Origin of the sequence: Thauera carbonicopians (assembly GCF_025699485.1) — a bacterium.
GTDB lineage: Bacteria > Pseudomonadota > Gammaproteobacteria > Burkholderiales > Rhodocyclaceae > Thauera.
The window spans coordinates 1-57,671 of sequence record NZ_JANUXN010000007.1 but is presented as its reverse complement, the minus strand read 5'-3'; the positions used below and the strand labels follow the sequence as shown (position 1 = coordinate 57,671).

Sequence of the window (57,671 nt, the reverse complement as noted above, 5' to 3'; positions counted from 1 at the left end):
TCTCCCATGAAGCCGGCAAGCGGGGAATGATAAAGAATTGTGCCGGCAACGGCAGTCCGGGCGGCCGCATGGTTGTCAGCACACAGCCCTGCGCATACCATCGGCACAGCCTCTGCCCGGCCTTTCCATCCTCCACCAGTCCGCGGATCGATCATGAGCGACGAAACCTTCGAAGATGCCACCAGCCTGCACCGCCGGCTCGACGAGCTGCGCATCGAGCACCAGGACCTGGACGATGCGATCACCCGCCTGGCGCAACTGCCGCTGGGCGACGAACTGATGCTGCGCCGGCTGAAGAAGCGCAAGCTGATCCTCAAGGATCGCATGAGCGCCATCGAACGCCTGCTGGAACCGGACGAGCGCGCCTGAACCGCCGCCACGCCCCGACTCCCCCTCCTGCCACACGGATCACCAATGAAAGAACTCGAACTCCAGGGCCAGCCCGTCGCGCTCCACGAAAACATGCCCGCCGGAGATTCGGGCGCACCGCCCTGGTTGCTCGTCCATGGCGCAGGCCACGACCACACCGTATGGAACGAGGTCGCCGCCGGGCTCGCCGCACACGGCGAGCGCGCGCTCATCCCCGATCTGCCCGGCCACGGCGGCTCCGGCGGCAGCCCGCTGCCCGACATCGACGCCCTGGCCCGCTGGGTGCTCGCCCTCGCCGCTGCGCTCGGGCACGAGCGCATCCGGTTGTGCGGCCACAGCATGGGTTCGCTGGTCGCGCTCGCCGCCGCCGGCGAGGCTCCGGCACGCATCGACCGGCTCGCGCTGGTCGGCTGCAGCGTGCCGATGCCGGTTTCCCCCTTCCTGCTCGACGCCGCGCAAAACGAGCCCGAGAACGCCTTCGCGCTGATCAACAAGTTCTCCTTCGCACCGGCCGAAGTCCTCGGCGAAAGCCGCCGTGCCGAACTCGAAGCGGCCAACCTGCAGCGCATGCACCAGCAAGGCGCACGCGTGCTCGCCAGCGACCTGAACGCCTGCAACACCTGGCAGGACGGGCTGGCCGCCGCCGCCCGGGTGAGCTGCCCCACTTTGCTGGTCAGCGGCGAACTCGACCGCATGACGCCCGCCGATTCGGTAAAACCCTTATTCGATTCGCTTGAAAAGACGGGCTGCAGCACGCGTATGATTGTGCTTGCCGGTGCCGGCCATTCCATGATGAACGAAGCACCCGGCGGCCTGGTCGATGCTTTACGGGGGTCGTAGCCCACGACACGACAAGAATATATCGCGCCCCCGTCTCATCGCTGATGCCCCGACAGGAGAGAGACATGGCACGACAGAACGACCCCCTGCCCGCAGGTACGCAGGACAACCCCGCCCTTCCCTTCCCGACCATACGCGAGGTTTCGCTCGGCGCACCGCTGCGCTGGATCGCCCGGGGCATCGACGACCTGAAGGCATGCGCGATTCCGAGCCTGTTCTACGGCTTCTGCTTCGCCGCCATGGGGCTGCTGCTCACCATCACCCTTCGCCATGCCTACGAGTACGTCGCGGCGCTGACTTCGGGCTTCCTGATCCTCGGCCCCTTCCTCGCCATGGGCCTGTACGAGATCAGCCGCCGCCGGGAACGCGGCGAAGCCTGCAGACTGCTGCCGACGCTCACCGTCTGGCGGCGAAACGCCGGCAACATCGGCTTGTTCGCAGTGGTGCTGGGCGTCCTCTTCCTGCTCTGGGCACGGGCCTCGATGGTGGTGTTCGCGCTGTTCTACACCAACGAAATGCCCGACCTGTCGAGCTTCGTCACCCAGCTACTCCGCCTGGAGAACCTGGAATTCCTTGCCGCGTACTTCGGTGTCGGCCTGCTCTTCGCCTTCCTTTCCTTTGCCGCCAGCGTCGTCGCCGTCCCGTTGATGCTGGACCGCAACCAGGACGCCATCAGTTCGATGCTGGCCAGTTTCTCGGCGCTGCTGCGCAATCCCGGCACGATGCTGGTATGGGCCTTCCTGATCGTGCTGCTGACGCTGTTCGGTTTCCTGATCTTCCACGTCGGCCTGATCGTCATGATGCCGATCGTCGGCCATGCCACCTGGCATGCCTACCGCGACCTGATCGAGCCCCAGCAGACATCCGGCTGAACCTTCGCCCAGCCGGCACCGCCGCCCGGAACTCAGTCCGCCAGCTCCAGCACCACCGGCTGGTGGTCCGAGGCCGCGGTTCCCGCCAGCACCTCGACCGCGCGCACACGCGGCGCCAGATCGGCGCTGACGAAGAAGAAGTCGCAGCAGAAGGCGTGATCGGGCCAGTCCGCGCCGTGCAAGCCCACGCTCGGCGGGTGCGGCAGCCCAGGCCGGCAGACCGGCCAGGCGTCGCGCCATGCGGGCACGCCCGCGGCGATCGCCGCCTGCATCGAGGCATGCTCGTCCGAGCCCGGCTCGCAGTTGAAGTCACCGCACAGGATCGCCGAGGCCGGGCGCGGCCAGGCGGCAAAGCAGGCGCTGCCGCCATTCTTGGCCGGCGCCGGTGCGGCCGCATGCCCGGCAGCCTCGGCCTGCAGCGCACGCAACGCGGCGACCTGTGCCCAGCGCTGCCGCTGCGAGTAGTACTCCAGATGCGTCGTCATGACGCGCAGCGGTCCGCGTGCGGTACCCACCACTGCTTCCACGCAGGCCCGCTGCATCGACGGTACGCTGTCATCCGCCGGCGCCGGCAGCATGTGGCGGAACACCTGCCCCACCGGCAGCCGCGACAGCAGCAGATTGCCGAACAGCGCCCGCCCGCCTCTCGCGCCGGGCACGTCCAGCGCCGCGCCGAACACCGGCGTGTAGCCCTCGAACGCAGCGGCGAAGAACGCCACTTCGTCCTCCCCCGCGCCGCCCGGCAGGCCATCGAAATTGCACGCGACCTCCTGCAGGCAGATCACGTCGAGAGGGCCTGCGTCACGGATCGCCGCCGCGGTCCGCTCGAGATCGACCACGCCATCGGCGCCGCGGCCCCACTGTATGTTCCAGCTCAATGCTCTCATCTCGCTAGCTTATCAACATCGCCCACGCTTCCGGGAGGCACAGGGTGATTCTGCCCGCACACTTCCCTCGCGCAAGCCGTTCTTTGGCGCCTCATCTGCCGGCAATCGCGGATAATGGCCGCTCGCATCACGGAGCACCCCATGCATTCAGCCCAGGAACTGGCCAGCCAGATCGAAGCACTCACCTCGCTGCCGACCGTCTACGAGCGTGTCCGCGAGCAACTGGAATCGCCCACCGGGTCGGTATTCGAAGTCTCGCGCCTGGTGTCGGCCGACCCGGCACTCACCGCGCGCCTGCTGCGGCTGGTCAACAGCGCGATGTACGGCTGTCGCGGCGAGATCGACAGCGTCACGCATGCCGTGCAGACCCTCGGCCTGCAACAGGTGCACGACCTGGTGCTGGCGATGTCGATGCATGCGGTCTTCGCCGGCATCCGCCCGGCCCGGCTGGACATGAAGCGTTTCTGGCGCGACAGCGTGCTGTGCGCACTGGCCTCGCGCACGATCACGCAGCACACCGGGCGCCCCGGCCTGGAGAGGATGTTCGTCACCGGCCTGCTGGCCGACATCGGCCATCTGGTGATGTTCCAGACCGCCCCGCTGCTCGCCGACGCCGCCCGGCAAAGCGCAGTGCAGACGGGCGAGGCGCTGCACCTGGCGGAGCGCCGCATCGTCGGCTGTGACTTCGCCGAAGTGGGCGCGGCACTGATGGACCAATGGCGGGTTCCGGGCGCCTTCGCCGGCGCCATCGGCACCCAGACCCTGCCGAAGCTGGGCGGCGAACACGCCGGCGACGCAGCCACGCTCAACCTGGCGCGCGCCATCGTCGAAGCCGACACGCTGGACGAATCGAGCGAGCAGACCGCGAAGCGCGTCGATCCTGCGGTCTGGAAACTGCTCGACATCGAAGCGGGCGTGATCGCCCCGATCCGCGAGGAAGCCGAACTCAACCTCGCCGCCTGGCTGGCGCTGTTCTTCCCACCCCGGCCATACTGAAAACACCCTGCCCGCGCCCCGGCCAGGCGGCGCGGGCAGACCCCGCCAGCATCACAAGGCCATCAGCACCGACTTGAGTTCGGTGTATTGGTCGAACACCGCGCGTCCCATCTCGCGGCCGATGCCCGACTGCTTGAAGCCGCCGAACGGCATCGAGTTGTCCAGCACCGTATGGCAGTTCACCCACACCGTGCCGGCCTTGATCCGCGGAATCAGCCGGTGCACCCGGCTCAGGTCGTTCGACCAGATGCTCGCCGCCAGCCCGTAGGGCGTGTCGTTGGCGCGGCGGGCGACTTCGTCCAGGTCGTCGTACGGCATCGCCACCACCACCGGGCCGAAGATCTCCTCGCGCACCACCCGCATGTCGTCGCGCGCATCGACCAGCACCGTCGGCTTGACGAAGTAGCCGCCGCCCGCACCCGCTTCACCGCCGACCGCGGCACGCGCCCCTTCTTCGAAGCCGCTGCGGATGTAGCCCATCACCCGTTCCTGCTGCACCGCCGAGACCAGCGGGCCGAGCTGGGTGTCGGGCTCGAGCCCGGCGCCGACCTTCATGCCGGCGGCGATGTTCGACAGCCCTTCGACCACCTGGTCGAACTTCTTCTTGTGCACGAACAGGCGCGAGCCGGCGGTGCACACCTGGCCGGAGTTGAAGAAGATGCCGTGCGCCGCGCCGGCCGCCACCGCGTCGACGTCGGCGTCGTCGAGCACGATCATCGGGCTCTTGCCGCCCAGCTCGAGCGAGATGCGCGTCATGTTGTCGAGCGCGGCCTTGCCCACCAGCTTGCCGATCTCGGTCGAGCCGGTGAAGGCGAGCTTGTCGATGTGCGGGTGCGAGGACAGCGCCGCGCCGGCGGTGTGGCCCAGGCCGGTGACGACGTTGAACACGCCGGCCGGATAGCCCGCTTCCTGCACCAGCTCGGCCAGGCGCAGCGCGCTCAGCGGCGTCTCCTCGGCCGGCTTCAGCACCATCGTGCAGCCGCTGGCCAGTGCCGGGCCCATCTTCCACGCCGCCATCAGCAGCGGGAAGTTCCACGGGATGATGGCGCCGACCACGCCGACCGGTTCGCGCCGGGTGAAGCCCCAGAACTCGCGCTCGCGGATGATCGGCACCGAGGGCTGCATGGTCTCGCCGCCGATCTTGGTCGCCCAGCCGGCCATGTAGCGCAGCGAATCGACCACCAGCGCGACGTCGGCGAAGCGCGCCACCGTCACCGGCTTGCCGTTGTCCAGCGCTTCGAGCTCGGCCAGTTCCTGGGCGTTGGCTTCGACCAGGTCGGCCAGCTTCATCAGCAGGCGCTCGCGGTCGACCGGGCGCATGACCGCCCAGTCGCCGCCGTCGAAGGCCTGGCGCGCGGCGGCCACGGCGCGGTCGATGTCGGCCTTGCCGCCGGCCGGCACCTTGGCGAAGGCCTGGCCCGTGGCCGGGTCGAACACGTCCAGCGTGCCGCCGTCGCTCGCCTCCACCCAAGCGCCGCCGATCAGCATCCGTTGCGGCTTGGTCACGAAGCAGCGGGTGGCGTCGGTGACCGGCGTTTTCATCGTATTTACGTAATCCTGCATCTTTGCTCTCCTGTCCAGCAGACTCGTTGCTGCTCAGTTCTTCGGCCGGACCGCGTCGGCGGTGCCGAGGATGAAGGCCTTGATCTTCTCCACCTGCTCGGGCGTCAGCTTGCCGGTGAAGTCCGGCATGCCGCGCGGCATGAACGGTCCCTTGAACACGAACTGATCGAGATGGGAGATGGTTTCCGCGGTCGAGTAGCCGAGGTTGGGAATGCCGCCGCCCTTGTCCACTCCCGGCACGCCGTGGCAGAAGACGCAGTTCGTCACGTACAGCCCGGTACCTTCGGCAACGTCGTCGGGGTTGTATTTGACGCCCGACACCAGATTGTTGAGCTGATACTCGACGAAGGGCGGCATCTCCGCCTTGCCGCCCAAGGCGAAGGTGTACACCGTGCCCGGCGTGCGCCGCTCCGAAGCCCGCGCGAAGTTGCCATACACCCCGCCCCAGCCGACCGCGATGGACACGTACTGCTTGCCATCCACCTCGTAGGTCACCGGCGCGGCGATCACCCCGGTGCCCATCGGCGCCGACCACAGCTCCTTGCCGTCACGCGCATCGTAGGCCAGCAGGCGCGCGTCCGCCGTGCCCTGGAACACCACGTTGCCGGCCGTCACCAGGGTGCCGCCGTTCCACGGCGACACGTGCTCCTTGCGCCATACCTCCTTCTGCTGCACCGGGTCCCATGCGATCAGGCGGCCGAAAGGCTCGCTGGTGGGCGGCCGGGTATTGACCAGCAAGCCCAGGTTCCAGCCGATGCCGGCCATCGCCTGGCCGGGCTGGGCCTGGTTGTAGGACCAGTTCTTGTCCTCCTGCAGCACCAGCGGGATGTTCTGCGCCGGGAAGTAGGCCAGCCCCGTCTGCGGGCTGTAGGACATCGAATGCCAGTTGTGCGCACCGAAGGGGCCCGGAACCGTATCGAAGGGCTTGTCCGGATCACGCGCCGCCGGATTCTCGATCGGGCGGCCGTTCTCATCGTAGCCTGTCGCCCAGTTCACCGGCACGAAGTTCTGCGCCGAGATGAACTTGCCGTCGGTACGGTCGACGACGAAGAAGAAGCCGTTCTTGGGCGCATGCAGGATGACCTTGCGCGGCTTGCCCTCCAGCTCGATGTCGGCCAGGATCAGATCCTGCGTCGAGGTGTAATCCCAGTTGTCCCCCGGCGTCTGCTGGTAGTGCCAGACGTACTCGCCGGTGTCCGGGCGCAGCGCGACGATGGAAGCGGTGTAGAGGTTGTCACCGCCGGCCGGGCTGCGCTTGCGGTGCGACCACGGCGAGGGGTTGCCGGTACCGATGTACATCAGGTCCAGCTCGGCGTCGTACACCATCGAGTTCCACACCGTGCCGCCGCCGCCCGCTTCCCAGTACTTGCCGGCCGGATCCCAGGTCTTGGCCGCCGCCTCCATCGAGGCATCCTCGAACGGCAGCGCCGGATCGCCCGGCACCGCGAACCAGCGCCAGGCCTGCTCGCCGGTGTTGACGTCGTAGGCGGTGATGTAGCCGCGCACGCCAAGCTCCGCGCCGCCGTTGCCAATGATGACCTTGCCCTTGATGACGCGCGGCGCCCCGGTGATGGTGTAGGGCTTGCTGTCGTCGATCAGGGTGTTCCTCTCCCACAGCTTCTTGCCGGTCTTGGCATAGAGGGCGATCAGCCGGCCGTCGAGCGAACCGACGAAGACCTTGCCCTCATGCACCGCCACGCCGCGGTTCACCACGTCGCAACATGCGTCCTTGCCCTTCGCGCGCGGTACTTCGGGGTCGTAGGTCCACAGCCGCTCGCCGCTGCGCACGTCCACCGCATGCACGACGCTCCACGGCGCCGTCACGTACATCACGCCATCGACCACGATCGGCGTGGCTTCGACGCCGCGCGACGACTTCAGGTCGTAGGACCAGACCAGGCCGAGTTCCTTGGCATTGTCCGGGGTGATCTGGGTCAGGGGGCTGAAGCGCGTGCCGGCATCGTCATAACCATGCGTGCGCCATTCGCCGCCGGCAGCGAAGGACGTGGTACTCAGAACCAGGCAGCTCAGGCCGAGCAGCGCCCCTTGAATGCCCTTGCGCAGCGGGACGCTGTCCTCCCGTTGGCGCGCAAATGTCGTCGTCAACATGTTGTCTCTCCTTCCTTTTTTATTTCCCTGGTGCAGCACTTTGCAGCAGCGCCTTGGACGAGCACCGCCCTTGTCTGCTCGTAATGGCTCAGAAAACCTTCAGCACACGCAGGTTCAGGCGGTCGTCCTCGCGCAGGCCGCTGCGCACCGACACGTCGCGGCCGTAGCTGGCCAGCAGTTGCACGTCCGGCGCGAGGAACCAGCCGGTGCCGACGCTGACCTTGGTCGTGCGCAGGCGATCGCCCTGGTCCACGCCGGCGACCTCGGTCTCGCCGCCGATCGTGTGCGACACGCCGAGGCGCAGGTCCCAGGCGTCCGACATGTGGTAGCGCAGATAGCCCTGGAACTGCATCGACGCCTTCTGCTTCATCGTCTCCCGGGTCGGGCCGAACTTGTCGTTCTTGCCGTACACCATGACGTCGCCCGCCAGGTCGAGCGTCACCTTGTCGGTCAGCTTGGTGATGAAGCCGGCCTGCAGCGCGAACTTCCACCGGTTCTCGCCGATGTTCAGCGCATCGTCGTTGTCGTACTTGCCGGTCGGAACGTACAGGAAGGGCGTGATGCCGAAATAGGTGCCGGTCTCCGGCCGGTTCACCAGCCACACCGTCGCCGCCAGGATCAGGTCACCGACGCCGCTGGCGCTGCCGGCCGCCGACAGGTCGTCCTTGCCCTTGAGCCGGCCGAACGGCAGCAGGAACTGCGGATCGACGATGAAGCCGCCGATCTCGGTGAAATGCACGCCGCGCAGGATGCCGATGTGTGAATCCAGCCGCGGATCACCGGCCTGCTTGTGTCCCCGCACGTAGGCCGCATCACGGGTCGCGTACTGGTAGTACCCCATCAGCAGGTTGGTGCCGGCCGGCAGCGCTGTGTAGTCGCCCGCATCCACATCGACCGCATGTGCCTGCGGCGCTGCCAGCACGGCACACAACGCCACCGCACTGCCAAGCCCACACCAGCCGTTTCGGCGCATCTGCGCCGCCCCCTCGAGTGGCTTCATACTCTTGTCTCCGATAGTAGTAATATTCGGCGGCCGCCTTCCAGCATCGCGGAGCCAGCCTACCCACCGCTCCGGGCAGACGGACCGAATGATGCAGAAGCCGTGCCAAGAAAATAAAAACCAACAAGAACAATAGGTTGAATCAACTTCCGCCAACCTGGACAACAATGGAGCGCACGCACTGTATCGTTTCAATCCAGCTTGCTTCCGGCCACTGGATCGAAACGCAGCAGCCCCGGCACAGGAGGAGACATGGAGCTTGTCCGTACGGACTTCGACAGCAAGGTGCTGCATGCACGCCGGTTGCTGCGCGAAGGTCGCGATATTCCCACCGGTCTGGTCGCGGACGAGGTGCAGCGCTCCTGGTCACGCTCGCTCGAGTACGGCCTCAGGGAGCACGACCGGATACTGTTCGACCCGGTTTCGGCGGCGCAGCAGCGCCGCCTGGACGACGCTCATCGCGTGCTGCTCGACCATGCCACCCCCGAATTGCAGCGCCTGTTCGCCGCGCTGGACGACGCCCATTGGGTCATCGCCTGCCTGGAGGCCCGCGGCACCATCGTCAAGACCCTGGGCGGACAGCATCCGGCGCTGCGCGACATCGCCAACGTGCTGCGCCCCGGGCTCAACCTCAGTGAAAACCTGATCGGCACCAATGCCCCCGGCTGCGCGCTCGAAGAGCGGCGGTCCGTGATCGTGCGCGGCGGAGAACACTTTCTCGAAGAAGTACACATGTGCGCCTGCGTCGCGGTGCCGATCTTCGACCCCTCCGGCGATGTGGCCGGCGTACTGAACGCCTCACGCCACCATCACGCCCCTTCCATCGGCATTCTCGAACCGCTCGCCCTCACCGCGCGCGCGATCGAGAACCGCATGGTCAATGCCTTGCCGGGTGCGCTTCGCCTGCGCCTCCACTACAGCGCGGAACTCGTCGACACACCGATGTGCGGCCTGCTCGCTCTCTCCCATGACGGCCGCCTGCTCGGCGCCAACCCACTGGCGCGCCAGTTGCTGGAGCTGGACATGCTGCCGGGAGCCGAGCAATGCGCACAAACGGTGTTCCAGTGCGGCCTGGGCCCGCTGCTCGACATGCTGCGCAAGCATGGCCGTACGCCGGCCCCGCTGCACTGCCATAACGGAGTGCTGCTCCACGTGAGCCTGGCCGAGGCCCCCCGCCCACGCACCATCGCCGTGCCATCGCCACGGCCGGCCACGGCAGGCAGGGTGGCCAGCGCGCCGCATACGGCCCGCGCCTCCATGCCATCGATGCTGGCCGACCCGAAACTGAGCCTGCGCATCCACCAGGCCGAACGCGCCTTCGCCCGCGGCATTCCGGTGCTGATCAACGGTGAAACCGGTACCGGCAAGGAAGTCCTGGCGCGCCACCTGCACGACGGCGGTCCGCGTGCCTCAGGTCCCTTCGTCGCCATCAACTGCTCGGCGATCCCATCCGGCCTGATCGAGTCCGAACTCTTCGGCTACGACGACGGCGCCTTCACCGGCGCACGGCGCGGCGGCATGGCCGGACGCTTCGAGCAAGCCAATGGCGGCACCCTGTTCCTCGACGAAATCGGCGACATGCCGCTCGAACTTCAGGCCCGCCTGCTGCGCGTGCTGCAGGAGCGCACGCTGACGCGGCTGGGCAGCCCCCGCAGCATCGCGCTGGACTGTTCGGTGATCTGCGCCACCCACCGCGACCTTGCCCAACGCGTCGCCAGCGGCGAGTTCCGCGAAGACCTGTATTACCGCATCAACGGCCTGCGCATCACCCTGCCCGCACTGCGGGAGCGCAGCGACCTGGACGCACTCATCGACCACTTCCTGGCACGCGAAGCCACACCCGCGACACTGGCGCTGACCCCCGCCGCACGCGACTGCCTGCACCGCCACGACTGGCCGGGCAACATCCGCGAGTTGCAGCAGGTGCTACGCCTGGGCGCCGCCCTGGCCGAAAGCAGCATCGACCTCGTCCACCTGCCGGCAGAGCTGACCGAAACCCCGGCCACACCCCGGCCCGCCCACGAGCCGGACCCGCTCCTCGACGGCAAGGCAACATTGCAACAGACCGAAGCCGAAGCCGTGCGCGCCGCCTTCCTGCGCCACGACGGCAACATCTCGGCCACCGCGCGGACCCTCGGCATCGCGCGTGCCACGCTGTACCGCAAGCTGCGCGGTCATGGCCTGCTCTCCGATGCGGAGGAGGCTTGCTGACCAGGCCCAGGGGACCGCGCAGACGCCTGGCGGACCCTGCCTGCATCGCGGTCCGGCGATGCAGGCAGGGTCAATCACCTGTTCAGAAAACCTTCAGCACGCGCAGGTTCAGGCGGTCGTCCTCGCGCAGGCCGCTGCGCACCGACACGTCGCGGCCGTAGCTGGCCAGCAGTTGCACGTCCGGCGCGAGGAACCAGCCGGTGCCGACGCTGACCTTGGTCGTGCGCAGGCGATCGCCCTGGTCCACGCCGGCGACCTCGGTCTCGCCGCCGATCGTGTGCGACACGCCCAGGCGCAGGTCCCAGGCGTCCGACATGTGGTAGCGCAGATAGCCCTGGAACTGCATCGACGCCTTCTGCTTCATCGTCTCCCGGGTCGGGCCGAACTTGTCGTTCTTGCCGTACACCATGACGTCGCCCGCCAGGTCGAGCGTGACCTTGTCGGTCAGCTTGGTGATGAAGCCGGCCTGCAGCGCGAACTTCCACCGGTTCTCGCCGATGTTCAGCGCATCGTCGTTGTCGTACTTGCCGGTCGGAACGTACAGGAAGGGCGTGATGCCGAAATAGGTGCCGGTCTCCGGCCGGTTCACCAGCCACACCGTCGCCGCCAGGATCAGATCGCCGACGCCACTGGCGCTGCCGGCCGCCGACAGGTCGTCCTTGCCCTTGAGCTGGCCGAACGGCAGCAGGAACTGCGGGTCGACGATGAAACCGCCGATCTCGGTGAAATGCACGCCGCGCAGGATGCCGATGTGCGAATCCAGCCGCGGATCACCGGCCTGCTTGTGTCCCCGCACGTAGGCCGCATCACGGGTCGCGTACTGGTAGTACCCCATCAGCAGATTGGTGCCGGCCGGCAGCGCCGTGTAGTCGCCCGCATCCACATCGACCGCCTGTGCCTGCGGTGCCGCCAGCACGGCACACAACGCCGCCGCACTGCCAAGACCACGCCAGCCCTTGCGACGCACCTGCTCCGCTCCCTTGAATTGCTCCATTTCCTTGTCTCCGGTAGTCGTATTGTTCGGCGGCCGCTTCCCGGCACCGGGCAGCCAGCCTCCGCCCCTTCCCCATCACAAATCGTGCCAAGAAAATAAGAATCGAAAAAACATATGGTTACAGGAATCCTGGCATTCCGGAGGGCCGGAGACCACACGGACTGTGTCGTTTCGGAGCAAACCGGCTTCGGCAGTTGAGCCGATACGTACCATCTGCGCAGCAGCGGATCACACGCCGGATGCCCGCTCGATCCGCCCGAAACCCACTGTTTTCGCGGCTTTCAGGGCAAAAACCAGCCCAAAAATCACTACTATATGTAGTGTTTCATTTTTCCATCCAACACAAACAAAACATATAATTTATTGATTTTATTGAATAATATTTTTTTGATCTTATCCCGTTTCCGCGCTATTCTTCAGTCCGAACCCGGATCCACGTCAGACCCACCCACGGATGAAGAAAAACACCATGAGCGAGACCACCAGCGCAGCCATCCACAGCGCCGCCAAGCCCAGTGCCGCCAACCTGCCGATGCAGGAAATCTCCGGCGAAGTGCTCGTCGAGAAATACGCCAAGGGCGACGAGCAATCCATCGCCGAAGTGCGCCAGCGCGTCGCCCGCGCACTGGCCGCGGTCGAAACCGAGGACAAGCGCGCCCATTGGGAAGCCAAGTTCCTCGAAGCGCAGGAGAAAGGCTTCGTCCCCGCCGGCCGCATCAACAGCGCCGCCGGCACCACGCTGGCCGCCACGCTGATCAACTGCTTCGTCCAGCCGGTGGGCGACTCGGTCACCGAAGCGGTCGACGGCCGCCCCGGCATCTACACCGCGCTGGCCCAGGCCGCCGAAACCATGCGCCGCGGCGGCGGCGTCGGCTACGACTTCTCGTCGATCCGGCCGAAGGGCGCGCTGGTCAAGGGCACGGCCTCCAACGCCTCCGGCCCGGTGTCCTACATGCGGGTGTTCGACCGCTCGTGCGAGACCGTCGAATCGGCCGGCGCGCGCCGCGGCGCGCAGATGGGCGTGCTGCGCTGCGACCATCCGGACATCGAGGAATTCATCCACGCCAAGGACCACGGCGACCTCACCAACTTCAACATCTCGGTCGGCGTCACCGATCCCTTCATGCAGGCGGTCGAAGCCGACGGCGACGTCGAACTGGCGCACAAGGCCGAACCCACCGCCGAGCTCAAGGAAGCCGGCGCCTACCAGCGCGACGACGGCCTGTGGGTCTATCGCAAGGTGCGCGCCCGCGCGCTGTGGGACCAGATCATGCGGTCCACCTACGACCACGCCGAGCCGGGCATCCTGTTCCTGGATCGCATGAACCAGGACAACAACCTGTACTACTGCGAGACCATCGAGGCCACCAACCCCTGCGCCGAACAGCCGCTGCCGCCCTACGGCTGCTGCTGCCTGGGCTCGATCAACCTGACGCCCTTCGTCAAGAACCCGTTCAGCGACAAGGCCGAGTTCGACTACGCCGGCTTCGGCAAGGTGGTCGACGTCTCCATCCGCATGCTCGACAACGTGCTCGACAGCACCCACTGGCCGCTCGAGCAGCAGCGCGCCGAAGCCGCTTCCAAGCGCCGCGTCGGCCTCGGCTTCACCGGCCTGGGCGACGCGCTGATCATGCTCGGCAAGCGCTACGACACCCCCGAGGCACGCGAGGAAGCACGCAAGATCTCCGAATTCATGCGCAACCGCGCTTACTTGGCCTCGGCCGAGCTGGCCCGTGAGCGCGGCGCCTTCCCGCTGTTCAACGCCGACCTCTACCTGTCGGGCGGCAACTTCGCCTCGCGCCTGCCGGCCGAGGTCAAGGACAAGATCCGCAAGCACGGCATCCGCAACTCGCACCTGCTGTCGATCGCGCCCACCGGCACGATCAGCCTGGCCTTCGCCGACAACGCCTCCAACGGCATCGAACCGCCCTTCTCCTACACCTACACCCGCCGCAAGCGCATGGCCGACGGCACCTTCAAGGAGTACGCGGTCGAGGACTACGCCTGGCGCCTGTACCGCCACCTCGGCGGCAACGTCGAGGCCCTGCCGCCGTCCTTCGTCACCGCGCTGGAAATCTCCGCGCAGGCGCACAAGGACATGGTCGCGGTGGTCGCCCCCTACATCGACACGTCCATCTCCAAGACGGTGAACGTGCCCGAGGACTACCCCTATACCGAGTTCGAGGACCTCTACCTCACCGCCTGGAAAGCCGGCCTGAAGGGGCTCGCCACCTACCGCCCCAACAGCGTGCTGGGTTCGGTGCTGTCGGTCACGCCGACCAGCGAGCAGAAGCAGCCGCACGACGTCGAACTGTCCGACGCCAACCGCCGCTTGTCGATCAAGAGCCTGCCGGCGCCGGTGCTGTCCAGCCTGCGCTGGCCCGGCCGCCCCGACATGCCGGACGGCAACATGGCCTGGACCTACATGCTGAACACCCCGACCGGCGACTTCGCGCTGTTCGTCGGCCAGGTCGGCAACAACGGCGGCAGCTTCCCGTTCGAAGTGTGGGTCAACGGCGCCGACCAGCCGCGCGGCCTGGGCGCGGTGGCCAAGACCCTGTCGATGGACATGCGCGCCAACGACCGCGGCTGGCTCAAGCTCAAGCTCGAAACCCTGGCCCGCACCGTCGGCGAAAAATCCTTCGAGATGCCCTTCCCGCCGCACGGCGAGAAGAAGCTCTTCCCCGGCACGGTGTCGGCCTTCGCCCAGGTCGTGCGCTACCGCTGCGAAGCGCTGCACGTCTTCGACAAGGAAGACGAAGCCAACCCGGTGCTCGACACCCTGTTCAGCCTCGAAGAGCCCAAGACCGGCACCGACGGCACGCTGTCGTGGACGGTGGATCTCTACAATCCGGCCACCGGCGAAGACTTCGTGCTCGGCCTGAAGGAAATCACCCTGCCGGACGGCGTCACCCGCCCCTACTCGGTGTGGCTGTCGGGCAACTACCCGCGTGCGCTGGACGGCCTGACCCGCATCCTGTCGCTCGACATGCGCGTCATGGACCCGGCCTGGATCGGCATGAAGCTGCGCAAGCTGCTCGACTACCCCGAGCCGCTGGGCGACTTCATGGCCTTCATCCCCGGCACCAAGCGCCAGACCAACTACCCCAGCACGGTGGCCTACCTCGCCCAGCTCATCATCCACCGCTACGCCATGCTCGGCGTGCTCGACGAGCGCGGCTACCCGACGCGCGAGATGGGCATCCTCGAGTCGCCGCGTGACGACAGCGAACCGAAGCTGATGCAGGGCGCGCTGTGCACCGAGTGCGGCAACCACACGGTGATCCGCAAGGATGGTTGCGATTTCTGCACGGCCTGCGGCGCAGTCGGCACCTGCGGTTGAGGTGTGGTGGCTTCACCCGGCACAGGCCGTGTGGATCCACGCATGAGCTTCGGCTAGCTGATGGAAACTCGAAGGCCCAACGCCAGAGATGGAGTTGGGCCTTTCCACGTCTGCCGCCCGCGTCATTTCAGGCGTGAGTGGGGATAAACCGGCGATGCCGATCCGCTGTGGCGCTCAATGCACATGTCCATCGTAGGCCTGGCCATGCCGATGAACCAGCTCCGGCGACACGCCGTCGGGCGCGCCTTCCAGAAAAATGTGCATCGACTTGGCGAGCAGCTTCCAGGCGCTGCGCAGGATCAGCGCCGACACCAGGACGGACAGGATCGGGTCGATCGGCGTCCACCCCGTGTAATACACGACAACGGCCGCGATGATGGCGCCGACCGAGCCCAGCAGGTCGCCCATCACATGGAGGATGGCACCCTTGACGTTGACATGACCGGTCTCGCCGCGCGTCATGATCCAAAGCACGAGGCAGTTGATCAGCAAGCCGGCAATGGCGACCAGCAGCATGGGGCCGGCGAGGATGGGCTGGGGCTCCGAGAAGCGTTCCCATGCCTCATGGATGATCCAGGCGACGATGCCGAAGAGCATGATCGCATTGACGAAGCCAGCGATCACCTCGAAGCGCAGATAGCCGAAGGTGCGCTTGCTGTCCGCAGCTCGACGCCCCAGCCGAAAGGCCGCATAGGCCAGGTTTATGAAAACATAGCCCGTTCAAGGTGCTCAAAAGACCTCCTTCCGCGGGGTTCAGCATCGGGTGGCCCATTGAGCCAGTCGAGATTCTCACTGAACATTGCGCGCAGGAAATTCTGCACAAGTGAGACACGCTTTGAAAACTGTAAATCCTGGTGGACGCTGACCCATAGTTCGCGCTTAACGTAGGCTATATCAGGAAGAACCGGAACAAGGTTCGTTTCGTTGATAACAGAAAATTTAGGCAATAAGGCAAATCCGAGACCGGATGCGCATGCCGACATCTGCGCCAACATGCTGTTGGACTGAAACGCCATGCGTGGACGGACGATGATCTCGTCGAGCCAGCGTACGACATCAAGTTTGATGAGATCCTGGATGTAGCCGACAAAACTGTAGTTCTCCAGATCCTCGATGGAATTAGGAATACCAGCGCTTTCGATATACTCGATAGATCCGTATAAATAAAGCCGAAAATCCCCGATATAATGGCTGGCCATGCCCTTGCCATCCGGTTTGAAGAAACTGACGAATACGTCAGCCTCCCTCCGGCTGACATTGACCAAGGAGGACGATGTCACCAGCTCGATGTGCAAATCCGGATAGCGGACGAGCAGCGGTTGCAGGTGTCTGGCGACGAACATTGTCCCGATGCCTTCCATCATCGCAATCCGCACCGTGCCTGTGGGATCGGGACCTTCGCTACCCAAGGTCTCCTGAAAGGAAATGATTGCACGTTCCATCTCATTCCCTGGAGCGGCCAGAATATGGGCCAGATCGGTCGGCTTGAGGCCCGTGCGCTGCCTTTCGAATAAAGCTCCGCCAAGGCACAACTCGAGCTGGGAAAGGCGCCTGCTCAAGGTGGATTGGTTCAACGACAGTTGCTGCGATGCTTTCAGGAGACTGCCGGCACGGTATATGCTCAAAAATATCTTTACATCATCCCAATCCAATTTGGAAAGAGGAATTTTCTTCATTGGGGCACCTCGAATAATCCGAACTTTCGGAGAGCTCTGCCGCGCAATGATAGTCGCGACTGACCACGGTTCAACGTCATTGGCGAATCACCATTTTTACAGGCAGTACAGCTCCGATTTTGTCTCGAAACGCCTCAAAAATGGAATGTTCAGCTCGTTTCAAGCACCAGAGTATTCGAAGAGCTTCTTCGCTCCGCCACCCGGCATGCATGAATGAGTCACCTGGATACTGTCAGCCAAACCGGCCTATCCAAGCAAGAAGCCCATCGATGCTCCGGAAATCATCGCTGGCGCGCACTCGAATATGCGGCGCGATTTCAGCGAACAATCGTGCAAGGGCATTCCCCGGGCCGATTTCCAGGACGACGTCCGGACATAGCTCCCGGATCACTTCCATGCACAAGGCCCAGTTCATCGGCTGGCTGATCTGCCGGGCCAGTGCATCCAATGCCGGCCTGACCCTCTGGTTTGCGCAGGCATCGATGGCACTGAGCACAGGGCACAGCAACCTTCCATCGGGGATCTGAAGCAGACGCTTTGCGAAGCCTGCGGATGCAGCCGCCAGCACGGGCGTGTGCGACGGCGTTTCGACGGGCAGGCGAGCCAGCCGTACAGCGCCCAGATCATGGAAGCGCGCCTCTGCCAGCACCAGACCATCGCAGAGCCCCGCCACCACGAAATGCCGATCGCCGTTGACGATCGCGATGGCAAGGCCAAAATCCGCCGTCACCTGTTCCACCAGATCCCGGCTAAGCCCGATCACTGCCAGCATGCCGTTGCCGGAGGGGGCGGCTTCGTCCATCAGTCGAGCCCTCTCGATGCACAAGCGGATACCCTCGTCACCGGAAAATGCCCCGGCCGCACAACATGCAGCCATTTCACCCAGGGAATAGCCAGCAACGCAGATCGGACGCGGCAGGACAGCACTGAGTTGCCTCCAGATCAGCATCTGGTGCGCGAAGATCATCGGCTGGGCCACGCTGTTCCTGGTGATGGCACCCTCGCATCCTTCCGCCCGATCCCGTTCGGCAAGGACAGCCGGGAACCCACAGGCTGCGCTTGCCTCGGCCTGGCGCCAATGCTCCGCGCGCTGCCCGCCCTGACCGCTGAACAAGAGGGCGAGCCGCATATCAGCCAAGCTCCCCGATGCGGGCAAGAAAGAGCGTAACTGCCAGCAGATCAGCACTTCCACCGGGGCTCAAACGGCGTGATCTGAAATCCGAGTCGATAGCATCGACCCTCCTTCTCCAGTCTCTTGCGAGTACACCGCCACGCGCGATGAAATCTGCCGCGGTGCGTTTCGCATGCGCCAGCCCGGCAGCGCCGCCACGCCACAACAGGTTGGTATCGTCCAAGGACGCGATCAACGCAAAAAGCGCCTGTGTTTCCGCACACGTGGCATCGCCAGTCGTTTCCAGTACGGATAGATAGACCGGCAAACCGACAGCTACGACCGACGGAAAGCCTGCGGCCGCCTCTGCACGCGCACCACCCACACCATAACGTACGGCTACTTTCTGCCCATGACTGAAACGATACTCATCATGCCCATCTGTCGGCGAAGCCATGATGGACACCCCCCATGACTCCCGCACCACCGCACAAGCCAAAGCCGCCTCCAGGCCTTGCTGCTTGGCCGTGATCAAGCCTGCCGCCGCACACAGCAAGCCCAAGTTGAATATGGCGCCTCTATGCGTATTGATGCCGCCGGTAGCCAGCAACATTTGCCGCTCCGCCTCGATACCGAGCAATCGCAGTTCACGGAAATCCGGTCTACCGCATCCACATGTGGCAATCTCCGGAAAGTAGTGGCGCAGGGACTGCAGGCTTCGCAGAAAAGTGGAAAAATCCATATCCTCATGGCTGCCCTGGCTCCACGGTGTCACCAGACCCGGCTTGTACTCCAACGCCACCTCGCGATGAAGGCAGGCCAGCGCAAGCCTTCCGATGCGCTGCGCCGGCAGCACATATCGATCGGACATCAAGCTAGCGGCATTCGCAGACAAAGACGCTTCGATCACGCTATCCCTCCCTCAACCCATCCATCAAGGTTTCGATCGCTACCAATTCGATCTCTTCGTCGCCCTTGGCAAGCACTTTCGCACCGGGTGTATTCCTGCAGATCAACAGTTCACGCCAGGCAACGGCTTGCCCATTCGGGAAACGGATTTCGCCATCCAGCGGAAAGGACAGTCCTGCCGCCGCCTTCTGCAGCGCCACAAGAAGCATGTTGACCTGATTCATCTCGATCACATCGCAGACGACATCGAGATCGGAGGCCTCGTTCCGGTATGTTTCCCCGCTGACCAGTTCCCAGGCCATCGAACCATAAATACCGATCCGAACACCCGCACCATGCATGGCCGCATCCAGCCACACCAGGCAGTCCCGATCACGTCCGGACAGAATCTGCAGGCACTTCGCCAAGGGCATCGGCGGGAAAACCGCCGATATGTCCTTGCGTTCCACCTGTATGCTCAGCCGCTTCCCATCGCTATGCGCAGGCAATGCCAACCCCAGCACGATCTGCGTTGCAGAGGCCGCCTGCCGCGGCACGACCAGCGGCCTGCCACGGCATATCCAGTCCTGCACCTGCTGCCAGTGAAAACCATCCACCGGCATGCAGTTGCTGCTGAAGACCGCCGAAGGATGCAGCCAGACCCGATCGTGCCGGCGCATCATCATGTACCGGGAGCAGGCTGGATCGACAGTGCGATGGGTTTTGCCAGCAAGCGCCCACCCCGGCTAAAGCCCGATTCCATCCGATGATCGCGCAATACCGCCTCCTGTTTGAGAGCCGTCAGGGCTCCCACCAGCCAGTCGGCCGAAGGCAGGCCCAATACCGCCTCGACAGCCCCCATTTGCACGTAGTTTTCCGCACCGGGTGCAAAGATCGGCGAGTGACCAGCCAACTCGACCAGCCTTTCATGCTCGATCTTGGTCACCCTCGACATCGCCCGCAGATCCATGACCCTGACCTGGGTGTCGTTCAGGGCAAAGACTCGGTCCGCCATCAGGCCATAGGACAGGAAGCCGCCACTCACCGCGTTTGCTGTCACGAGGCTGAGGGAGGGATGGCCGCGACGACGCGCCAGATCGACGCATTCGGCCAAATGGGCCAGCGAACCATTCAGACAGAGCAGCTCCTCACTACGAGACAGCGCCTGCCCGCTGGTATCCACCAGATACACGAAAGGCCGTTCGGGGTGATGTGCCACTGTTTCCAGAATGAAGGCGGAGAGACCCAGCGCAATCACATGGTCCATCGCCGCAGCATCGGTGGTGCCAAGCACCGCAACCGTGCCGAGCGGAGTGGCTGCTTCTCCGGTGATGGTTTTTCCAGCCAGCCTGACACTATGCCCGTCAGGGAAGAGCTCATCCAGGATCGTCTCCAGCATCATGCTTCCATCCTCCCTTTCAACGCCACAGTCGCACCCCGGTCGAGCATCGGCACGCTTTCAGGCTGCTCGATACCCAAGCTACGCCAGACATCCAGGCCATCATTGAACCCCGCAAAACGCTCGATGCGCTGTTCCAGCCTGTGCTGCCTGGCCTGCAGGCTTTCCAGCGTCGACACATCGTGCGTAACGGCAGTGACGCAAGCGACTGCAGCTTCCCTGAACGAGGCCACATCGTCTTCCACCAGTTCAGCGCAGTCCCCCATCAGATAGCGGTGTTTACCGCCGGTCACCCGCCAGACAAGGGCCCGATCCTTGGAATCGAACTCCTCCACTCCTGCGACCGTTTCAATGACTTCCGGTCCGGAAAGGGCAAGCCTGCCTTCCTCTGAGATCAGGACTGCGGAGCAGAGCTTGGCGACGATGCCCATGCCACCAAACGCACCGCAGCTACCACCCACGAGCGCAAGCACTGGGATGCCGCCGGCACGGACCTCGAGCACGGCCCGCATGATCTCCGAGATGGCGATCAACCCCGCGTTCGCTTCATGCAGGCGCACGCCACCCGAGTCGATCAGGAAGAGGACGGCCCTGGGCTCCTCGAGCAATGCTCGACGCAACAGGCCGACGATCTTGGCGCCATGGATTTCACCTACTGCGCCACCCATGAACAACCCCTCCTGGGCAATCACGAGAACCTCCTGCCCTGACAGGCTCCCCGCTCCGACGATGACGCCATCGTCGAAAGCGCCAGGAATATCGAGCCGAGCCAGATGAGGGCTCGGCTGCGACGACGACGGCGGCAGGAACTCCCTGAAACTCCCAGCATCGAGCAGTCCGCCCAAGCGGGCTCGGGCGCTTGCCTCGAACCAGCTTCGCCTCGAAAGCGGCATTGAAATCATTTCTGTTCCCCCTGGTATTCAGCAAGCACCTGCGACAGCCGCAGCGAAACCACGGCTGGCGTAGCGCCCATGTCGTTGATGCCGAAATCGATGCCACCCGCGGTGTGTGCAGCAGCGAAGCTGGCGAGTACCGCTGCCCAGGTATCGCCAAAACCGCGTGCTGACGTCCTGATGACGAACGTGCATGCTTCCGGATCCACGCCAGGCTTGGCGAGGACCTCCAGGTTGCCGGACGCAGCCACGCCACACAGCACCGGGCCTGATTCGGCCGGCGAGGCCTGCGAAGAAAATCGATAGACAAGCTCTTCCATGGCAATCACCAGTTCCTGAAACGCGAGGGAGGGGAATAAAGCCCACCGGACCACCTGACCAGATCCTTGACCGATCTCGCGGCCAGCAGGTCACGCGTGGCATCACGCGGGTCGATGCCGAGATCTTCTGCTCGCCTGATGATCCCCCTGTCCCGCAGGTTTTCGACAGCAGCCTTGTCTCGTGCCATTCCGACCGGCGTAAACCCGGCCACACCTCGGATCGCCTGTTCACGCTCTTCCGCCGTGCGGCAAAGCAACAGATTCGCTATGCCCTCTTCGGTGACGACGTGACTGACGTCATCGCCATGGATCATGATCGGCGGCAGTTCCGCCCCCATCACTCGCTGAAGTTTCCAGGCATCCAGCTCTTCTACGAATACCGGCGCCATGTGCTCGCGGAAAGTCTCGACCGTCTGCACCACCAGCTTCCGCCCCCTGGTTGCATTTGCGCCGCCTGCCTCGCGTCCCGCCTTGAGCCAGGCCGGACTCGCATGACGCCTCCCATGTGGATCGGAACCCATGTTCGGCGCACCACCAAAACCAGTGATGCGCCCCAGGGTCGCAGTCGAGCTGTTGCCAGCGAGATCCATCTGCAGCGTCGAGCCGATGAACATGTCGCAGGCGTACAGGCCCGCCGTCTGGCAGAAGGCCCGGTTCGAGCGCATGCTGCCGTCCGAACCCGTGAAAAACACATCGGAGCGAGCAGCGACATAAGCTTCCATACCCACTTCCGAACCAAAACTGTGGATAGACTGGACGAAACCCGATTCGATGGCAGGAATCAGCGTGGGATGAGGGTTCAGCGCCCAATGCGTGCAGATCTTGCCCTTCAGGCCAAGTTCGACCGCATAAGTGGGCAACAACAGCTCGATTGCCGCAGTGTCGAAACCGATGCCGTGGTTCAGGCGTGTCACACCGTATTCGGCGTAGATCCCCTTGATCGCCATCATCGCCATCAGTACCTGTACTTCGGTGATCTGGGCCGGATCTCGAGTGAAAAGCGGCTCGATGAAATTCGGCCTTGGCGCACGCACGGTGAAGTCAACCCAATCGGCAGGGATATCGACGCGGGGAATCGTCCCCCTGCGCTCATTGACCTGAGCAATCACCACCCCGCCTCGGAAGGCCGTAGCCTCGACGATGGTTGGCGTCTCCTCGGCGTTCGGCCCGAGATACAGGTTCCCCTGGGCATCTACCGCCTGTGCCGCAATCAGCGACACATTCGGGGTCAGATCGAGGAAATAGCGTCCATACAGCTCAAGATAAGTATGAATGGCACCGATCTTGATACTCTTCTCATTTACCAACCTCGCCAACCGAGCACCCTGCGGTCCGCTAAAAGAAAAGTCGAGCCGGCTTGCCAAGCCACGCTCGAAAAGGTCCAGATGGCTCGGCAAGGCAAGAACGGACTGGACCAGGGAGAGATCGTATAATTTTGCCGGATCACAAGCCGCCAGCGATTCGGCAAGGAAATCCGCCTGCTTCTGATTGTTGCCCTCGATGCATATCCTGTCTCCTGGCTGCATCACCGCTTCGAACAATTCGATGATCTGATCGTCGGGAACCTCTCTACCAAACCCGGCTCTGGCTGCCCGCTCCAGGCGGCAGGCGCGATTCTCACGCTGGCTGTCCCACGATCTGGCTTCTGATGAATTCATGGCGTTATCGGGATTGTCCCATCTGGATAAGGAGCAACTGAGTTGCTCCTGACACCAGGTACCGGCCAGCCGGGAACGTCCACCCAGCGACGCTCCGGGGCCGCAAACCTGACTAGTTCTGCTGTGTGTTCAGCGCTGCGCCTTATTGTCCGCAGCCGACATCCCCCTCTTCCTGCCCATGGATGCTCCGGCGCAAAACCGGCTCTGCATCGCGATCATCCTTGAAGCGCGCCGGCACCAACCGCCGGCGGTCAATCTCCAGGTCAAACACATCGAAGCGGTTGTAATAGCCGACGATGTCGTGGAACTGCTTCGGCTCGATGCAGGCATTGAGGTCGAAAGTCGCATAGGCGATGCCTTCTTCGTTCTGCAACGTATCGCCGATAGTCGCCCCCGTCGGATCCAGAAACTGTGTCGCGGCACGCGGCGATCTCTGCAGCACATCGGCGGCGTCGCTACCCGCTCCATCAAGCAACATGTTCAGCATTGTGTCGTCCATGAAACCAGCATTAAGGACACCGAATGCCTTTGCTTCGAACGACGCGCCACCGGCACGGATACGGTTCGCTGCCAGGTTGTCGAAGTTCTGATTACCCGGCTTTCGGGTCGGCCAGATCGCGGGCCACGCCGAAATATGGATCTGCTCCCCTTGGGCCGCCAGCGCATAACGCGCCAGCGGATTGGTGTTCTCACCGCAGATCAGGGCACCGATCTTGCCGATCCGCGTATCAGAAACACGCAGCCCGTGGCCGTCCCCCGCTGCCCAGACCATCTTTTCATAGAAAGTCGGCACGAGCTTACGGTGGTGATTGAGGATTGCTCCATCATCGCCAATCAGCACGTTCGAATTCCATATGCAACCCAAGCTCACACGAGTCGATTCGCTGAACCCGAGCGAAACGAATACTCCATGCTGGCGAGCAGCATTGGTGATCTCCTCCATCTCCGGACCGTCGACCAGGATGCTGTTCGCAGTCATTCGCTTGAACCACTCATGGTTGTAGATCGGCGCCCACAGCGCAGCCCAGACCGGGAAGCCGGGAATGAATGACTCGGGAAAAACGATCAGCTCCGCGCCATTGCGTGCCGCTTCGCCGATGATCGAAACAGCCTTTTTAACGCTGGCAGCCTTGTCCATATAAACCGGTGCGACATGGGCGGCGGCAACTTTTACGGTAGGCAGATTCATTTGTTACTCCTTTATTAGTTTCGGTTTCTTCATCAGTGGGCGACAGCTTTCGCCACCCCGTACCCTGTCTCGCGACGGACAGCCAGTTCGGCCCAGCGCGAAGATGAATAAGTGCTCGGCATCAGCAGAGAGAAGATGATGACCAGGGCAAAACCAACCGGAATCGAAATCAAGCCGGGGTTGCGCAGGGAAATCAGCGGCGCGCTCAGGCCAACCATGCTGGTCGCGCCATCAGGAACTGAGGAAATGACGGCCTTTGCCGCTGCCAGGTCGGCCTTCAATTTGCCGAGTTGCGGCGCACCGGCGCCCAGACTCTCCTGCTCCATCTTCAGGATCCTTGGCTCGATATCCGCCACCGCCGCGATCGCAGCCTTCTTGACCTGCATCGGATAAGTCATGTTCGGAGATACCAGCACGAGCCCGATACTGAGCAAGGTGCCGCCGACGACACCGGCAACCACGCCGGCCGTGCTGCAGCGCCTCCAGTACAGAGTCAGAACCAGGGCCGGAAGATTGGCGGAGGCAGCCACCGCATAACCCAGCCCGACGAGGTGCGCGACGTTCTGGCCCTTTGCCGCAATCCCCGCTCCAATCGAGATCACCGCCATCGCAATCGTTGCGATCCGGGCGGCCTTGGCCTGCTGTTGCTCCGTGGCCTTGCCGTTCTTGATCGCACCCACATAGACGTCGTGCGCCAGTGCTGAAGCCGCTGCCAGTGTCAGCCCGGCAACGACAGCCACGATCGTCGCAAAGGACACCGACGCAACCAACGCCAGCATGAAATTGCCAAGCATGCTATCCGGGCCACCGCCGAGAAACTGCGCAAGCATTGGCGCGGCGAGATTACCGCCCTTGTCCATGGCGATGATTTCCTTCGGACCGACATTGAGAGCGGCCGAGAAACCGATCACGATGATCAGGATGTGGCAGAAACCGATTGCAGCCATTGCGTAGAGTGCTGATGTACGCGCTCCCTGAGCATCCGCCACGGTAAAGAATCGCATCAGGATATGGGGCATGGCAGCAGTCCCGAGAACCAGCGCAAGTCCCAACGACGCCTGTTCCACAGGGTTCTTCAGGTAAAGCCCCGGGTCCATGAAACGCTGCCCAGCCTCGGCGAGCGACATGGACGATTGCCCACCCAGCAAGGTCGCCAGAACGTGGGTCTGAATCCCCTCGTTGCCAACCACCGAACGGAAGAAATCACCGATATCGAAGCCGTAAGGCATCCAGGAAAGCACTACCAGCACGAAGCAGAACGAAATCAGCAAACATGCCTTGAGCACCTGTACCGCAGTTGTTGCCCGCATCCCGCCGAACATCACATACACCAGCATCGAGCTACCGACCGCAATGACAGAGATTTCGTACGGTATCCCCACCAACGCCCGAATGATCACCGCACCACCGACTATCTGCGGAACCATGTAGAACAACGCGACCAGAATACTGGAGGCCGCAACGACGGTTTTCGTCGCACGGAAGCTGTTTCGATACGCCAGTACGTCACCCAGCGTATATCTCCCAAGGTTTCTGCACGGCTCTGCAACCAACAGCAACACGGGGATGAAGGAAACGAAGAAGCCCACCACATACGTGATGCCATCCAACCCATAAAGTGCAATCAGGCCGGAAACCCCCAGGAAGGCAGCCGCAGAGAGGTAGTCCCCTGCAATTGCAATCCCATTTGTACGCGGAGAAATCCCTCCACCTGCCGTGTAGAAGTCACCAACCGTCTTGTTCTTTCGGCCAGCCAAGAATGTGATGACGAGCGTAAGAACGAACAGCGCCAGAAAGACGACGACAGTCATCAACTGGTTGTTCTCCGACACCAGCGTCGCAGCCTGGGCATGGGCGTTCCCACTTGACAGCAAGAGCGCCGGTGCCGCCGGCAGGAGGGACGCTGGTTTACACCTGATGATTCGTTTCATTTCCATCTCCAGACTCGGGCCAATGCGCTGACATATCAAATCTTGCGAATGAACTCGGAAACCAGTGCCGCCGTTTCCTTATCTACCTTGCCGAACATCACTGCATACCTCCAGGCTATAAACCCGCCCGCGATGTACTGGAAAATTAAGTAGGCCAGGCCCGCGTTAACCTCTCCGAAAACACGCATCTTGAAGAGATCAGGGAAATAACTTGATATCACTGGAATGGAGAAGAACAGAACCATTGATATTCCGAAGAGCACGAGACTCACACTCCTCTTCTTTCTAACCAGAGCTCTGAATCTTGGATCCGACATGAACTCATCGAAAGATCCGGCCTTAGCTTCCATGGAAACCTCCATGAGAATAAATTAAATGAATTTTTGTATAAACAGCGATCTCCCAATCGCAGACTAACAATGTGAGGAATGTTCGAGAAGACAAGAATTGGCAATCTTGATATGCAAAAAAGCATTCCCGAAAGATGCGCCGACCTGGTGCAAACCCTCATCGCAAAGCACCACGAGAGTGCATGACACAATCTCATAAGATCATGTTTTATATATAAAAATTATCAAATTAACGAAAACCCTGCATCACGCACCAATTCTATTCTTTCGAACGAGCCGGATCGAAAAATTGCACTTTTGCAGTGCATTCATGCAAACCATGCAAAGATGGAGCTTCGTCCATGGCATGAACGGTACGAAGCATCAACATCTTCAGAAACGATGCACCAGATGGGCAACAGTATTTCCTCCTCACTCTCACTAGCGACGAAGAGGCTGACAAGAATTTCAATTTATCGTCAAAGCGGATGATTTTGCCGCTCGCCTTTCTGTTGACAGGCCCACTACTGAGCAGGCCTGATCCAGGCCGCATTCAGCAGAAGCAAGGCGAGAGCAGCGCCAGCGCAAGTTGCAAGAGCATGAACAGGCTGTTAGGAGCGTTGCCACTATTGGTCAAGATGCCGAAAATGCTGGCCAGCAGTCGGATCAGGAGCTCGATCCTGGAATCGCCGGCAGCCTTCCAGACCAGTCATGACCACACGCAGCACGGAACGCTGACAACGCTCTACCATATCGAGCGCAGGCAACGATGACGACGGGGCAGGCAATGGAAAAGCGGATCCACGAATTCTTCGAGCATTACCAGCACTTCTTTCGCCAGGGGTTCAAGGGAGAAGCCGACATGGAACAAGTCGCGTCATCCTATGCCGCTGCCTTCGTCGCAGCCTCACCGGCAGGCGTCGTCGCCGGCCAGAACGGCGAGCAACTGCAGGAATGCGTCGGGGTTTCGAGCGCTACCGCCGGATCGGTACGAAGGACATAACCCTGCGTGGCGTGCGCACCGTCCCCATCGATGCGCACCACTGCATTGCGCACGTTGCCTGGACGGCGGCCTATGGCCGCTCGCGGAAATCGGCCTATTCACATATCTCTTGACCGAAAACAGAACTCATGCAAACCCTCTACAGTTCGACCTTCACCTTCGCCAAGCGCGAATTCGATGACGAATTCCACACCCTGGACCAGGCCATCGCCGAGGCCGCCAGGTCCATCCCCGGCTACATCGGCGAGGAAGCCTGGGAGAATCCGGCCACCGGCCTGATCTCCAATGTGTATTACTGGGAAAGCATGGAGGCGCTGCGCGCCCTGATCGACCATCCGGTTCATCAGGAAGCGAAACGGCAGCAGGTGCGTTGGCTCGACGGCTATCAGGTGGTCATTGCCCAGGTGATGCATACCTACGGCGACGGCGGTATCCAGCACCCGCTCGGCGCTCGCCAGGCATCACGGCCCTGAGGCCCGCCTCTTGCCATCCGCGGTCCCTGTGCTCACTGTCCACCGGGCGTCCCCCTGGACGCGCCGTGCAGGGCAGTCGCTGCGACCCTGCGCAGTACCGTGCCGATGTTCTGCAGGGTGTCGGAACGGACCGCGGCATGCTGCCAGTACAGATGCACATCGAGCCAGCGGTCTGCGGCGATGAGGCTCACCCGGCCTTCCTCCAGCGCCGGCCGTACCAAGGACTCGGGTGCCAGGCACCATCCCAAGCCGAGCGCAGCGGCATCGACGAAACCCGTCGGCGTCGGCAGGTAGTGTATCGGCGGCGACAAGCGGGCGCGGGTGATCCGGCGCACGAAACGCCACTGCAGTTCGTCCTTGCGGTCGAAGACGATCATCGGCGCCTGTGCCAGTGACGCGGCATTCACGCCATCCGGAAAATGGCGTGCCGCGAACTCCGGCGCTGCGATGGCGTGGTAGCGCATCGCGCCAAGCGCCAGCACCTCGCAGCCCTGCACCGCCGCCGCTTCACCCGTCACGGCACCCAGCACCGAGCCATCGCGCAACAGCTTCAGGGTGTGATCCTGATCATCCACCCGCACGTCGAACAGATAACCATGCTGCCGGTTCAGCAAGGACAAGGCATCCAGGAACCAGGTCGCGAGCGAGTCGCTGTTGACCGCGATGGCGATGGAGCGTGCTGCCGTGCCCTGCTCTGCTTCCGGCAGAAAGTCCGCCAAGGCCTCCGCTTCCAGCATCTGCATCGGCCGCACGCGGCGCAGCAGCAAGGCTCCCGCCGGCGTCGGCCGGCACGGCGGCTGGCGCACGACCAGCACCTGCCCCAGCCTGTCTTCCAGCGCCTTGATGCGCTGGGACACGGCGGACGAGGTGACGCAAAGCCGGCGCGCAGCCGCCTCGAAACTGCCCTCTTCCAGCACTGCGGCAAACGCGGCCAATTGAGGGTGGAGCAAATCCATGGAGGCTCTCTGAGATTAGAAATTCTTTATCTTGCGAAGAATAAATCATTTTACTAAACCAATCGATCGCAGCAACATGGCCGCCTCCCTCTACTGCACCGCTGGATCGTCGAATGCTTCTTGCCGCATCCCTTGCCGGATTCCTGACCGGCGCGGGCCTCCTGATCGTCATCGGCGCACAGAACGCCTTCGTTCTGCGTCAAGGGCTGCAGCGCAGGCACGTTGGCCTGGTGGTCGCCGTCTGCGCGCTCAGCGACATCGTCCTGATCCTGTGCGGCGTCGCCGGCGTTGGCGCCCTGGTGCACACATGGCCGGAACTCCTGCAGGCGCTGCGCTTCGCTGCCGCGGCCTTCATCGGCTGGTATGGCCTGATGGCAGCGCGGCGGGCGTGGCTCGGCACCAGTTCCCTCTTGCCGGACCCGGCAGACGGCAACAGCAGGCGTCGTGTCTTGCTGGCCGCGCTGGCGTTCACCTTCCTCAATCCGCACGTGTATCTCGACACGATGGTGCTGGTCGGCAGCGTATCCACAGGCTATCCGGGCATTGCGCAGTGGGCTTTCGGCCTGGGTGCCTGTGCCGCCAGCGTGGCATGGTTTGCGACCCTGGGTTTCGGTGCCCGCCTGCTGCAGCCCGTCTTTCGCAATCCCCGGGCCTGGCGCGTACTTGACGGCGGCATTGCCGTCGTCATGCTGGCGCTGTGCGTGTTGCTGCTGTCCGGCGTGAAGTGAATCTCATCGAGGACGACCTCAGCCTTCGGGCCAATCCATCGTCCGGGACGACCCGGCTCTTCGACACAGGGGGCCATATGGCTTGGATTTCGTTGTTTTTTGCAGGCCTGCTTGAAATCGTCTGGGCTTTCACGATGAAGCAGTCGGACGGCTTCACCCGGCTTGGATATTCCGCCGCCACCATCGTGGCCATGACTGCAAGCTTCGGCCTGCTGGCGGTTTCGATGAAGTCCCTCCCCCTCGGCACCGCCTACACGATCTGGACAGGAATCGGCGCCGTCGGCGCCTTCGCCGTCGGTATTCTCGTCCTGGGCGAGATCGCCAGTCCGATGCGCCTGCTTGCCGCCGTATTGATCGTCGGTGGCTTGGTGCTGATGAAGCTATCGTCCTGAACCAAGGCCAAGAAGCAACATTGTCACTTCGGCCTTGGCAAACTGAGATGGAGTCATTGCTGCGAGGATGAGCAGCAAGAACACGAACCTGTCCATCAGAGCTCGATATGTGAACACACCCACAACACCTTGGCATCGTCCGGGCCGCCGGACACGCAGACATGGCCCATGGTGCTGTCGAAATAGCAGGAATCGCCTGCCGACAACTGCAGCGGCGCATAACAGTCGGTATGCACCACGACCGTGCCGCCCAGCACGTAGATGAACTCCTCGCCGTCATGGCGCAGAAGCTCCGAAAAGTCGGAGGTTTCGTGGGCCTTGATGGTGGTGACCAGCGGGATGAAGCGCTTGTCCACGAGATCGCTGTGCAGTACCTCGTAAATGTACTGCCGGGTTCGGTGGAACACCCCCTGGTCACGATAGGTGACGCTGCGCCGCGCATGCACCGCCGGCCGTTCAGGCCCCCGAAACAGCTCGCCGACTTCCACGTCCAGGCCCGAGGCCAGCGCGGCAATCTTCTCGTAGGTGGGCGACAACTGGCCGTTCTCGATCTTCGACAGGGTCGAAACCGAAATCCCGGTGCGCTTGCTGAGCTGCTGCAGCGTCAGCCTCGCTGTGCTGCGCAGAGCTCGCAGCTTGTTGCCCAACACGTTGACTTCGGTGGCGGGAGGAATCGCCCTTGTCTTCTCGTTCATTGATCTGCCTGCACGGTTTTCTGGCGAAACCTAGGGTTATCCCTAATGTGAGATTCGCAGAAACACCAATAAATTCTCGTATAAGAAAATTCTTTCAAAAAACGAATTATTTTACCGATGCGCCAAAGCGCCCCTGAAGGGTACATGGATATCCTGAATCAAGCCCAGACCAATGAGCACCTTCCTTTCGATCGGCTCATTCCCGCCCTGGAACAGATGTTCGTGGAAGGCTGCAGGGTTCCGCTGCGTCACAACCACGCGATCGAGAACACCGCAGGAGAGCAGGCCGGCACGCTGCTGTTGATGCCTGCCTGGCAGCCCGGCAAACGGCTGGGCGTCAAGACGGTGTCGATCTTCCCCGGCAACCAGGAACTGGGCCTGCCCGGCCTGCATTCGGTCTTCATCCTCTACGACGCCACCACCGGCAAGCCGCTGGCCCTGCTGGACGGCGACGTCATCACCTCACGCCGCACCGCCGCGGCATCGGCGCTGGCCGCGCGCTGGCTCAGCCGGCCCGAGTCCGGCAGCTTGCTGGTCGTCGGCGCCGGCCGCGTCGCCAGCCTGCTGGCGCAGGCCTACCGCGCGGTACGGCCGATCGAGACGGTGCATGTCTGGGACATCCACCCCGCAAACAGCACAAAACTGGTGCAGTCCCTGCGCGAAGCAGGCTTCGACGCCCATCGCGCCGACGATCTGGAACAGGCCGCGCGCCAGGCCGACATCATCAGTTGCGCGACGCTGGCCACCGAACCGCTGATCCGGGGCCAATGGCTGCGGCCCGGTACGCACCTCGACCTGATCGGCAGCTTCACGCCGGCCATGCGCGAAAGCGACGCCGAGTGCTTCCGCATCGGCACGGTCTTCGTCGATACCGAGGAAGCGCCGATGAAGTCCGGCGACATCCTCGAAGCCATCAAGAAAGGCGGCTTCGCCACCAACCGCATCGCCGCCACCCTTCAGGACCTGTGCCGCGGCCAGCATCCGGGCAGGACCAGCGCAACCGAGATCACGGTCTACAAGGCGGTCGGCACGGCGCTGGAAGACATCGCCGCCGCCTCGCTGGCTTTCGACAGCCATCGCATTGCGGCGTCCGCATGATTCCCTCGTACCAAAGGCCCTTGCATGCCGAATGCTTTACGAGCCCCGCGCGGAGGCGCAGACTTGGATCGACGGGGCATATGCGGCCAAAAACCATATCTATGGTGCATCACAGTGCGCAAACGTCATGGCGTGACTCTTGCTTCCACACCCCTTCTGTCTGAACCGCACCGCTTTCTGCGCAAGCGCTCCAGCCGGTTCGGACAGACAAGGCCCCCGTCGGCCGGACATTCGTACGGACCGACGTGCAGCGCTTCCAAAGCCCCCACTCCAGCCTCGACACTCCAGGAGGACGATGACGATGTCCGGCAATCTCTACACATACACCGCACTCGCGGTGTACTTCGGCGCAATGCTGCTGATCGGCTACCTGGCCTATCTCAAGACCAGCGATCACGAGAGCTACATGCTGGCCGGGCGCGGCCTGCCGCCCTGGGTGGCGGCGCTCAGCGCGGGCGCTTCGGACATGTCGGGCTGGCTCATCATGGGTCTGCCCGGCGCGATCTACACCACCGGCCTGATCGAAGGCTGGATCGCAGTCGGCCTGTTCATCGGCGCCTACCTGAACTGGCGCCTGGTCGCCCCCCGGCTGCGCGCCTACACCGAGATCTCGCGGAACTCGATCACGCTGCCCAGCTTCTTCGAGAACCGCCTGCGTGACAACTCGCGCCTGCTGCGCAGCATCGCCAGCATCATCATCCTGGTGTTCTTCACGCTGTATGCCTCGTCGGGCATGGTCGCCGGCGGCAAGTTCTTCGAGAGCGCCTTTGGCGGCAGCTACCTGACCGGCATGATCCTGGTGACGGCAGTGACGCTCACCTACACCCTGTTCGGCGGCTTCCTCGGTGCGTCGATGACCGACGTGGTGCAGGGCCTGATGATGGTGGTGGCGCTGATCGTGGTACCGGCGGTGGCGATCATGGCCGTCGGCGGCATGGGCGAAACCGCCGACCTGGTGACGACCGTCGGCGCCGGCAATCTGTCGCTGATCGGCGCGGGCCAGCATACCGCCGGCGCAGCCGCGCTGATCATCATCTCCGGCCTGGCCTGGGGGCTGGGCTATTTCGGCCAGCCGCACATCATCGTGCGCTTCATGGCGCTGCGCACGCCGCAGGAAGCCCGCAGCGCGCGAATCATCGGCACCAGCTGGCAGTTCCTGTCGCTCGGCGGCGCGGTCTGCAGCGGCCTGATCGGCATCGCCTACTTCAGCAAGTTCGGCAATGCGCCGGCCGATGCCGAAACCGTGGTGCTGCTGCTGTCGCAGGTGCTGCTGCATCCGCTGGTCGCGGGCTTCGTGCTTGCCGCGGTGCTGGCGGCGATCATGAGCACGCTGTCGAGCCAGCTCATCGTCTGCTCGTCGGCGCTGGTCGAGGACATCTACCGCGCCGTCAAGAAGCCCGCGCCCAGCCAGCAGACCCTGATCGTGCTCGGCCGTGCCGGCGTGCTGGCAGTGTCGATCATCGCCGCGGTGCTGGCGGTCAACCCCAGCGACAACATCCTCGGCCTGGTGGGCTTCGCCTGGGCCGGTTTCGGCGCGGCCTTCGGTCCGCTGGTGCTGCTGAGCCTGTACTGGCGCAAGCTCACCAACATCGGCGCCATCGCCGGCATGGTGTCCGGGTCGATCATGGTGTTCGTGTGGAAATCGCTGGACACCGGCCTCTACGAACTACTGCCGGCCTTCATCACCAGCATGGTGGTGACGGCGCTCGTCAGCCTCGCCACCTACAAGCGCAACGAGGAGATCGAGCGTGAATTCACCCGAAGCTGCCAGGCGGTCGCGGCTCCCGCCTGCAGCCAAGCCTGACAGCACACCGGCGCCCTCGGCATGCCGAGGGCGCCACATCGCGGCGACGGAAGCGGCCCATCCGGAGCACACTTCCCGAACCAGCCGATTGCCTGAGTCCATTGAACATCACTTCGCCTTGATTCGAGGTTTTCCATGCAAGCCAATCCTTCCTCCGCCAGCGCAGCGCCATTTACCGCCATCACTCCGCATCCCGAGGCCTCGCCGCTGCGTGCCGCCATCACCGCGGCCTGGCGCACGCCCGAGACGAGCACGGTGCCGTGGTTGCTGGAGCAGGCCCGCCTGCCGCCGGCACTGGCCAAGCGCAGCCACGATCTGGCGCTGCGCATCGCCGGCGCGCTGCGCAGCCGCAAGGCCAGCGGCGGCAAGTCCGGCCTGGTGCAGGGGCTGCTGCAGGAATTCTCGCTGTCCTCGCAGGAAGGCATCGCGCTGATGTGCCTGGCCGAAGCGCTGCTGCGCATCCCCGACGTCGGCACCCGCGATGCGCTGATCCGCGACAAGATCAGCCATGGCAACTGGAAGGGCCACGTCGGCCAGAGCCCGTCGATGTTCGTCAATGCCGCCGCCTGGGGGCTGATGCTGACCGGCAAGCTGGTCGCCACGCACAGCGAGAGCGGCATGTCCAACGCGCTCGGCCGGCTGATCGCGCGTGGCGGCGAGCCGCTGATCCGCAAGGGCGTGGACATGGCGATGCGGATGATGGGCGAGCAGTTCGTCACCGGCGAGACCATGGCCGAAGCGCTGGCCCATGCCCAGGCACTCGAAGCCAAGGGCTTCCGCTATTCCTACGACATGCTCGGCGAAGCCGCACTGACGGCAGAAGACGCCAAGCGCTACCTGAACGACTACGAGCAGGCCATCCACGCCATCGGCAAGGCCTCGAACGGCCGCGGCGTCTACGAGGGCCCGGGCATCTCGATCAAGCTGTCGGCGCTGCATCCCCGCTACGCCCGCGCGCAGGTGGAGCGGGTGATGGCCGAGCTGTACCCGGTGGTGCTGAAGCTGGCGCTGCTGGCGCGGCAGTACGACATCGGCCTGAACATCGACGCCGAGGAAACCGACCGCCTGGAGCTGTCGCTCGACCTGCTCGAAAAGCTCTGCCACGAACCCGGCCTGCAAGGCTGGAAAGGCATCGGCTTCGTCATCCAGGCCTACCAGAAGCGCTGCCCCTACGTCATCGACTGGCTGATCGAGCTCGCCCGCCGCACCGGCCACCGGCTGATGATCCGCCTGGTCAAGGGCGCCTACTGGGACAGCGAGATCAAGCGCGCCCAGGAAGCGGGCATGGAGGACTACCCGGTCTATACCCGCAAGCCCTACACCGACGTGTCCTACATCGCCTGCGCGCGCAAGCTGCTGGCTGCGCCCGATGCGATCTATCCCCAGTTCGCCACCCACAACGCACAGACGCTGGCTGCCGTTTATGAACTGGCCGAACCGACCACCTACCTGCCGGGCCAGTACGAATTCCAGTGCCTGCACGGCATGGGCGAACCCCTTTACGAGCAGGTCGTCGGCCCGGTAGCCGAAGGCAAGCTCGGCCGGCCGTGCCGCATCTATGCGCCGGTCGGCACGCACGAAACGCTGCTGGCCTACCTGGTGCGCCGCCTGCTGGAGAACGGCGCCAACACCTCCTTCGTCAACCAGATTTCCGACGACGGCATCCCGCTGGAAGACCTGGTGAAGAACCCGATCGAGCAGGTCGAGGCGATGGCCACACAGGAAGGTACGCCGGGCCTGCCGCATCCGGGCATCGCAGCGCCGCGCAAGCTCTACGGCGCCGCGCGTGCCAACTCCGCCGGCCTGGATCTCGCCAACGATCAGGTGCTGCTGAAACTGGCCCAGACCCTGCAGACCACGGCTGCCGGCAGCCTGCGCGCCGAACCACTGATTGCAGCCGACGCAGCCGCCTCCGGGGACGCTCCGGTCGAACCCGTGATCAACCCCTCCTGCCATGCCGACCAGGTCGGCACGGTGCGCGAAGCCGCTTCCGCGGAAGTCGAAGCCGCCTTGCAGGGCGCACTCGAAGAAGCGCCGCGCTGGGCCCAGGTGCCCGCAGTCGAACGCGCCGCCGCGCTGCAGCGCGCCGCCGACCTGATGGAAGCGCAGTTGCAGCCGCTGATGGGCGTGCTGGTGCGCGAAGCAGGCAAGACCTACGCCAACGCGATTGCCGAAGTCCGCGAGGCGGTGGACTTCCTGCGCTACTATTCGGCCCAGGTGCAGGCCCAGTTCGACAACACGACGCACCGCCCGCTCGGCCCGGTGGTGTGCATCAGCCCGTGGAACTTCCCGCTGGCGATCTTCACCGGCCAGGTCGCCGCTGCGCTCGCCGCAGGCAACACCGTGCTGGCCAAGCCGGCCGAGCAGACGCCGCTGGTGGCTGCGCGTGCGGTGCAGTTGCTGCACGAGGCCGGCATTCCGCGCGCCGCGCTGCAATTGCTGCCCGGCCGCGGCGAGACAGTGGGCGCCCAGCTGACCGGCGATACCCGCGTGCAGGGCGTGATGTTCACCGGCTCGACCGAAGTGGCGCGGCTGCTGCAGCGCACGCTGTCCCAGCGCCTGTCGCCCGGCGGCCAGCCGATTCCGCTGATCGCCGAGACCGGCGGCCAGAACGCGATGATCGTGGACTCCTCGGCGCTGACCGAGCAGGTCGTCGTCGATGTGCTCTCCTCCGCCTTCGACAGCGCCGGCCAGCGCTGCTCGGCCCTGCGCGTGCTGTGCGTGCAGGAAGAAGCCGCCGAGCGGCTGCTGACCATGCTCAAGGGCGCGATGGCCGAACTGCGCCTGGGCAACCCCGAACAACTGTTCAACGACATCGGCCCGGTCATCGATACCGAAGCTCAGCAAGGCATCCAGCGCCACATCGATGGTTTGCGGGCCAAGGGACGTGCAGTGCACCAGCTGTGCCAGCGCGATGCCAGCGCCGACGAAGGCACCTTCATCCCGCCGACCCTGATCGAACTGCCCGACCTGGCCGATCTCACCCGCGAAGTGTTCGGGCCGGTGCTGCACGTGGTGCGCTACCGCCGCGAAGACCTGCCGAAGCTGCTGAACCGGCTCAACGGCCTGGGCTACGGCCTGACCATGGGCCTGCACACCCGCATCGACGAAACCATCGCCCAGGTCACGGCGACGGCCCACGTCGGCAACCTCTACGTCAATCGCAACATCGTCGGCGCCGTGGTCGGCGTCCAGCCTTTCGGCGGCGAAGGCCTGTCGGGCACCGGCCCCAAGGCGGGCGGCCCGCTCTACCTCTACCGGCTGCTGTCGGCGCGGCCCGATTCGGCCCTGGCCGCTCCTTTCGGCACGGTCTCGACCATCCAGCCCGCCGCGGACACGCCGGCACTGAAGGAACTGGCAGCATGGTGCCGCAGCCAGAACCTGCCCTTCGCAGCCCCCATGCCCTTCTTCAGCGGCGCGCACTACGAACTGCCCGGCCCCACCGGCGAGCGCAACGTCTACCGCGTGCTGCCGCGCGAGGCCGTGCTGTGCCTGGCCGGCGACGAGACCGGGCTGCTGGCGCAACTGGCCGCGGTGCTGGCTGTCGGCAGCCGCGCAGTCTGGCTCGATGACAATGCCACGGCCCTGCATCGCCGCCTGCCGCCCAGCGTGCAGCAGCACGTCGTGCTGGCGGCTACGTTCGCCGCGGCCGAGTTCGATGCCGTGCTGCATCATGGCGGCGAGGCGGAACTGCGCCGTGTGCTGGCCGACCTGGCCGTGCGCCCGGGGCAGATCATCGGCGTCACCACCTGCCTGCCCGGCGACAGTACGATAGCGCTGGAGCGGCTGGTCATCGAACGCGTGACCAGCATCAACACCGCTGCAGCCGGTGGTAACGCATCGTTGATGACGATGCAGTGATTTTGCTGCGCCCGACCTGCTCGAGGTCTCCCATTCAAAGGAGGAGGATCAAGACATGACTCAGTCAGCCACACCCGATCATTCGCCCCACGCCGGCAAGCGCATCGCGCCGAAACATGCCACGCATGCCCTGCCGTCGTATCTCGACCCCGAGCATCTCGGCCCATGGGGGATCTACCTGCAACAGGTCGATCGCGTCACGCCCTATCTCGGCCATCTGGCCAAGTGGGTGGAGACGCTGAAGCGGCCCAAGCGCTCGCTGATCGTCGACGTTCCGATCGAACTGGACAACGGCACCATCGCCCACTTCGAAGGCTACCGCGTCCAGCACAACCTCTCGCGCGGCCCCGGCAAGGGCGGCGTGCGCTTCCACCAGGACGTGACCCTGTCCGAAGTGATGGCGCTGGCGGCGTGGATGTCGGTCAAGAATGCCGCGGTGAACGTCCCCTACGGCGGTGCCAAGGGCGGCATCCGCATCGACCCGCGCCAGTACTCGCAGAACGAGCTGGAAAAGGTGGCACGCCGCTACACCAGCGAGATCGGCCTGATCATCGGGCCGACCAAGGACATCCCGGCGCCGGACGTGAACACCAACGAGAAGGTCATGGCCTGGATGATGGACACCTACTCGATGAATACCGGCGCCACCGCCACCGGCGTGGTCACCGGCAAACCGATCGACCTGGGCGGCTCGCTGGGCCGGCGCGAGGCAACCGGGCGCGGCGTGTTCACGGTGGGCGTGGAAGCGGCCAAGCTGACCGGCCTGGCCATCGAAGGCGCACGCGTGGCGGTGCAGGGCTTCGGCAACGTCGGCGGCACGGCCGGCAAGCTGTTCGCCGAGGCAGGCGCCAAGGTCGTCGCGGTGCAGGATCACACCGGCACGGTCTGCCGCGACACCGGCCTGGACGTGGATGCGCTGCTGGCGCACGTACAGCAGACCGGCGGCGTGAAGGACTTCGGCGAGGCCGATGCGATGAGCGACGACGAGTTCTGGTCGGTCGATTGCGACATCCTCATTCCGGCCGCGCTCGAAGGCCAGATCAACAAGGACACCGCACCCCGCATCCGCGCCAGCATGGTGATCGAAGGCGCCAACGGCCCGACCACGCCGACCGCCGACGACATCCTGCGCGACCGCGGCGTGCTGGTGCTGCCCGACGTGATCGCCAACGCCGGCGGCGTGACGGTGAGCTACTTCGAGTGGGTGCAGGATTTCTCCAGCTTCTTCTGGACCGAGGAGGAGATCAACCAGCGCTTGGTCAAGATCATGCAGGACGCCTTCCACGGCGTCTGGGAAGTGGCCCAGCATCACAAGGTCACGCTGCGCACCGCCACCTTCATCGTCGCGTGCTCGCGCATCCTGCAAGCGCGCGAACTGCGCGGGCTGTATCCGTGATCGCTTCCCTGCGCATGTAGGCAACACAGGCTGCATGCTGCAGGTTTTCCACCGTCCCGCGCGATCGAGGCGGTGGAACGGAAGCCGGGCATGATGTCCCCTGCGGACCTCATGCCCGGCATGAAATCGATCGGCGCCGGAACCGGCCGGCGCTCACGCCGCATGATCCCGGCCCAAGGGAATGTTTCCCCCCGCACGGCATCGGTCCCGTAAGGCGGAACCACCGCCAGCAGCCGCATCCCCGGTTCGGCCGCTCATGAGCGCCTGGGCGCCGCCTTCCGCCTCCGCAGGAAAGCACATCCGCGCCGCAGCAGACCGACGAGGCCTTTCTGCCTGCACCCGATGCATCTGGCAAGCGTATTCCCGTGATCTTGTTGTCATTCATGGTTTTGGCGATATTGAAATCTGCCCGCCATTGCCCGAGAATCGCCGCCGCAGTTCGCGTTTCATGCATCCGGTTCGTGCGTGTGCCCATGTTGTACTGCGTTCCTGCGTCCGGGCGCCTGGTCCGACCGCACTGCACAACCTGTCATCCCGAAAGGCCTCTTCATGGACGTAAGCGCCAGCATCTCCTGCCCCAAATGTGCATCGACACGCTGCCGCGTGTCGCGCTGGCGTTCGCATACGGAAAAAGTCGACAACCCGGACAAGCGTCCCTATCGCTGCGAAGCCTGCTCGCACCGCTTCATCGCCTCGGCAGACGCCGCGATGAAAAAAAGCCGGACGGGCGGATCTTCCTTGCTGACCATCGGCGCCGCAGCCGTCGTCGCCGGCGCGGTGAGCAGCGTCGTCCTGTTGTGGCCCGATGCGGCGGAGCACGATGAAGCCGCGATCAACTTCCCGCAGGCGGCAATCGCTGTCAACTCCACGATCGAAGAAGCTGCGCGCAACGGCGACGTCGAGGCACAGTTCCGCCTCGGCCGCGCGGCCCTGCTCGATACTTCGCGCGGCAAGGAAGGCGCTGCCGAAGCGGTCACCTGGCTGCGGCAGGCAGCCACCGGCGGCCACGCCGGCGCCATGCTGCAACTGGGCAAGCTCTACCGCAGCGGCGTGGGCATGCCGCAGAACTACGACTATGCCGAGAAGTGGATTCGCACTGCGGCCGAAGCGGGTGACAGCGATGCCATGGTCGAGCTCGGCCGCCTCTACCGCAGCGGACTCGGCGTCACTGTGAACCCGGTCCAGGCCTACGTATGGTTCAACCGCGCGGCTGCCGCGATGAACATGGACGGCGTGTACGAACGCGACAACATCGCACTGAAACTCGGCCCGGACGAGATGAAGGCCGCCCAGGCGCTGTCGCTGGCCGACGAAGAAGGCCACGTCGATCCGACGCCCGACAAGGTCGCCAGCGAAGACTGACCCCGCCATCTGCGGTTTGCCGAATAAGCAAACCAGAAATGCTTGGTTTGGTCGTCCACGGCCATTTGGCAGACTCCGTGCCTACGAATTTGCACAGGAGCTGCCATGAAATCCCGCTTTGCCCTCAAGTCCTTCGCTGCCGCCCTCGCCCTGGCCGGCCTCATCGGCAGCGCTGCCGCCGAATCGCTCAAGGTCGGCTACCTGCCGGCCACCGGCCATGCCAAGTTCTTCGTCGCCAAGGAGCAGGGCCTGTTCGCCAGGGAAGGGCTGGACGTGGAACTGGTCGAGTTCCACAATTCCGCCGACGGCCTCAATGCCATCATCGCCGGCAAGCTCGATACCGGCGCCTTCGGCACCACCGGCCCGATCGCCCATCTCTCCAAGGGCACCAGGCTGAAGATCATCGGCGGCATCATGGGCGGCGACGCCGCACTGGTGACCACCCCGGCCGGCGCGGCCAAGGTGAAGGACATCGCCGACCTCAAGGGCAAGAAAGTCGCCACCGTGCGCATGGCTTCGGGCGATGCGGTGTTGCGTGGCGCGCTGAAGGATTCGGGCCTGAACTGGAAGACCGACCTGGAAATCTTCGAGCTGAAGAACCCATCGGCGGTCATCGAAGCGGTCAAGTCCGGCCAGGTGGACGTCGGCCTGGTTTGGGGGCCGCATGACCTGCGCGCCGAAGCACAAGGGCTGCAGATCGTCATCCATTCCACCGACCTGCAGCCGGGCCACCCTTGCTGCCGCCTCGTCATTACCGAAGCGAACGGCAAGAGCCCGGAGACCTGGGAGAAGTTCCTGCGCGCGATCCTGCTCGCCGAACGCTTCGCCGCGGAGAACAAGGAAGCCACCATCGAGGCGATCGCCAAGTACGTGAAGCTCGACAAGGATCTGCTGCAGCGCGGCTACTACTCGCAGTACATCGACCAGTCCAGCGATCCGGACGCCAAGGGCGTCAGGCATTTCGCCGACGTCATGGCCAGCAGCGAATTCATCGCCAAGGCGCCGGACGTGTCGTCGTCGATCGATGCCCGGTTCTACGAGAAGGTGCTGAACCAGCTCGCCGCCGAAAACCCGGCCGACGCCTACTGGCAGAAGCTGCAGCAGGACTTCAAGCGGAAGAACGGCTGATGACCGCAGAGTTGAGCCTGCAAGGCGTCGGCTTTTCCTACGAGGAAGGCGCGGCGCCGATCCTCGAGAAGATCGACCTCGACGTCCCGGCCGGGCAGTTCGTTTGCCTGCTGGGGGCCAGCGGCTCGGGCAAATCGACATTGCTGCGCCTGCTGGCCGGCCTGCAGTTTCCCGGCCGGGGACGGCTGCTGCGCAAGGGCAGGCCGATCACCGGTCCCGGCTTCGACCGTGGCGTGGTGTTCCAGGACTACGCCTTGTTCCCGTGGATGAGCGTGGTCGACAACATCGCGATTGCCATCGGCAAGGCCCAGCCGGAGCTGCGCAAGGCGGATTGCCGCGCCCAGGCGGCGGACTGCCTGGCCAAGGTCGGGCTGGAGTCGGCGGTCAGCCTGTATCCGTTCGAACTGTCCGGCGGCATGCGCCAGCGCGCCGCCATCGCACGCGCGCTGGCGCTGCGCTCGCCAGTGCTGCTGATGGACGAACCCTTCGGCGCGCTCGACCCCGCCAACCGCGCCCGCCTGCAGGATCTGCTGACCGAAGCCTGGGAAGCCGATACGACGAAAAAGACCATCGTCTTCGTCACCCACGACATCGACGAAGCCCTGTACCTGGGCGATCGCGTCGTCGTGCTCGGTTCGACGCCCGGCCGGCTGATCGCCGACCTGCCCGTCCCCTTTCCCCGCCACCGCGACCGCCGCACGCTGTTCGACAGCGCCGGCTTCCACGCCCTGCGCGAATCCATCGCCGAAACCCTGGCCGCCGACACCCTGCGTCAACTCGTCTCCGCCTGAAGGAAGCCTCACCATGTCCGAAACCCTCACCGTCGCGCAGCGGGAACGGCCGCTTGCCGACGACGCTGCGCGTCCGGCTGCAGTGCGCAATGCCGCCGCCAAGCCATCGACCCTGCGCACGCTGCTCGACGGCTCCATCGTCTGGCTCGTGCTGCTGGGCGCCTGGTTCGCCGCCGCGGCCTGGTTCCCGCTGGGCGAAAACCCGCTGATCCCCAGCCCGCAGGTCACGGCGCTGGCGCTGTGGGAATCGCTGCCGGAACTGTGGAAGAGCACCCTGGCCTCGTTCGCCATTCTGGTGCCCGGCCTGTTGCTGGCCATCGTGACGGGTGTCGCCGCCGGCATCCAGGTCGGTGCGTCGCCACGCCTGCAGCGGATCTTCTTCCCCTTCGCGCGGGTCGCCGCCCCGGTGCCACCGACGGTGTACGTGCCCTACGCCATCGCCATCCTGCCGACTTTCAAGCTCTCGGCGATCTTCGTGGTCTTCATCGGCGCCTTCTGGCCGATCTTCCACAATGCCGCCGCCGGTGCCCACGCACTGGAAGGCCGCTACCGCGACAACGCTCAGATCCTCGGCCTGACACGGCGCGAATTCCTGTGGAAGGTCGTGCTGCCGGCGGCGATGCCCCACATCTTCTCCGGCATCGCCGTGGGCCTGGGCTTTTCCTTCATCCTGCTGACCGTGGCCGAGCTGTTCGGCGCCAACGCCGGCCTGGGCCGTTTCGTCCAGTACTACGCGGACTTCGCCGACTACCCGAAGATGGTCGCCGGCATCCTGTACACAGGCCTCGTCACTTTCCTGGCGATGAGCTTGCTCGAAGCCATCAAGCGCCGCGTGCTGTTCTGGCACCGCTGAAGGAGAAAACCGATGTTCGCCATGCTCTCTTTCCGCCCCGCCCGCCCCCGCCTCGCCGCGCTGCTGCTGGCCTCGCTGCTGGCTGCAAGCGCCGGCCCGGCCAGTGCCGTACTGTTCGAACGCGAAACCCGCGACTTGCGGGCCGAGACCCGCTCGGCGGCGGACTCCGGCCGCAAGCTGGCCGTGTTCCTGACCATGCCCGGCTGCCCCGGCTGCCGGGAGATGGAGCACAACGTGTTCCACGACGCGGCCACCGAAAAGGACTTCGGCACGCGCTTTGCCACCGTCAGGGTGGACATCGCGCAGGAGTCGGTCCTGGTCCTGCCCGACGGCGAGACCACCACGCCCGGCCAGTGGGCCCGCCGCCTGCGCGCGCTGGGCACACCGTCCTTCGTCTTCCTCGACGGCCAGGGCGAAGTTCTCTACCGCCACACCGGCGTCCTGGATGCCGACGGCTTCCGCCAGTTGAGCGACTTCGTCGCCAGCGAGGAATACGAGAACCGCCCCTTCCAGCCGGCCGGTGCCGCCCACACGCATCACGGCAATCACCACTGAAGACCCCATGCAGCACAACAAACTGATCTCCCTCGCCGACGCGGTCGAGCGCTACAGCTGGGACGGCATGCAGTACGCCAGCGGCGCCTCGCTACCGGTCGGCTCCGACGCCATCGTCTTCGGCCGCGAGCTGGTACGCCGCCAACGCCGCGACCTGCACGCCCTGTTCCACTGCAACACCCAGCAGCTCAACCTGCTGGCCGCGACCGGCGCGGTGGGCAAGGCCGAATGCGGCTTCACCGGGCTGGAAGTGTTCGGCTTCGCCAACGGCCTGCGCCGCGCGGTGGAAAGCGGCCAACTCGTGCTGGAAGACTATTCCAACCTGTCGTTCGGCCTGCGCCTGCTGGCCGGCGCGATGAACTGGCCCTTCGCCCCGGCGACGGTCAACATCGGCTCCGACATCCAGTGGCGCAGCGCCTTCGCGCCCGACGAATACCCCGCCCGCGCCAAGATCCCGACGGTGACCGACCCCTTCTCCGGCCGCGAAATCGGCGCCCTCAGCCCGCTCAAGCCCGACGTGGCCGCCATCCACGTGCCGCTGGCCGACCCGCTCGGCAACGCGATCATGCTCGGCACCGAATGGAACCGCTTCGAGCTGTCGCGGGCGGCGAAGAAAGTGGTGCTGATCGCCGACGCCATCGTCGATACCGCCTGCATGCGCCAGTTCCCGAACCTGGTGCGCATCCCCGACATCATCGTCGAGGCCGTGGTGTATTGGCCTTTCGCCGCCTGGCCGCAGTCCTCGCCCGGCCTCTACGACGTAGACGAGGCCCACATGCAGGCGATGAACAAGGCCCTGGCCACGCCCGAGGGCACCGTCGACTACGTCCGCCAGTACATCGACGGCTATGCCGACATCGACAGCTACCTCGACATGATCGGCCGCGATACCGTCGAACGCCTGTCCCACACCGGTACCGCCTTCCTGCTCGACCCGTTCCGCCAGTGGATCAAGACGCCGGAAGAAGTCCGCGCCCTGAGTTCAGGAGACGCCCGATGAGCGCCCCGGCTTCCAGCAATCCCGCCAATGCCGCGCTCGAGCAGCCCTACACCCGCCAGGAAATGATGGCGATCGCCACCGGCCGCGAATTGCGCGACGGCGACCTCGCCATCTTCGGCGTCGGCCTGTCGATGCTTGCCGGCTATTTCGCCCAGGCCTGCCACGCGCCCAACATCCGCACCATGACCGAAGGCGGCGTGTATGGCGCCACCCCGGTCGGCGGCCTGCCCTGGGGCATCGAGTGCAACCGCATCTCGGCCAACGCCACCAGCTTCACCAATGCGCTGGACGCGCTGGGTTTTCTCGTCGCCTCCGGCCGCTGCGACGTCGGCATCATCGGCGCGGCCCAGGTGGACAAGTTCGGCAACGTCAATACCACCGGCATCTGGGATGGCGACGGCGTCATCGGCGGGCATTACCGCCTGCCGAGGACACGCCTGACCGGTGCCGGCGGCGCCAACGACATCGCCTGCGGCGCGGGCCGGGTCATCATCATGGTCACCCACGAAGCCAAGCGCTTCGCCGACAAGGTCAGCTACATCAGCTCGCCGGGCTACCTGGACGGCGGCGACGCGCGCGCACGCCACGGCTTCGTCGGCGGCGGCCCATCGGCAATCGTCACCACACTCGGTATCATGCGTCCCGACCCGGTGAGCAAGGAATTCATCCTGGACGCCTGGTACCCTTTCTCCAGCGTCGAGGAAATCCGCGCCAACACGGGCTGGGACCTGAAAGTGTCCCCCACCGCCCGCGCCGTGCCGGAACCGAGCGCCGCGGAGCTCGCCGCCCTGCGCCGGGTGGACGAGACGGGAATGCTGCGCAAGAAATAAGGACCGAACGAAAGCATGAGCGACATCCAGACCCTGCGACGGGTTCTGCAGGAATCCCGCAGCATCGCCGTGGTCGGCCTGTCGGCCGACTGGTTCCGGCCGTCGTACTTCGCCGCCAAGTACATGCAGGCGCACGGCTACCGGATCATTCCGGTCAACCCGAAGTACCCGGAGATCCTCGGCGAGAAGAGCTACCCCGACCTCGCCTCGATCCCGGAAAAGGTCGACATCGTCGATGTGTTCCGCAAGCCGGCCGACGCGGTGGCCGTGGCCGAACAGGCGATCGCCATCGGTGCCCGCACGCTGTGGCTGCAGATCGGCGTCATCAACGAGGAAGCCAGGCGCAAGGCCGAAGCGGCCGGGCTCACCGTGATCATGGACCGCTGCGTCAAGATCGAATACGCCCGCCTCTTCGGCGGCCTCAACTGGTTCGGCGTCAACACCAAGCTGATTTCCGCCCGCCGCCCCCGCTGGCTTCCCTGAGCAGGATTCCGAACATGGCAGACCATCAGTACGGCTTCGACACCCTGTGCCTGCACGCCGGCCAGATTCCCGACGCGGCCACCGGCAGCCGCGCCGTCCCCATCTACCAGACCACTTCCTACGTCTTCGACAGCCCCGAGGAGGCCGCCAGCCTCTTCAACCTGCAGACCTTCGGCAATGTCTATTCGCGCATCTCCAACCCCACCGTGGCGGTGTTCGAGGAGCGCATCGCCGCGCTGGAAGCCGGCCGCGCCGCGGTCGCCACCGGCAGCGGCATGGCCGCGCAGATGATCGCGCTGCTGAACATCTGCGAAGCCGGCGACCAGATCGTCGCCGCGCGCACGCTGTACGGCGGCACCCACACCCAGCTCGACGTCAATTTCCGCAAGCTCGGCATCGACGCCGTGTTCGTCGATCCCGACGAGCCGGAGAACTTCGCCCGCGCGATCACGCCGAAGACCAAGGCCTTGTACGCCGAAACCCTGGGCAACCCCTCGCTCAACGTGCTCGACATCGAGGCGGTGGCGAAGATCGCCAACGGTGCCGGCCTGCCGCTGTTCATCGACAACACCTTCGCCAGCCCCTATCTGTGCCGGCCCTTCGAATGGGGCGCGGCGATCAGCGTGCATTCGGCGACCAAGTTCATCGGCGGCCACGGCACGACGATGGGCGGCGTGATCGTCGAATCCGGCAAGTTCCCCTGGGACAACGGCAAGTTCCCGAGCATGACCGAGCCTTCGCCCGGCTACCACGGCGTGCGTTTCTTCGAGACCTTCGGCGACTTCGGCTTCACGATGAAGTGCCGCATGGAAGGCATGCGCACTTTCGGCCCGGTGCTCTCGCCCTTCGCCGCTTTCCAGCTTTTGCAGGGCGTCGAAACCCTGCCGTTGCGCATGGACCGCCACTGCGCCAACGCGCTGGCGGTGGCCCGCCACCTGGAATCTCACCCCAAGGTCGCCTGGGTCAATTACCCCGGTCTGGAAAGCAGCCGCTACCATGCGCTGGCGCAGAAATACCTGCCGCGCGGCGCCGGCGCGGTGCTGAGCTTCGGCATCAAGGGCGGCGCTGCGGCCGGGCAGAAGTTCATCGACTCGGTCGAATTCCTGTCCCACCTCGCCAACATCGGCGACGCCAAGACCCTGGTGATCCACCCCGCCTCCACCACCCATCGCCAGCTTTCCGAGGAACAGCAGGTCGCCGCCGGCGTGCCGCCCGACCTGATCCGCCTGTCGGTCGGGCTGGAAACCCTGGACGACATCCTGTGGGACATCGACCAAGCCCTGGCCAAGGCTTAGGAGCCAGTCAGGCCTCCCCATCACGGCAGAACCGAGCCCTCATGCGGTCCAAGGAACCGTCATGGCAGCTCACCAATCATCGGATCACGGTGGTGTCCTCCCAAAAACGTTGGACCGCCCCAGAAAAGTCGCTTGAGCCTGAATCCGGCGGATTCCCAGGCCAGCAGCCGGACGACACTCTCCTGCACACTGCGTGACCCGGCCCAGGAAAAGGGGCGGGAAAGGCTGCCGGCACTTCACAACCGGCATCCGCAGCAATCTTTCCACTTTCCCGCACGACGTCCATACGTCCTCCAGGCAACTCCGCCTGGAGGAAAGGCCTGCATGAATACTTTTTGGCACGAGCCTTGCTTCAAGCAGCCATCACTTCGCCGACCCAACAAGCCATTTCCTTGATGGAAAAGCGACTTGCCGATGTTCCCGGGCACCGCATCACTCTGCCGATGCCCTCCGATGGATCGTTGATGCACTGCAATAGTGCCCATGGACCACAGCCCGCACCAAGCAGCAGAGGCATGAGTTCATTCGAACCCGACAATAGAGAAACGACGCAATGGAAAGCGCAATCTATGCCTCGCCTCCCTTGGCGGGCGCCGATCTGCCTGGCTTTGAGCTGTTCCAGACGAGCGACATCGAAGAAGCACGCCAGTGGGGCGCCCGTGTGTTCTGTGAGAACCGCCTGAGCAGGCTCGACACCCGAAAGCCGATCCACACCCGCATGTACTACCGCCGCCTGCGCGGCCTGGGCGTGGGGCGCATGAGCTACGGTGGCGAAGTAGCCATCGATCCTGGCACCCTGGATTCCTTCGTGCTGGTGCAGATGCCGCTGCGCGGGCGCGAAATCATCGAGACCGGCGGTGAAACCCTGTGTTCGACGCTGCGCACGGCTTCCGTGCTCAATGCCCACCTGCCGGTCCAGATCCGCCACGAAAGCGACACCGAGAAGCTGGTCGTGCGCATCGACCGGGACGTACTCGAACGCTATTGCATCCAGCATCTGGGTCAGGCCTTGCGCGCGCCCATCACCTTCCGCCCCACGATGGCGCTCGACACCGCGGCCGGACAACGGTGGATGCGGCTGATGACCTGGCTTCACACCAACCTGACCGAGGACGAAGGCCTTCATTCGCCGCTGATCGCGGCTCAGACCGAGCAGATGGTCATCACCATGCTGCTCACCTGTCAGGCACACAACTACAGCGAGGCCCTGACCCAGGAAGACCGCTCCATCGCCCCGGCTTTCGTCAAGCGCATCGAGCACTACATCGAGGAGCACGCCAACGAACCGATCACCATTCTCGATCTGGCCGAGCACGCAAACGTGAGCACGCGCTCGATGTTCACGGGCTTCCGCCGCTTCCGCAACACTACGCCCATGCTCTACCTGAAAGAGGTGCGCATGCGCCGGGTCAACGAAGAGCTCAAGCGCCTCATGCCCGGCGAGAGCACGGTGACCGCAGTCGCCTTTCGCTGGGGCTTCAATCATCTCGGGCACTTCACCACCGACTACAAGCGCCGCTTCGGCGAAAGTCCATCCGAAACCCTGGCGCGCTAGGTACGGCAATATCTTCCGCGGCATCGCCGCGGACTTCCCCGCATTGGACCAGGGTCAGGCCCTGCCTTCATCACACGGGAACGGCGGCCATCCTGCACTGGCAGGATAAGATCGGCGCTCAGCGGAGTGCGCACCCCACCAAGCTCAGCCAGCATGGTCCGAACAAGGTCTGTCGCTGCACCGCACGTCCGCGGCATGGCCCGGCGAAGGCTATCCGCAACCACCTATTCGAGGACTGCAGGCTTGATGCAAGAATCCGGGCTCTGTCCGCCACCAGCCACCTACCGCTCACATGATGTAGACGAGACACGCCGCATCGTGGCCGACATCTACTGTGATCACCGTCTGGCGCAGACCCGCGGCAGGGAACGGCTCGATTACCTGCACATTCATCAGCGCATGGGCGCGGTGAGCTTCAGCGAGATGCGCTATGGCGCGGAAGTCGCCATAGCGCCCGGTTGCCTGCAGTCCTTCTTCCTGGTACAGGTGCCAGCTTCGGGCCACGACCGCATGCGAGTGGACGGTGCCGAGTTGCTGTGCGACCCCCGCCACGCCACCGTCCATGCGCCCGACAGCCAGCTCGACATGCATTGGAGTGCCGATTGCAGCAAGTTCGTCGTGCGCATCGAGCGGGAAGCGCTCGAACGGCATGCCTCGCTGCTGGCGGGACGGGAATCGGCCGGCAAGCTTTCCTTCCTGCCCATTGCCGATCTCGAATCACCCACGGTCCGTACCTGGGTGAGGACCGCGCGCCACATGTTCGACGAACTGCGCTGCAACCCCGCACTGGCCGACGAACCACTGGTCAGCAGCCAGATCGAACAAATGCTGTTGACCACCGCGCTGAACTGGCTGCCGGGCAGTTTCGCCGCCGCGACGGCCTGCTCTACCCGTACCGTGCTGCCTCGCCACGTCCGCCAGGCAGAAGAATACCTGCGCACGTACCCGGAGCAGCCGATCACCGTGGAGATGCTGGCGCACCATGTCGGCGTCAGCGGGCGCACGCTGTACGACGGTTTTCGCAAATTCCTCGGGATAAGTCCCATGCGCTATCTGCGCGATCTGCGCATGGAGCGGGTACGTGCCGACCTGCTCGATCCAGCGCAGCCGGCCAGCGTTACCGCTCTCGCCACACAGTGGGGCTTCTTCCAGCTCGGCCGTTTCGCGATCGACTATCGCCGCCGGTACGGCGAGTCGCCTCACGAGACCCTGGCAAAGTCCCGCTGATTCAGTGATTTGAACGCCGTCACGGCAGCCGGCACTTCACATCCCTGCATCACCCCGGCGCTGCTTCACATTTCTGCAATTCCTGCATAGTCATTGCAGTCTGCGCATATTTCCCACCTCCTGCATCCGTCAAATTAGCCGTGCCTTCAATAACGAAGGCCCCCTCACGACGGAGCAGAAATAATGCGAAAGATCACCATCATCGGTGCGGGCCAGGCAGGCCTGCAGTTGGGTATCGGCCTCCTTGCCCGAGGCTACGAGGTCACCATCGTCTCCAATCGCAGCGCCGACGAAATCGCCCGCGGTCGAGTCATGTCCAGCCAGTCCATGTACGACATGGCGGTCGGATACGAGCGCGGGCTCGGACTTGCCTTCTGGGATCAGGAATGCCCACCCATCACCGGAGTCCACATGCGTGCAGGCGGCAGCGACGGCAAGCTGCTGGTCGACTGGCGCTCGCCAATGACGGCACCGGGTCAGTCAGTAGACCAGCGCATCAAGATGCCGGCGTGGATGGGCGAGTTCGAACGCCGCGGAGGCCGGCTGCTGATCGATGACGCGGACCTGGCTGCATTGGAGCGCTATGCGGACGCCGCCGATCTGGTAGTGGTCTCCACCGGAAAAGGTGAAATCGGCAAGCTGTTCGAGCGCGATGCCGAACGCAGCGTATTCGACTGTCCGCAGCGCACCATTTCACTCACCTATGTCCATGAGATGAAGCCGCGCGCGGACTGGTCGGCGCTCAACATCAGCATCAATCCAGGTATTGGCGAGTACGTGAACTTCCCCGGGCTGACCCACACCGGCCCCTGCGACATCATCAATCTGGAGTGCATCCCTGGCGGCCCGATGGACCGCTGGGACGAGGTGAAGACGCCAGCCGAGCACCTCGTACTCGCAGTCGAGCTGATCCGCACGTATTTCCCCTGGGAGGCCGAACGCTGTACCGATCTGCGCCTGACCGACGATCTGGGCACACTGGTCGGCCGCATCACGCCCACCGTACGCAAGGTGGTGGGGCGCCTGCCGTCCGGCCGCGCAGTCATGGGCATGGCCGACGTACTCGTACTCAACGATCCGATCACCGGCCAAGGCTCGAACAACGCCAGCAAGTGCGCAACCATCTATCAGGAAGCGATCACTGCACACGGCGCAGCCGCTTTCGACGAGGTCTGGATGAAGGCCACTTTCGAGACCTATTGGGACTACGCACAATGGGTGGCACGCTTCACCAACACCCACCTCCTCCCTCCGCCACCCCGCTTGCTCAAGATCTTCGCCGCCTGCGGCTCCAACCCCAGGCTCGCCGCCCGCGTCGCCAATGCCTTCGACGACCCCAAGGGTCTGGCCCCGTGGTACTACGATGACGCCGAAGCCGACCGCCTCCTCGCCTCCTTCGAAGTAACGGCATGAGGACCGCGGCAATGAAGCATATCGAAGCCTCGAGCCTGGCGCTGCTGATCGCCGGCGCTCTGCACTGCGGCACCGCGACAGCAACCCAGGGCATCTTCCCCCACGGCTACGGCGTCAGATCCGAGGGCATGGGCGGCGTCGGCGTGGCGCTGCCGCAGGATGCCGTGGCCGGCGCAACCAACCCGGCCGGCATGGTTGCCGTCGGTGACCGCCTTGATCTCGGCCTCGCGTTGTTGAAGGTAGACAACGGCGTCCGCTTTGCCGGCGTCCGCCATTCCGGCAGCAAGGACACGTCCCTCTACGTGATACCCCAGTTCGGGTACAACCACATGATCGACTCAGCCAGCAGTGTAGGCGTGAGTGTGATCGGCAACGGCGTCGGCACCAACTACGGCAGCAGCGACAACGTCGGCGGCATGGCATCGCCCCGCTCCGCACTCCAGCAGATGGTGATCACGCTGAGCTATGCGCGCCGCGTCGGCAATGCCCACGCGCTCGGGTTCGGTGTGGTCGTCGCCCGCCAGGATCTCGATATCGACGGGCCGGCCAGCATCGGCCTGCCGGAAGGACGCGACAAGTCCTGGGGTGCCGGCCTGCGCGTCGGCTGGCAGGGTACGCTGGCACCAGGCCTGACCGCGGGCGCCACCTACGCCAGCAAGGTCAACATGGGGCGGATGGACAAATTCGCCGGCCTGCTGCCCGAGAAGGGCGACATGGACATTCCTGCCAACTACGGCCTGGGCCTCGCCTGGACGCAGGGAGCACTGACTCTGGGTGCGGACGTGCTGCGCATCCTGTGGCGCGACGTGCGCGCCTACGGCAACGGCGGTGTCGGCAGCAGCACCGGCGCACCCGGCAGCGATCATGGACCCGGCTTCGGCTGGAAGAACCAGACCGTATGGCGTATCGGCGCGGCCTATACGCTCGATGCGGCATGGACCCTGCGGGCTGGCTACAACCACGGCAGTCGTCTGCTGGACAGCCGCCACACCTACCTGGGCGCGCTCGCACCCGCGGCCAACCGGCGCCACCTCACGATGGGGGCAAGCCACATGCTCGGCAACGGCGACGAACTGTCGGTGGCCTACACCCGTTCCTTCAGTGAAACGACCCACGGTACGGGCAACGGCCCCGACGGCATGACCGATCCCTACATGGGGCAACACTGGCTGTCGGTGTCCTATGGCCTGCGTTTCTGAGGAGATCGCCATGATCGATACCCGCCTGCTGCGCCAGGCCTTTGGCCAGTTCGCCACCGGCGTCACCATCATCACCACGCGCGACGGAGAAGGCCGGCCGGTGGGAGTGACCGCCAGCAGCTTCAACACCGTCTCGCTGTCGCCACCGCTGGTGCTGTGGAGTCTGGACCGCCGGGCCCTGAGTTTCGAGTCCTTCGCCAAGGCACGGCACTTTGCCGTACACGTGCTGGCTGCGCATCAGCGTTCACTGTCGGATCGCTTCGCGCAAGCGTCTACCGACAAGTTCGCCTCCCTCACGCTGGAAGAAGGCTTCGGTGGCGTACCCGTGATCGCCGGGGTGGAAACGATATTCGAGTGCCAGACCAAGCACCTCTACGACGGGGGCGATCATCTGATCCTCGTAGGCCAGGTGCTGCGCCTGTCGCTGCCGGCGGCATCGCCCGCGCCGCTTCTCTTCTGCCGTGGCCGCTACGCCTCGATCGCGGCGGAACCTGGCGCCGCCTGAGCGTGCCTGGCAGACCATTCCCGAATTGTGCACTGACGGGATAAAGCCGGTAGGCACGGGAGCGCCCCGGATGCCGGCAATCCCTAGCATTGATCTCGAACGGTGCGCGATGCATCCCGCACGCGGGTGCGCCTGAACCGGAAATCCCAAGCAAACCCCTGACACACGAAGGAGAAACAAATGGCAGACGAACCGATCGTACGCCGGCGCACCGTTGCCAAGGGCCACGGCATCAGCGACGCACGCACCAACAACGCCAAGACCCAGAGCCAGTACCAGCCCTACAAGGATGCAGCCTGGGGCTTCATCAACCACTGGTACCCGGCCGTGTTCACCAAGGAACTAGCCGAGGACGAAGTCAAGGGCATCCAGATCTGTGGCATCCCCATCGTGCTGCGCCGCGTGAACGGCAAGGTGTTTGCGCTGAAGGATCAATGCCTTCACCGCGGCGTTCGCCTGTCCGAGAAGCCCATGTGCTTCAACAAGAAGACCATCACCTGCTGGTACCACGGCTTCACCTTCGATCTGAAGGACGGCAAGCTCTCCACCATCGTCGCCAACCCCGACGACAAACTGGTTGGCACCACCGGCATTACCAGCTATCCGACCGAGGAAGTCGCCGGCATGGTGTTCGTCTTCGTGCGCGAGGATGACTTCCCCGACGAGGACGTGCCGCCGCTCGCCCACGATCTGCCCTTCCGCTTCCCCGAGAACAGCGAACGCTTCCCCCACCCGCTGTGGCCGTCTGCCCCCAGCGTACTCGACGACAACGCCGTGGCCCACGGCATGCACCGCACCGGTTTCGGCAACTGGCGCATTGCCTGCGAGAACGGTTTCGACAACGCCCACATCCTGGTGCACAAGGACAACACCATCGTCCACGCTATGGACTGGGTGCTGCCGCTAGGCATCCTGCCCACGTCCGACGACTGCATCGCTGTGGTCGAGGACGAGAACGGCCCCAAGGGCCTGATGCAGTGGCTCTTCACCGACAAGTGGGTACCGGTATTGGAAAACGAGGAACTGGGCCTGAAAGTGGAAGGCATCAAGGGTCGCTTCTATCGCACCTCGGTCGTGCTGCCCGGCGTGCTGCTGGTGGAAAACTGGCCAACCGAGCACGTGGCGCAATACGAATGGTACGTGCCCATCACCGACGACACCCACGAATACTGGGAAGTCCTGGTCAGGGTCTGCCCCACGCAGAAGGAACGCGACGATTTCCAGTACAAATTCGATCGGGTGTACAAGCCCTTATGCCTGCACGGATTCAACGATTGCGATCTGTACGCACGCGAGGCAATGCAGAATTTCTATGCCGACGGCACCGGCTGGGACGACGAGCAACTCGTCGCCACGGACATCTCGCCCATCACCTGGCGCAAGATGGCTTCGCGCTGGAACCGCGGCATTGCCAAGCCTGGCAAAGGCGTAGCCGGTTCGATCAAGACCCATTCGATCCGCTTCAAGGACACCGCCGAAGGCAAGCCGCCGCGTTATTTCGTCGATCAAATCGAAGACTGACCTGGATTCGCTCCCTCCCCTTCAGGGCGTGAAACAGGGGTTCCGGCATGAGTGCCACCTGCTGAACGACATCGCGGAGCGGAGGCTTCCAGGCTGGAGTGGGGATGGGACTCGCGAGGCACAACATTGCGCGACGCCCCCCTGCTCCGCCCCCAATCCCCACGGAGTCCGAATTTTGGAAAGCACCCATCAAAGCATCTGGGCCGAGTTCAGAGAGACCAGCTTCAGCCAGGGCTGGGTGGACGCGGGCGGTATCGCCACCCGCTATCTGCACAGCGGCCAGACTTCACAGCCAGCGTTGTTCCTGCTGCACGGTGTCGGTGGCCACGCCGAAGCCTACGTGCGCAACCTCAAGGCCCACGGCCACCATTTCTCCACCTGGGCCATCGACATGATCGGCCACGGCTGGTCCGACCTGGCAAGCCGTGACCTGGAGATCCCGGCCTACATCGATCACATCCTGCGCTTCATGGATGCGCAGAAGATCGAGCGCGCCAGTTTCTCCGGAGAATCCCTGGGCGGCTGGGTCGCGGCACGCATGGCCATCGACCACCCCGACCGGGTCGAACGCCTGGTGCTCAACACTGCCGGCGGTTCACAGGCCGACCCGGCGGTCATGGCGCGGCTCAAAACGCTGTCACTGCAGGCGGCGAGCGACCCAAGCTGGGCCTTCATCAAGGCCCGCGTCGAATGGCTGATGGCCGACAAGTCCAAGGCCTATGATGACCTGATCGCCGCCCGCCAGGCCATCTATGCGCGCCCCGGCATGAACGAGGCGATGAAGCACAACATGGTCCTGCAGGAAATGGACGTGCGCCTGCGCAACATCCTGCGCGCCGAGGATTACGGCCGCATCCAGGCACCAACGCTGGTGCTGTGGACCTCCCACGACCCCACTGCCAACGTGGCCGAAGGCCGCCGCATGGCCTCGATGATCCCCGGCGCCTTGTTCACCGTGATGGAAGGCTGCGGCCACTGGCCCCAATTCGAGGATCCACAGGTGTTCAACCGCATCCACCTGGCCTTCCTGCTGGGGGGCGACGTCCCCGAGGCAGAGCGCGTCGGCTCCTGAGGGCGGCGCGGAGGAAACATGAGATGAACACGATGCTGCAGTGCATGTCGCATACGCCCCTCAAGGGTTACTTCGATCCGTCCGATGAGGTGGTCGCGGAAGTCGCGGCACTGGTCGCAGCGGTGAGCGCAGAAGTGGCGCACTTCGATCCGGAAATGATCTACCTCTTCGCTCCCGACCACTACAACGGTTTCTTCCTCGACCTGATGCCTCAGTTCTGCGTGGGCATGGCCGCCACCTCGGTGGGTGACTACACCACGCCTGCCGGCCCTCTGTCGGTGCCGCGCGACATCGCCGAAGCCTGTGCCGAAGCGGTGATCGCCCGCGACATCGACATCGCCTTTTCCTACCGCATGCAGGTGGACCACGGCTTTGCCCAGCCCCTGCAGGAGATACTGGGCGGGCTGGCACGCTACCCGGTCGTGCCCATCATGATGAACGCGGTGGCGCCGCCGCTGGCGAGTTTCCGCCGTGCCCGCCAGTTGGGCACAGCCATCGGCGACTTCGCCCGCGGGCGCAGCCAGCGCGCACTCTTCGTCGCCTCGGGCGGCATGTCTCACAACCCGCCCATTCCCCGCATCGCCACCGCAACCGACCCGGAAGTGGTGGAACGCATCGTCGCTGGCCGCAACCCTACGCCGGAGGCACGCGACGCCCGCCAGAAACGCACCGTCGCCGCCGCACGTGCCTTCGCCACCGGAGTAAGCGAGCAGCATCCGCTCGCCCCTGAGTGGGATCGCAACCTGATCCACGACCTATGTACCCGCGACTGGGGCGCGATCGACGCGTGGCGCAACGATGCCGTCACCGAAGCTGCCGGCGCCTCCGCCCATGAAGTCAGGACCTGGGTGGCAGCAACTGCGGCGATGGACGCGGCAAGCGGCGGCCAATGGGATGCAAGCGAACGCTACTACCGCGCCATTCCCGAATGGATGGCCGGCTTCGGCGCCATCTCCGGCTACGGCCGCAAACACTGATTCACGCAGGATTCCCGAATGAGCGACATATCCACCGACATCGTCGCGGCGGCCGACCGCCTGCACGCAGCGATCACCCAAGGCCGACCCATCGCACCGCTGCGCGAAAGCTTCGCCGACCCCTCGATTGAACACGCCTACGCCATCCAGGCGCACAACACCCAGCGCGCGCTGACGGCCGGACGCCGACTGGTGGGGCGAAAGATCGGCCTCACTTCGCCAGCGGTGCAGCGCCAACTCGGCGTGGACCAGCCCGATTTCGGCATGCTGTTCGCCGACATGGCAGTGGGCGACGCCGAACCGGTCGCCCGCGGCCGCCTGATCCAGCCCAAGGTGGAGGCGGAAATCGCCTTCGTGCTCGATCGACCCCTCGAGTTCGAGCGCCACACCTATGCAGACGTTCTGAATGCCGTCGCCTACTTCCTGCCGGCAGTGGAGATCGTGGACAGCCGCATCGCCGATTGGCGCATCGGACTCTTCGACACCATCGCCGACAACGCGTCCTCAGGCCTCTTCGTGCTGGGCGGCAATCCAGTCAAGCCCGGCTCCTTCGACCTGGGTCGCTGCGGCATACGGATGCTGGAAGGAGAACGCGTGGTATCCGAAGGCAACGCCCGCTCCTGCTTGGGCAATCCGCTCAATGCAGCGATCTGGCTGGCAGACATGCTCGTCCGCGTCGGCCGCCCGCTGCAGGCCGGCGACATCGTGCTGACCGGCGCGCTCGGGCCCATGGTCGCGGTCGATCCGCTGCGCCCCCAGACCTTTGCTGTCGATATCGAAGGTCTCGGCCACGTCGAGGCGAGCTTCGCCTGAAACGGAACGAGATTCCCCAAGGAGTGAACGAATGAACAAGATCAAATGCGCGCTGATCGGCCCGGGCAACATCGGCACCGATCTGCTGTACAAACTCAAGCGCAGCCC

Annotated in this window: 51 protein-coding genes; 32 read left to right on the top strand and 19 right to left on the bottom strand. The window is 64.4% G+C overall.

Annotated elements, in window-relative coordinates:
- Positions 1–153: 153 nt before the first annotated feature.
- From NX068_RS11140 to NX068_RS11130, 3 genes are all read left to right on the top strand, one after another.
- Entirely contained in the window at positions 154–369 is a 216-nt protein-coding gene (locus NX068_RS11140; RefSeq protein ID WP_263461346.1) for a YdcH family protein, read from the top strand.
- A 45-nt stretch (positions 370–414) separates the two neighbouring features.
- Complete coding sequence (locus NX068_RS11135) at positions 415–1,209, top strand: alpha/beta fold hydrolase (RefSeq protein ID WP_263461345.1); 795 nt, start codon at positions 415–417, stop codon at positions 1,207–1,209.
- Between the two features lie 65 nt (positions 1,210–1,274).
- The gene (locus NX068_RS11130; RefSeq protein WP_263461344.1) at positions 1,275–2,081 is read left to right on the top strand and encodes a DUF2189 domain-containing protein; all 807 of its coding nucleotides are present in this window, start codon (positions 1,275–1,277) and stop codon (positions 2,079–2,081) included.
- Positions 2,082–2,113: 32 nt separating this feature from the next.
- Here NX068_RS11130 and NX068_RS11125 read toward each other — a convergent pair whose 3' ends face one another.
- Complete coding sequence (locus NX068_RS11125; RefSeq protein WP_263461343.1) at positions 2,114–2,968, bottom strand: endonuclease/exonuclease/phosphatase family protein; 855 nt, start codon at positions 2,966–2,968, stop codon at positions 2,114–2,116.
- A gap of 141 nt (positions 2,969–3,109) precedes the next feature.
- On the opposite strand from NX068_RS11125, the gene NX068_RS11120 reads away from it, so the two are divergent.
- On the top strand, positions 3,110–3,964 hold the full coding sequence (locus NX068_RS11120; protein ID WP_263461342.1) for an HDOD domain-containing protein: 855 nt from the start codon (positions 3,110–3,112) through the stop codon (positions 3,962–3,964).
- 51 nt (positions 3,965–4,015) lie between these two features.
- On the opposite strand, the gene NX068_RS11115 is transcribed toward NX068_RS11120, so the two are convergent.
- The 3 genes from NX068_RS11115 to NX068_RS11105 all read right to left on the bottom strand — a co-directional run bounded on the left by NX068_RS11115 (position 4,016) and on the right by NX068_RS11105 (position 8,636).
- Positions 4,016–5,506, bottom strand: coding sequence for an aldehyde dehydrogenase family protein (locus NX068_RS11115; protein ID WP_263461439.1), 1,491 nt, complete (start codon positions 5,504–5,506; stop codon positions 4,016–4,018).
- A 54-nt stretch (positions 5,507–5,560) separates the two neighbouring features.
- The gene (locus NX068_RS11110) at positions 5,561–7,636 is read right to left on the bottom strand and encodes a PQQ-dependent dehydrogenase, methanol/ethanol family (protein ID WP_263461341.1); all 2,076 of its coding nucleotides are present in this window, start codon (positions 7,634–7,636) and stop codon (positions 5,561–5,563) included.
- 88 nt (positions 7,637–7,724) lie between these two features.
- Entirely contained in the window at positions 7,725–8,636 is a 912-nt protein-coding gene (locus tag NX068_RS11105) for a transporter (protein ID WP_263461340.1), read from the bottom strand.
- A gap of 252 nt (positions 8,637–8,888) precedes the next feature.
- Between NX068_RS11105 and NX068_RS11100 the strand changes: the two genes are divergently transcribed.
- Entirely contained in the window at positions 8,889–10,847 is a 1,959-nt protein-coding gene (locus NX068_RS11100; protein WP_263461339.1) for a sigma-54-dependent Fis family transcriptional regulator, read from the top strand.
- 82 nt (positions 10,848–10,929) lie between these two features.
- On the opposite strand, the gene NX068_RS11095 is transcribed toward NX068_RS11100, so the two are convergent.
- Positions 10,930–11,841, bottom strand: coding sequence for a transporter (locus NX068_RS11095; protein ID WP_263461338.1), 912 nt, complete (start codon positions 11,839–11,841; stop codon positions 10,930–10,932).
- Between the two features lie 469 nt (positions 11,842–12,310).
- Here NX068_RS11095 and NX068_RS11090 point away from each other — a divergent pair, with 469 nt between their 5' ends.
- The gene (locus NX068_RS11090; RefSeq protein WP_263461337.1) at positions 12,311–15,184 is read left to right on the top strand and encodes an adenosylcobalamin-dependent ribonucleoside-diphosphate reductase; all 2,874 of its coding nucleotides are present in this window, start codon (positions 12,311–12,313) and stop codon (positions 15,182–15,184) included.
- Positions 15,185–15,358: 174 nt separating this feature from the next.
- Here the strand turns inward: NX068_RS11090 and NX068_RS11085 are convergent, their stop codons facing one another.
- From NX068_RS11085 to NX068_RS11030, 12 genes are all read right to left on the bottom strand, one after another.
- Positions 15,359–15,883: a cation diffusion facilitator family transporter gene (locus NX068_RS11085; protein ID WP_263461438.1), complete on the bottom strand. Its 525-nt coding sequence runs from the start codon at positions 15,881–15,883 to the stop codon at positions 15,359–15,361.
- A gap of 2 nt (positions 15,884–15,885) precedes the next feature.
- The gene (locus NX068_RS11080; protein WP_263461336.1) at positions 15,886–16,860 is read right to left on the bottom strand and encodes a LysR family transcriptional regulator; all 975 of its coding nucleotides are present in this window, start codon (positions 16,858–16,860) and stop codon (positions 15,886–15,888) included.
- A gap of 232 nt (positions 16,861–17,092) precedes the next feature.
- Complete coding sequence (locus tag NX068_RS11075; protein ID WP_263461335.1) at positions 17,093–18,052, bottom strand: malonate decarboxylase subunit epsilon; 960 nt, start codon at positions 18,050–18,052, stop codon at positions 17,093–17,095.
- Complete coding sequence (gene mdcB / locus NX068_RS11070) at positions 17,991–18,881, bottom strand: triphosphoribosyl-dephospho-CoA synthase MdcB (protein WP_263461334.1); 891 nt, start codon at positions 18,879–18,881, stop codon at positions 17,991–17,993. Before mdcB ends, NX068_RS11075 begins: the two co-directional genes overlap by 62 nt.
- A 1-nt stretch (position 18,882) precedes the next feature.
- Positions 18,883–19,545: a malonate decarboxylase holo-[acyl-carrier-protein] synthase gene (mdcG, locus tag NX068_RS11065; protein ID WP_263461333.1), complete on the bottom strand. Its 663-nt coding sequence runs from the start codon at positions 19,543–19,545 to the stop codon at positions 18,883–18,885.
- The gene (locus NX068_RS11060; RefSeq protein ID WP_263461332.1) at positions 19,542–20,261 is read right to left on the bottom strand and encodes a biotin-independent malonate decarboxylase subunit gamma; all 720 of its coding nucleotides are present in this window, start codon (positions 20,259–20,261) and stop codon (positions 19,542–19,544) included. The genes mdcG and NX068_RS11060 overlap by 4 nt, the downstream gene beginning before the upstream one ends.
- Positions 20,258–21,151 carry a biotin-independent malonate decarboxylase subunit beta gene (locus NX068_RS11055; protein WP_263461437.1) on the bottom strand — a complete coding sequence of 298 codons (894 nt, stop codon included), beginning with the start codon at positions 21,149–21,151 and terminating at the stop codon, positions 20,258–20,260. The genes NX068_RS11060 and NX068_RS11055 overlap by 4 nt, the downstream gene beginning before the upstream one ends.
- Positions 21,152–21,156: 5 nt before the next feature.
- Positions 21,157–21,471, bottom strand: a complete 315-nt coding sequence (gene mdcC, locus NX068_RS11050) for a malonate decarboxylase acyl carrier protein (protein ID WP_263461331.1) — start codon at positions 21,469–21,471, stop codon at positions 21,157–21,159.
- Between the two features lie 5 nt (positions 21,472–21,476).
- Positions 21,477–23,129: a malonate decarboxylase subunit alpha gene (mdcA, locus tag NX068_RS11045; protein ID WP_263461330.1), complete on the bottom strand. Its 1,653-nt coding sequence runs from the start codon at positions 23,127–23,129 to the stop codon at positions 21,477–21,479.
- A 142-nt stretch (positions 23,130–23,271) separates the two neighbouring features.
- Positions 23,272–24,318, bottom strand: a complete 1,047-nt coding sequence (locus NX068_RS11040) for a carbon-nitrogen hydrolase family protein (RefSeq protein WP_263461329.1) — start codon at positions 24,316–24,318, stop codon at positions 23,272–23,274.
- 32 nt (positions 24,319–24,350) lie between these two features.
- Entirely contained in the window at positions 24,351–26,249 is a 1,899-nt protein-coding gene (locus NX068_RS11035) for a solute symporter family protein (protein WP_263461328.1), read from the bottom strand.
- Positions 26,250–26,284: 35 nt separating this feature from the next.
- The gene (locus tag NX068_RS11030; RefSeq protein ID WP_263461327.1) at positions 26,285–26,599 is read right to left on the bottom strand and encodes a DUF485 domain-containing protein; all 315 of its coding nucleotides are present in this window, start codon (positions 26,597–26,599) and stop codon (positions 26,285–26,287) included.
- Between the two features lie 748 nt (positions 26,600–27,347).
- Between NX068_RS11030 and NX068_RS11025 the strand changes: the two genes are divergently transcribed.
- Both NX068_RS11025 and NX068_RS11020 read left to right on the top strand, forming a co-directional pair.
- Positions 27,348–27,581: a hypothetical protein gene (locus NX068_RS11025; RefSeq protein WP_263461326.1), complete on the top strand. Its 234-nt coding sequence runs from the start codon at positions 27,348–27,350 to the stop codon at positions 27,579–27,581.
- A gap of 128 nt (positions 27,582–27,709) precedes the next feature.
- Positions 27,710–28,054, top strand: coding sequence for an antibiotic biosynthesis monooxygenase family protein (locus tag NX068_RS11020; RefSeq protein ID WP_263461325.1), 345 nt, complete (start codon positions 27,710–27,712; stop codon positions 28,052–28,054).
- 32 nt (positions 28,055–28,086) lie between these two features.
- Here NX068_RS11020 and NX068_RS11015 read toward each other — a convergent pair whose 3' ends face one another.
- Positions 28,087–29,010: a LysR family transcriptional regulator ArgP gene (locus tag NX068_RS11015; RefSeq protein ID WP_263461324.1), complete on the bottom strand. Its 924-nt coding sequence runs from the start codon at positions 29,008–29,010 to the stop codon at positions 28,087–28,089.
- A 113-nt stretch (positions 29,011–29,123) separates the two neighbouring features.
- On the opposite strand from NX068_RS11015, the gene NX068_RS11010 reads away from it, so the two are divergent.
- Together NX068_RS11010 and NX068_RS11005 are read left to right on the top strand one after the other, a co-directional pair.
- Positions 29,124–29,738 (top strand): LysE/ArgO family amino acid transporter, encoded by a 615-nt coding sequence (locus NX068_RS11010; RefSeq protein ID WP_263461323.1) that lies wholly within the window; start codon positions 29,124–29,126, stop codon positions 29,736–29,738.
- On the top strand, positions 29,735–30,130 hold the full coding sequence (locus NX068_RS11005) for a DMT family transporter (RefSeq protein WP_327084820.1): 396 nt from the start codon (positions 29,735–29,737) through the stop codon (positions 30,128–30,130). Before NX068_RS11010 ends, NX068_RS11005 begins: the two co-directional genes overlap by 4 nt.
- A 95-nt stretch (positions 30,131–30,225) precedes the next feature.
- On the opposite strand, the gene NX068_RS11000 is transcribed toward NX068_RS11005, so the two are convergent.
- The gene (locus NX068_RS11000; protein WP_263461322.1) at positions 30,226–30,825 is read right to left on the bottom strand and encodes a helix-turn-helix domain-containing protein; all 600 of its coding nucleotides are present in this window, start codon (positions 30,823–30,825) and stop codon (positions 30,226–30,228) included.
- Between the two features lie 144 nt (positions 30,826–30,969).
- Here NX068_RS11000 and lhpI point away from each other — a divergent pair, with 144 nt between their 5' ends.
- The 22 genes from lhpI (at position 30,970) to NX068_RS10890 (ending at position 57,563) form a co-directional block, all read left to right on the top strand.
- The gene (gene lhpI / locus NX068_RS10995; RefSeq protein ID WP_263461321.1) at positions 30,970–31,923 is read left to right on the top strand and encodes a bifunctional Delta(1)-pyrroline-2-carboxylate/Delta(1)-piperideine-2-carboxylate reductase; all 954 of its coding nucleotides are present in this window, start codon (positions 30,970–30,972) and stop codon (positions 31,921–31,923) included.
- 301 nt (positions 31,924–32,224) lie between these two features.
- A complete protein-coding gene (gene putP, locus NX068_RS10990; RefSeq protein ID WP_263461320.1) occupies positions 32,225–33,727 on the top strand; it encodes a sodium/proline symporter PutP in 1,503 nt (500 codons plus the stop codon).
- Positions 33,728–33,862: 135 nt separating this feature from the next.
- On the top strand, positions 33,863–37,588 hold the full coding sequence (gene putA, locus NX068_RS10985; protein ID WP_263461319.1) for a trifunctional transcriptional regulator/proline dehydrogenase/L-glutamate gamma-semialdehyde dehydrogenase: 3,726 nt from the start codon (positions 33,863–33,865) through the stop codon (positions 37,586–37,588).
- Positions 37,589–37,643: 55 nt separating this feature from the next.
- The gene (locus NX068_RS10980; protein ID WP_263461318.1) at positions 37,644–38,984 is read left to right on the top strand and encodes a Glu/Leu/Phe/Val family dehydrogenase; all 1,341 of its coding nucleotides are present in this window, start codon (positions 37,644–37,646) and stop codon (positions 38,982–38,984) included.
- 603 nt (positions 38,985–39,587) lie between these two features.
- Entirely contained in the window at positions 39,588–40,346 is a 759-nt protein-coding gene (locus NX068_RS10975; RefSeq protein WP_263461317.1) for a tetratricopeptide repeat protein, read from the top strand.
- Positions 40,347–40,451: 105 nt separating this feature from the next.
- On the top strand, positions 40,452–41,474 hold the full coding sequence (locus NX068_RS10970; protein ID WP_263461316.1) for an ABC transporter substrate-binding protein: 1,023 nt from the start codon (positions 40,452–40,454) through the stop codon (positions 41,472–41,474).
- Positions 41,474–42,265 carry an ABC transporter ATP-binding protein gene (locus NX068_RS10965; protein WP_263461315.1) on the top strand — a complete coding sequence of 264 codons (792 nt, stop codon included), beginning with the start codon at positions 41,474–41,476 and terminating at the stop codon, positions 42,263–42,265. The genes NX068_RS10970 and NX068_RS10965 overlap by 1 nt, the downstream gene beginning before the upstream one ends.
- A gap of 13 nt (positions 42,266–42,278) precedes the next feature.
- The gene (locus NX068_RS10960; protein ID WP_263461314.1) at positions 42,279–43,118 is read left to right on the top strand and encodes an ABC transporter permease; all 840 of its coding nucleotides are present in this window, start codon (positions 42,279–42,281) and stop codon (positions 43,116–43,118) included.
- Positions 43,119–43,130: 12 nt separating this feature from the next.
- The gene (locus NX068_RS10955; RefSeq protein ID WP_263461313.1) at positions 43,131–43,673 is read left to right on the top strand and encodes a thioredoxin family protein; all 543 of its coding nucleotides are present in this window, start codon (positions 43,131–43,133) and stop codon (positions 43,671–43,673) included.
- Positions 43,674–43,680: 7 nt separating this feature from the next.
- Complete coding sequence (locus NX068_RS10950; RefSeq protein WP_263461312.1) at positions 43,681–44,673, top strand: CoA transferase subunit A; 993 nt, start codon at positions 43,681–43,683, stop codon at positions 44,671–44,673.
- A complete protein-coding gene (locus NX068_RS10945; RefSeq protein ID WP_263461311.1) occupies positions 44,670–45,503 on the top strand; it encodes a CoA-transferase subunit beta in 834 nt (277 codons plus the stop codon). The genes NX068_RS10950 and NX068_RS10945 overlap by 4 nt, the downstream gene beginning before the upstream one ends.
- 15 nt (positions 45,504–45,518) lie before the next feature.
- A complete protein-coding gene (locus NX068_RS10940) occupies positions 45,519–45,986 on the top strand; it encodes a CoA-binding protein (protein ID WP_263461310.1) in 468 nt (155 codons plus the stop codon).
- A 14-nt stretch (positions 45,987–46,000) separates the two neighbouring features.
- On the top strand, positions 46,001–47,281 hold the full coding sequence (locus NX068_RS10935; RefSeq protein WP_263461309.1) for an O-acetylhomoserine aminocarboxypropyltransferase/cysteine synthase family protein: 1,281 nt from the start codon (positions 46,001–46,003) through the stop codon (positions 47,279–47,281).
- Positions 47,282–47,834: 553 nt separating this feature from the next.
- A complete protein-coding gene (locus tag NX068_RS10930; RefSeq protein WP_263461308.1) occupies positions 47,835–48,836 on the top strand; it encodes an AraC family transcriptional regulator in 1,002 nt (333 codons plus the stop codon).
- 246 nt (positions 48,837–49,082) lie between these two features.
- On the top strand, positions 49,083–50,063 hold the full coding sequence (locus tag NX068_RS10925; protein ID WP_263461435.1) for an AraC family transcriptional regulator: 981 nt from the start codon (positions 49,083–49,085) through the stop codon (positions 50,061–50,063).
- A gap of 183 nt (positions 50,064–50,246) precedes the next feature.
- The gene (locus tag NX068_RS10920; protein WP_263461307.1) at positions 50,247–51,476 is read left to right on the top strand and encodes a styrene monooxygenase/indole monooxygenase family protein; all 1,230 of its coding nucleotides are present in this window, start codon (positions 50,247–50,249) and stop codon (positions 51,474–51,476) included.
- An 11-nt stretch (positions 51,477–51,487) separates the two neighbouring features.
- Positions 51,488–52,675: an OmpP1/FadL family transporter gene (locus NX068_RS10915; protein ID WP_263461306.1), complete on the top strand. Its 1,188-nt coding sequence runs from the start codon at positions 51,488–51,490 to the stop codon at positions 52,673–52,675.
- Positions 52,676–52,685: 10 nt separating this feature from the next.
- A complete protein-coding gene (locus tag NX068_RS10910; RefSeq protein WP_263461305.1) occupies positions 52,686–53,180 on the top strand; it encodes a flavin reductase family protein in 495 nt (164 codons plus the stop codon).
- A 180-nt stretch (positions 53,181–53,360) separates the two neighbouring features.
- The gene (locus NX068_RS10905) at positions 53,361–54,701 is read left to right on the top strand and encodes an aromatic ring-hydroxylating dioxygenase subunit alpha (RefSeq protein WP_263461304.1); all 1,341 of its coding nucleotides are present in this window, start codon (positions 53,361–53,363) and stop codon (positions 54,699–54,701) included.
- Between the two features lie 175 nt (positions 54,702–54,876).
- Positions 54,877–55,773 (top strand): alpha/beta fold hydrolase, encoded by an 897-nt coding sequence (locus NX068_RS10900; protein ID WP_263461303.1) that lies wholly within the window; start codon positions 54,877–54,879, stop codon positions 55,771–55,773.
- Positions 55,774–55,796: 23 nt separating this feature from the next.
- Positions 55,797–56,750, top strand: a complete 954-nt coding sequence (locus tag NX068_RS10895; RefSeq protein WP_263461302.1) for a 3-carboxyethylcatechol 2,3-dioxygenase — start codon at positions 55,797–55,799, stop codon at positions 56,748–56,750.
- An 18-nt stretch (positions 56,751–56,768) separates the two neighbouring features.
- The gene (locus tag NX068_RS10890; protein ID WP_263461301.1) at positions 56,769–57,563 is read left to right on the top strand and encodes a 2-keto-4-pentenoate hydratase; all 795 of its coding nucleotides are present in this window, start codon (positions 56,769–56,771) and stop codon (positions 57,561–57,563) included.
- Positions 57,564–57,671 lie beyond the last annotated feature (108 nt).

Coding starts and splice junctions, on each gene's coding strand:
- NX068_RS11080 (WP_263461336.1), bottom strand. CDS start 16,860: ATGAAGAAAATTCCTCTTTCCAAATTGGATTGGGATGATGTAAAGATA.
- NX068_RS10890 (WP_263461301.1), top strand. CDS start 56,769: ATGAGCGACATATCCACCGACATCGTCGCGGCGGCCGACCGCCTGCAC.
- NX068_RS11060 (WP_263461332.1), bottom strand. CDS start 20,261: ATGATGCTGGAGACGATCCTGGATGAGCTCTTCCCTGACGGGCATAGT.
- lhpI (WP_263461321.1), top strand. CDS start 30,970: ATGGATATCCTGAATCAAGCCCAGACCAATGAGCACCTTCCTTTCGAT.
- NX068_RS11110 (WP_263461341.1), bottom strand. CDS start 7,636: ATGTTGACGACGACATTTGCGCGCCAACGGGAGGACAGCGTCCCGCTG.
- NX068_RS10960 (WP_263461314.1), top strand. CDS start 42,279: ATGTCCGAAACCCTCACCGTCGCGCAGCGGGAACGGCCGCTTGCCGAC.
- NX068_RS10965 (WP_263461315.1), top strand. CDS start 41,474: ATGACCGCAGAGTTGAGCCTGCAAGGCGTCGGCTTTTCCTACGAGGAA.
- NX068_RS11140 (WP_263461346.1), top strand. CDS start 154: ATGAGCGACGAAACCTTCGAAGATGCCACCAGCCTGCACCGCCGGCTC.
- NX068_RS10955 (WP_263461313.1), top strand. CDS start 43,131: ATGTTCGCCATGCTCTCTTTCCGCCCCGCCCGCCCCCGCCTCGCCGCG.
- NX068_RS10915 (WP_263461306.1), top strand. CDS start 51,488: ATGAAGCATATCGAAGCCTCGAGCCTGGCGCTGCTGATCGCCGGCGCT.
- NX068_RS10925 (WP_263461435.1), top strand. CDS start 49,083: ATGCAAGAATCCGGGCTCTGTCCGCCACCAGCCACCTACCGCTCACAT.
- NX068_RS11000 (WP_263461322.1), bottom strand. CDS start 30,825: ATGAACGAGAAGACAAGGGCGATTCCTCCCGCCACCGAAGTCAACGTG.
- NX068_RS10945 (WP_263461311.1), top strand. CDS start 44,670: ATGAGCGCCCCGGCTTCCAGCAATCCCGCCAATGCCGCGCTCGAGCAG.
- NX068_RS11040 (WP_263461329.1), bottom strand. CDS start 24,318: ATGAATCTGCCTACCGTAAAAGTTGCCGCCGCCCATGTCGCACCGGTT.
- NX068_RS11015 (WP_263461324.1), bottom strand. CDS start 29,010: ATGGATTTGCTCCACCCTCAATTGGCCGCGTTTGCCGCAGTGCTGGAA.
- putP (WP_263461320.1), top strand. CDS start 32,225: ATGTCCGGCAATCTCTACACATACACCGCACTCGCGGTGTACTTCGGC.
- NX068_RS11025 (WP_263461326.1), top strand. CDS start 27,348: ATGACGACGGGGCAGGCAATGGAAAAGCGGATCCACGAATTCTTCGAG.
- NX068_RS10970 (WP_263461316.1), top strand. CDS start 40,452: ATGAAATCCCGCTTTGCCCTCAAGTCCTTCGCTGCCGCCCTCGCCCTG.
- NX068_RS11120 (WP_263461342.1), top strand. CDS start 3,110: ATGCATTCAGCCCAGGAACTGGCCAGCCAGATCGAAGCACTCACCTCG.
- NX068_RS11100 (WP_263461339.1), top strand. CDS start 8,889: ATGGAGCTTGTCCGTACGGACTTCGACAGCAAGGTGCTGCATGCACGC.
- mdcA (WP_263461330.1), bottom strand. CDS start 23,129: ATGAATTCATCAGAAGCCAGATCGTGGGACAGCCAGCGTGAGAATCGC.
- NX068_RS11090 (WP_263461337.1), top strand. CDS start 12,311: ATGAGCGAGACCACCAGCGCAGCCATCCACAGCGCCGCCAAGCCCAGT.
- mdcC (WP_263461331.1), bottom strand. CDS start 21,471: ATGGAAGAGCTTGTCTATCGATTTTCTTCGCAGGCCTCGCCGGCCGAA.
- NX068_RS11135 (WP_263461345.1), top strand. CDS start 415: ATGAAAGAACTCGAACTCCAGGGCCAGCCCGTCGCGCTCCACGAAAAC.
- putA (WP_263461319.1), top strand. CDS start 33,863: ATGCAAGCCAATCCTTCCTCCGCCAGCGCAGCGCCATTTACCGCCATC.
- NX068_RS11055 (WP_263461437.1), bottom strand. CDS start 21,151: ATGCCGCTTTCGAGGCGAAGCTGGTTCGAGGCAAGCGCCCGAGCCCGC.
- NX068_RS11125 (WP_263461343.1), bottom strand. CDS start 2,968: ATGAGAGCATTGAGCTGGAACATACAGTGGGGCCGCGGCGCCGATGGC.
- NX068_RS10935 (WP_263461309.1), top strand. CDS start 46,001: ATGGCAGACCATCAGTACGGCTTCGACACCCTGTGCCTGCACGCCGGC.
- NX068_RS11035 (WP_263461328.1), bottom strand. CDS start 26,249: ATGAAACGAATCATCAGGTGTAAACCAGCGTCCCTCCTGCCGGCGGCA.
- NX068_RS11010 (WP_263461323.1), top strand. CDS start 29,124: ATGCTTCTTGCCGCATCCCTTGCCGGATTCCTGACCGGCGCGGGCCTC.
- NX068_RS11105 (WP_263461340.1), bottom strand. CDS start 8,636: ATGAAGCCACTCGAGGGGGCGGCGCAGATGCGCCGAAACGGCTGGTGT.
- mdcG (WP_263461333.1), bottom strand. CDS start 19,545: ATGATGATGCGCCGGCACGATCGGGTCTGGCTGCATCCTTCGGCGGTC.
- NX068_RS10910 (WP_263461305.1), top strand. CDS start 52,686: ATGATCGATACCCGCCTGCTGCGCCAGGCCTTTGGCCAGTTCGCCACC.
- NX068_RS11030 (WP_263461327.1), bottom strand. CDS start 26,599: ATGGAAGCTAAGGCCGGATCTTTCGATGAGTTCATGTCGGATCCAAGA.
- NX068_RS10940 (WP_263461310.1), top strand. CDS start 45,519: ATGAGCGACATCCAGACCCTGCGACGGGTTCTGCAGGAATCCCGCAGC.
- NX068_RS10920 (WP_263461307.1), top strand. CDS start 50,247: ATGCGAAAGATCACCATCATCGGTGCGGGCCAGGCAGGCCTGCAGTTG.
- NX068_RS10980 (WP_263461318.1), top strand. CDS start 37,644: ATGACTCAGTCAGCCACACCCGATCATTCGCCCCACGCCGGCAAGCGC.
- NX068_RS10905 (WP_263461304.1), top strand. CDS start 53,361: ATGGCAGACGAACCGATCGTACGCCGGCGCACCGTTGCCAAGGGCCAC.
- NX068_RS10895 (WP_263461302.1), top strand. CDS start 55,797: ATGAACACGATGCTGCAGTGCATGTCGCATACGCCCCTCAAGGGTTAC.
- NX068_RS10950 (WP_263461312.1), top strand. CDS start 43,681: ATGCAGCACAACAAACTGATCTCCCTCGCCGACGCGGTCGAGCGCTAC.
- NX068_RS11020 (WP_263461325.1), top strand. CDS start 27,710: ATGCAAACCCTCTACAGTTCGACCTTCACCTTCGCCAAGCGCGAATTC.
- NX068_RS11115 (WP_263461439.1), bottom strand. CDS start 5,506: ATGAAAACGCCGGTCACCGACGCCACCCGCTGCTTCGTGACCAAGCCG.
- NX068_RS11130 (WP_263461344.1), top strand. CDS start 1,275: ATGGCACGACAGAACGACCCCCTGCCCGCAGGTACGCAGGACAACCCC.
- NX068_RS10930 (WP_263461308.1), top strand. CDS start 47,835: ATGGAAAGCGCAATCTATGCCTCGCCTCCCTTGGCGGGCGCCGATCTG.
- NX068_RS11095 (WP_263461338.1), bottom strand. CDS start 11,841: ATGGAGCAATTCAAGGGAGCGGAGCAGGTGCGTCGCAAGGGCTGGCGT.